Source organism: Streptomyces sp. NPDC004539, from assembly GCF_040610055.1.
GTDB lineage: Bacteria > Actinomycetota > Actinomycetes > Streptomycetales > Streptomycetaceae > Streptomyces.
Window position 1 is genome coordinate 528,651 of sequence record NZ_JBEXLS010000001.1, and the last position, 56,025, is coordinate 584,675.

The 56,025-nt window shown below is 71.9% G+C and carries 50 protein-coding genes and 1 pseudogene (1 of these 51 cut by a window edge); 24 read left to right on the forward strand and 27 right to left on the reverse strand.

Annotated features, from left to right (window positions below; genetic code table 11):
* Positions 1-268: 268 nt before the first annotated feature.
* The gene (locus ABZX85_RS02285) at positions 269-1,276 is read left to right on the forward strand and encodes a DUF5954 family protein (RefSeq protein ID WP_355861754.1); all 1,008 of its coding nucleotides are present in this window, start codon (positions 269-271) and stop codon (positions 1,274-1,276) included.
* A 178-nt stretch (positions 1,277-1,454) separates the two neighbouring features.
* On the opposite strand, the gene ABZX85_RS02290 is transcribed toward ABZX85_RS02285, so the two are convergent.
* Entirely contained in the window at positions 1,455-2,279 is an 825-nt protein-coding gene (locus ABZX85_RS02290; protein WP_355861756.1) for a rhomboid-like protein, read from the reverse strand.
* 178 nt (positions 2,280-2,457) lie between these two features.
* Here ABZX85_RS02290 and ABZX85_RS02295 point away from each other — a divergent pair, with 178 nt between their 5' ends.
* The 4 genes from ABZX85_RS02295 to ABZX85_RS02310 all read left to right on the forward strand — a co-directional run bounded on the left by ABZX85_RS02295 (position 2,458) and on the right by ABZX85_RS02310 (position 9,135).
* Positions 2,458-3,147, forward strand: coding sequence for a spermidine synthase (locus tag ABZX85_RS02295; RefSeq protein WP_355861758.1), 690 nt, complete (start codon positions 2,458-2,460; stop codon positions 3,145-3,147).
* A gap of 121 nt (positions 3,148-3,268) precedes the next feature.
* Complete coding sequence (locus ABZX85_RS02300; RefSeq protein ID WP_055721112.1) at positions 3,269-4,009, forward strand: response regulator transcription factor; 741 nt, start codon at positions 3,269-3,271, stop codon at positions 4,007-4,009.
* The gene (locus tag ABZX85_RS02305; RefSeq protein WP_355861760.1) at positions 4,006-5,109 is read left to right on the forward strand and encodes an ATP-binding protein; all 1,104 of its coding nucleotides are present in this window, start codon (positions 4,006-4,008) and stop codon (positions 5,107-5,109) included. The genes ABZX85_RS02300 and ABZX85_RS02305 overlap by 4 nt, the downstream gene beginning before the upstream one ends.
* A 237-nt stretch (positions 5,110-5,346) precedes the next feature.
* Positions 5,347-9,135: a multifunctional oxoglutarate decarboxylase/oxoglutarate dehydrogenase thiamine pyrophosphate-binding subunit/dihydrolipoyllysine-residue succinyltransferase subunit gene (locus tag ABZX85_RS02310; RefSeq protein ID WP_355861762.1), complete on the forward strand. Its 3,789-nt coding sequence runs from the start codon at positions 5,347-5,349 to the stop codon at positions 9,133-9,135.
* A 65-nt stretch (positions 9,136-9,200) separates the two neighbouring features.
* On the opposite strand, the gene fxsT is transcribed toward ABZX85_RS02310, so the two are convergent.
* The 8 genes and pseudogenes from fxsT to ABZX85_RS02350 all read right to left on the reverse strand — a co-directional run.
* Positions 9,201-12,209: an FxSxx-COOH system tetratricopeptide repeat protein gene (gene fxsT, locus ABZX85_RS02315; protein WP_355861764.1), complete on the reverse strand. Its 3,009-nt coding sequence runs from the start codon at positions 12,207-12,209 to the stop codon at positions 9,201-9,203.
* Between the two features lie 154 nt (positions 12,210-12,363).
* The gene (locus ABZX85_RS02320; protein WP_355861766.1) at positions 12,364-13,725 is read right to left on the reverse strand and encodes an HEXXH motif-containing putative peptide modification protein; all 1,362 of its coding nucleotides are present in this window, start codon (positions 13,723-13,725) and stop codon (positions 12,364-12,366) included.
* Positions 13,722-14,870: an FxsB family cyclophane-forming radical SAM/SPASM peptide maturase gene (locus tag ABZX85_RS02325; protein WP_355861768.1), complete on the reverse strand. Its 1,149-nt coding sequence runs from the start codon at positions 14,868-14,870 to the stop codon at positions 13,722-13,724. Before ABZX85_RS02325 ends, ABZX85_RS02320 begins: the two co-directional genes overlap by 4 nt.
* A gap of 121 nt (positions 14,871-14,991) precedes the next feature.
* Positions 14,992-15,144: an FxSxx-COOH cyclophane-containing RiPP peptide gene (fxsA, locus tag ABZX85_RS02330; RefSeq protein ID WP_355861770.1), complete on the reverse strand. Its 153-nt coding sequence runs from the start codon at positions 15,142-15,144 to the stop codon at positions 14,992-14,994.
* Positions 15,145-15,158: 14 nt separating this feature from the next.
* Entirely contained in the window at positions 15,159-18,500 is a 3,342-nt protein-coding gene (locus ABZX85_RS02335) for an SAV_2336 N-terminal domain-related protein (protein WP_355861772.1), read from the reverse strand.
* Between the two features lie 6 nt (positions 18,501-18,506).
* Entirely contained in the window at positions 18,507-19,523 is a 1,017-nt protein-coding gene (locus ABZX85_RS02340; RefSeq protein WP_355861774.1) for a MoxR family ATPase, read from the reverse strand.
* Positions 19,524-19,611: 88 nt separating this feature from the next.
* Positions 19,612-22,026: a trypsin-like peptidase domain-containing protein gene (locus ABZX85_RS02345; protein WP_355862306.1), complete on the reverse strand. Its 2,415-nt coding sequence runs from the start codon at positions 22,024-22,026 to the stop codon at positions 19,612-19,614.
* Positions 22,027-23,786: 1,760 nt separating this feature from the next.
* A pseudogene (locus ABZX85_RS02350) lies at positions 23,787-24,173 on the reverse strand (CU044_2847 family protein); the annotation flags it as partial.
* 171 nt (positions 24,174-24,344) lie between these two features.
* On the opposite strand from ABZX85_RS02350, the gene ABZX85_RS02355 reads away from it, so the two are divergent.
* Positions 24,345-24,524, forward strand: coding sequence for a DUF6104 family protein (locus tag ABZX85_RS02355; RefSeq protein WP_003992906.1), 180 nt, complete (start codon positions 24,345-24,347; stop codon positions 24,522-24,524).
* A 68-nt stretch (positions 24,525-24,592) separates the two neighbouring features.
* Here ABZX85_RS02355 and ABZX85_RS02360 read toward each other — a convergent pair whose 3' ends face one another.
* On the reverse strand, positions 24,593-25,411 hold the full coding sequence (locus tag ABZX85_RS02360) for a hypothetical protein (protein ID WP_355861776.1): 819 nt from the start codon (positions 25,409-25,411) through the stop codon (positions 24,593-24,595).
* A gap of 148 nt (positions 25,412-25,559) precedes the next feature.
* Here ABZX85_RS02360 and ABZX85_RS02365 point away from each other — a divergent pair, with 148 nt between their 5' ends.
* Together ABZX85_RS02365 and ABZX85_RS02370 are read left to right on the forward strand one after the other, a co-directional pair.
* Positions 25,560-26,705, forward strand: coding sequence for a DUF4097 family beta strand repeat-containing protein (locus ABZX85_RS02365; RefSeq protein WP_355861778.1), 1,146 nt, complete (start codon positions 25,560-25,562; stop codon positions 26,703-26,705).
* Position 26,706: 1 nt separating this feature from the next.
* On the forward strand, positions 26,707-27,747 hold the full coding sequence (locus ABZX85_RS02370; RefSeq protein ID WP_355861780.1) for a helix-turn-helix transcriptional regulator: 1,041 nt from the start codon (positions 26,707-26,709) through the stop codon (positions 27,745-27,747).
* 267 nt (positions 27,748-28,014) lie between these two features.
* Here the strand turns inward: ABZX85_RS02370 and ABZX85_RS02375 are convergent, their stop codons facing one another.
* From ABZX85_RS02375 to ABZX85_RS02390, 4 genes are all read right to left on the reverse strand, one after another.
* Positions 28,015-28,578 (reverse strand): Clp protease N-terminal domain-containing protein, encoded by a 564-nt coding sequence (locus ABZX85_RS02375; RefSeq protein ID WP_355861782.1) that lies wholly within the window; start codon positions 28,576-28,578, stop codon positions 28,015-28,017.
* Complete coding sequence (locus tag ABZX85_RS02380) at positions 28,578-28,787, reverse strand: HTH domain-containing protein (RefSeq protein ID WP_355861784.1); 210 nt, start codon at positions 28,785-28,787, stop codon at positions 28,578-28,580. The genes ABZX85_RS02375 and ABZX85_RS02380 overlap by 1 nt, the downstream gene beginning before the upstream one ends.
* 122 nt (positions 28,788-28,909) lie before the next feature.
* On the reverse strand, positions 28,910-29,875 hold the full coding sequence (locus ABZX85_RS02385; protein WP_355861786.1) for a zinc-binding dehydrogenase: 966 nt from the start codon (positions 29,873-29,875) through the stop codon (positions 28,910-28,912).
* A gap of 292 nt (positions 29,876-30,167) precedes the next feature.
* A complete protein-coding gene (locus tag ABZX85_RS02390; RefSeq protein WP_355861788.1) occupies positions 30,168-31,364 on the reverse strand; it encodes an NADP-dependent malic enzyme in 1,197 nt (398 codons plus the stop codon).
* Positions 31,365-32,094: 730 nt separating this feature from the next.
* Here ABZX85_RS02390 and ABZX85_RS02395 point away from each other — a divergent pair.
* From ABZX85_RS02395 to ABZX85_RS02405, 3 genes are read left to right on the forward strand one after another with little or no spacing between them, the layout of a single operon-like run.
* Positions 32,095-33,066: an ABC transporter substrate-binding protein gene (locus ABZX85_RS02395; protein WP_355861790.1), complete on the forward strand. Its 972-nt coding sequence runs from the start codon at positions 32,095-32,097 to the stop codon at positions 33,064-33,066.
* A gap of 32 nt (positions 33,067-33,098) precedes the next feature.
* Positions 33,099-34,040, forward strand: coding sequence for an amino acid ABC transporter permease (locus ABZX85_RS02400; RefSeq protein WP_355861791.1), 942 nt, complete (start codon positions 33,099-33,101; stop codon positions 34,038-34,040).
* Positions 34,037-34,798 (forward strand): amino acid ABC transporter ATP-binding protein, encoded by a 762-nt coding sequence (locus ABZX85_RS02405; protein WP_355861793.1) that lies wholly within the window; start codon positions 34,037-34,039, stop codon positions 34,796-34,798. Before ABZX85_RS02400 ends, ABZX85_RS02405 begins: the two co-directional genes overlap by 4 nt.
* A gap of 65 nt (positions 34,799-34,863) precedes the next feature.
* Here the strand turns inward: ABZX85_RS02405 and ABZX85_RS02410 are convergent, their stop codons facing one another.
* Positions 34,864-35,622: a class I SAM-dependent methyltransferase gene (locus ABZX85_RS02410; RefSeq protein ID WP_355861795.1), complete on the reverse strand. Its 759-nt coding sequence runs from the start codon at positions 35,620-35,622 to the stop codon at positions 34,864-34,866.
* A 101-nt stretch (positions 35,623-35,723) separates the two neighbouring features.
* Between ABZX85_RS02410 and ABZX85_RS02415 the strand changes: the two genes are divergently transcribed.
* Positions 35,724-36,353: a CGNR zinc finger domain-containing protein gene (locus tag ABZX85_RS02415; RefSeq protein ID WP_355861797.1), complete on the forward strand. Its 630-nt coding sequence runs from the start codon at positions 35,724-35,726 to the stop codon at positions 36,351-36,353.
* On the opposite strand, the gene sodX is transcribed toward ABZX85_RS02415, so the two are convergent.
* Complete coding sequence (gene sodX, locus ABZX85_RS02420; protein WP_355861799.1) at positions 36,257-36,697, reverse strand: nickel-type superoxide dismutase maturation protease; 441 nt, start codon at positions 36,695-36,697, stop codon at positions 36,257-36,259. The genes ABZX85_RS02415 and sodX overlap by 97 nt on opposite strands.
* A 145-nt stretch (positions 36,698-36,842) precedes the next feature.
* Here sodX and sodN point away from each other — a divergent pair, with 145 nt between their 5' ends.
* The gene (gene sodN, locus ABZX85_RS02425) at positions 36,843-37,238 is read left to right on the forward strand and encodes a superoxide dismutase, Ni (RefSeq protein ID WP_010353595.1); all 396 of its coding nucleotides are present in this window, start codon (positions 36,843-36,845) and stop codon (positions 37,236-37,238) included.
* A gap of 78 nt (positions 37,239-37,316) precedes the next feature.
* On the opposite strand, the gene ABZX85_RS02430 is transcribed toward sodN, so the two are convergent.
* The gene (locus ABZX85_RS02430) at positions 37,317-37,793 is read right to left on the reverse strand and encodes a GNAT family N-acetyltransferase (RefSeq protein WP_355861802.1); all 477 of its coding nucleotides are present in this window, start codon (positions 37,791-37,793) and stop codon (positions 37,317-37,319) included.
* A 64-nt stretch (positions 37,794-37,857) separates the two neighbouring features.
* On the opposite strand from ABZX85_RS02430, the gene ABZX85_RS02435 reads away from it, so the two are divergent.
* The gene (locus ABZX85_RS02435) at positions 37,858-38,481 is read left to right on the forward strand and encodes a LysE family translocator (RefSeq protein WP_355861804.1); all 624 of its coding nucleotides are present in this window, start codon (positions 37,858-37,860) and stop codon (positions 38,479-38,481) included.
* A gap of 117 nt (positions 38,482-38,598) precedes the next feature.
* Here the strand turns inward: ABZX85_RS02435 and ABZX85_RS02440 are convergent, their stop codons facing one another.
* From ABZX85_RS02440 to ABZX85_RS02450, 3 genes are all read right to left on the reverse strand, one after another.
* Positions 38,599-39,399, reverse strand: a complete 801-nt coding sequence (locus ABZX85_RS02440; protein ID WP_355861806.1) for a class I SAM-dependent methyltransferase — start codon at positions 39,397-39,399, stop codon at positions 38,599-38,601.
* Positions 39,400-39,481: 82 nt separating this feature from the next.
* Positions 39,482-39,721, reverse strand: a complete 240-nt coding sequence (locus tag ABZX85_RS02445; protein ID WP_355861808.1) for a hypothetical protein — start codon at positions 39,719-39,721, stop codon at positions 39,482-39,484.
* A 21-nt stretch (positions 39,722-39,742) separates the two neighbouring features.
* Positions 39,743-40,897, reverse strand: coding sequence for an inorganic phosphate transporter (locus ABZX85_RS02450; RefSeq protein ID WP_355861810.1), 1,155 nt, complete (start codon positions 40,895-40,897; stop codon positions 39,743-39,745).
* Positions 40,898-40,994: 97 nt separating this feature from the next.
* Between ABZX85_RS02450 and ABZX85_RS02455 the strand changes: the two genes are divergently transcribed.
* Genes ABZX85_RS02455 through ABZX85_RS02465 form a run of 3 tightly spaced genes read left to right on the forward strand, consistent with a single transcriptional unit; the run spans position 40,995 to position 42,554 of the window.
* Positions 40,995-41,396, forward strand: coding sequence for a helix-turn-helix transcriptional regulator (locus ABZX85_RS02455; protein ID WP_355862308.1), 402 nt, complete (start codon positions 40,995-40,997; stop codon positions 41,394-41,396).
* A gap of 10 nt (positions 41,397-41,406) precedes the next feature.
* Positions 41,407-41,820 (forward strand): VOC family protein, encoded by a 414-nt coding sequence (locus ABZX85_RS02460; protein WP_355861812.1) that lies wholly within the window; start codon positions 41,407-41,409, stop codon positions 41,818-41,820.
* Positions 41,817-42,554: a VOC family protein gene (locus ABZX85_RS02465; RefSeq protein WP_355861814.1), complete on the forward strand. Its 738-nt coding sequence runs from the start codon at positions 41,817-41,819 to the stop codon at positions 42,552-42,554. Before ABZX85_RS02460 ends, ABZX85_RS02465 begins: the two co-directional genes overlap by 4 nt.
* On the opposite strand, the gene ABZX85_RS02470 is transcribed toward ABZX85_RS02465, so the two are convergent.
* From ABZX85_RS02470 to ABZX85_RS02480, 3 genes are all read right to left on the reverse strand, one after another.
* The gene (locus ABZX85_RS02470; protein WP_355861816.1) at positions 42,551-42,886 is read right to left on the reverse strand and encodes a DUF952 domain-containing protein; all 336 of its coding nucleotides are present in this window, start codon (positions 42,884-42,886) and stop codon (positions 42,551-42,553) included. The two genes, ABZX85_RS02465 and ABZX85_RS02470, sit on opposite strands and share 4 nt — an antisense overlap.
* 65 nt (positions 42,887-42,951) lie before the next feature.
* Positions 42,952-44,007 carry a family 2 encapsulin nanocompartment cargo protein polyprenyl transferase gene (locus ABZX85_RS02475; protein WP_355861818.1) on the reverse strand — a complete coding sequence of 352 codons (1,056 nt, stop codon included), beginning with the start codon at positions 44,005-44,007 and terminating at the stop codon, positions 42,952-42,954.
* A gap of 46 nt (positions 44,008-44,053) precedes the next feature.
* Complete coding sequence (locus ABZX85_RS02480; protein WP_355861820.1) at positions 44,054-45,457, reverse strand: family 2B encapsulin nanocompartment shell protein; 1,404 nt, start codon at positions 45,455-45,457, stop codon at positions 44,054-44,056.
* Between the two features lie 162 nt (positions 45,458-45,619).
* On the opposite strand from ABZX85_RS02480, the gene ABZX85_RS02485 reads away from it, so the two are divergent.
* Complete coding sequence (locus tag ABZX85_RS02485) at positions 45,620-46,564, forward strand: pyridoxal-phosphate dependent enzyme (RefSeq protein ID WP_355861822.1); 945 nt, start codon at positions 45,620-45,622, stop codon at positions 46,562-46,564.
* Here ABZX85_RS02485 and ABZX85_RS02490 read toward each other — a convergent pair.
* Positions 46,515-48,113: a Na+/H+ antiporter gene (locus ABZX85_RS02490; protein ID WP_355861824.1), complete on the reverse strand. Its 1,599-nt coding sequence runs from the start codon at positions 48,111-48,113 to the stop codon at positions 46,515-46,517. The genes ABZX85_RS02485 and ABZX85_RS02490 overlap by 50 nt on opposite strands.
* 71 nt (positions 48,114-48,184) lie before the next feature.
* Here ABZX85_RS02490 and ABZX85_RS02495 point away from each other — a divergent pair, with 71 nt between their 5' ends.
* The 3 genes from ABZX85_RS02495 (at position 48,185) to ABZX85_RS02505 (ending at position 50,144) form a co-directional block, all read left to right on the forward strand.
* On the forward strand, positions 48,185-48,445 hold the full coding sequence (locus ABZX85_RS02495) for a UBP-type zinc finger domain-containing protein (RefSeq protein ID WP_355861826.1): 261 nt from the start codon (positions 48,185-48,187) through the stop codon (positions 48,443-48,445).
* Between the two features lie 251 nt (positions 48,446-48,696).
* Positions 48,697-49,110, forward strand: coding sequence for an anti-sigma regulatory factor (locus ABZX85_RS02500; RefSeq protein WP_010353612.1), 414 nt, complete (start codon positions 48,697-48,699; stop codon positions 49,108-49,110).
* On the forward strand, positions 49,107-50,144 hold the full coding sequence (locus ABZX85_RS02505; RefSeq protein WP_355861828.1) for an RNA polymerase sigma factor SigF: 1,038 nt from the start codon (positions 49,107-49,109) through the stop codon (positions 50,142-50,144). Before ABZX85_RS02500 ends, ABZX85_RS02505 begins: the two co-directional genes overlap by 4 nt.
* 42 nt (positions 50,145-50,186) lie before the next feature.
* Here the strand turns inward: ABZX85_RS02505 and ABZX85_RS02510 are convergent, their stop codons facing one another.
* Entirely contained in the window at positions 50,187-50,609 is a 423-nt protein-coding gene (locus ABZX85_RS02510) for a hypothetical protein (protein ID WP_355862310.1), read from the reverse strand.
* Between the two features lie 380 nt (positions 50,610-50,989).
* Between ABZX85_RS02510 and ABZX85_RS02515 the strand changes: the two genes are divergently transcribed.
* Positions 50,990-51,958, forward strand: coding sequence for a diacylglycerol kinase family protein (locus ABZX85_RS02515; RefSeq protein ID WP_355861830.1), 969 nt, complete (start codon positions 50,990-50,992; stop codon positions 51,956-51,958).
* 322 nt (positions 51,959-52,280) lie between these two features.
* Positions 52,281-52,538: a WhiB family transcriptional regulator gene (locus tag ABZX85_RS02520; protein WP_006142322.1), complete on the forward strand. Its 258-nt coding sequence runs from the start codon at positions 52,281-52,283 to the stop codon at positions 52,536-52,538.
* A 205-nt stretch (positions 52,539-52,743) separates the two neighbouring features.
* Here ABZX85_RS02520 and ABZX85_RS02525 read toward each other — a convergent pair whose 3' ends face one another.
* The gene (locus ABZX85_RS02525) at positions 52,744-54,210 is read right to left on the reverse strand and encodes a PAS domain-containing sensor histidine kinase (RefSeq protein ID WP_355862312.1); all 1,467 of its coding nucleotides are present in this window, start codon (positions 54,208-54,210) and stop codon (positions 52,744-52,746) included.
* Positions 54,211-54,688: 478 nt separating this feature from the next.
* Here ABZX85_RS02525 and nagB point away from each other — a divergent pair, with 478 nt between their 5' ends.
* Positions 54,689-55,474: a glucosamine-6-phosphate deaminase gene (gene nagB, locus ABZX85_RS02530; protein ID WP_355861832.1), complete on the forward strand. Its 786-nt coding sequence runs from the start codon at positions 54,689-54,691 to the stop codon at positions 55,472-55,474.
* A 10-nt stretch (positions 55,475-55,484) separates the two neighbouring features.
* Here the strand turns inward: nagB and ABZX85_RS02535 are convergent, their stop codons facing one another.
* A protein-coding gene (locus ABZX85_RS02535) for a glycoside hydrolase family 3 protein (RefSeq protein ID WP_355861834.1) crosses the window boundary here: on the reverse strand, positions 55,485-56,025 show its 3' portion. Its footprint extends 959 nt past the window's final position; only the last 541 of its 1,500 coding nucleotides appear in the window; its start codon lies beyond the right edge, outside the window — the gene reads right to left on this strand; it ends in the stop codon at positions 55,485-55,487.

Here is a 56,025-nt window from a genome sequence, read left to right on the forward strand (position 1 = left end):
GTGAGCGGGCCGGGGTGAGCGGGCCGGGGTGAGCGGGCCGGGGTGAGCGGGCCGGGGTGAGCGGGCCGGGGTGAGCGGGCCGGGGTGAGCGGGCCGGGGTGAGCGGGCCGCCTCGGCAGGGCGAACCCTGCGAGGCCGCCCGCTCAACGCCGTTCCGGCGGGGGGAGTTTCGGGTGGGGGCAAGTGGGAGATTCCACAGCGTTCGACAAGGGTCCCCACTTTCCCCGTTCGCCCCGATCAGACCCCCCGGCGCGACCACAATGCGCACATGAGTGATGACTGGAAGCGACACATCGACGCGCTGCACGCGGAGTTGATCCGGCGGGACGATCCGGTGGCGTGGGTACGGGAGGCGGATGCGGTGGAGGCGTCGCGGAGGTATCCGCGGATGGCGTTGAGGGGCCCGGTGTTCGGGGTGGCCGTCAAGGAACGGGAGGGGAGTTGGTCGGTGAAGATGGCACTGGTGGACGGCATGCCGCAGATGGCCAGGGACGAACTGCACTCGTACCTGTGGTTCGCCGCCCGCGACGAGACCGACGTCCCCGCGGAACGGCGGGAGCTGATCGCGGCCGTGGCGGTGCTGGAGAAGGAACCGGCGAACGAGGTCGAAGCGCTCGGCGTGCGCTACCGCATCGTCCGGGGCGACGAGTTCGCCTGGAGCGGCGAGTACGGACTCGAACCGCCCCGCCCCACCGACCCCGACCACACCGAGCTGGACTGGGACGCGATGGACGGCCCCTCCCCCGACCTCGGCTTCGTCCTGGACCCGCACCGCGACGACAGCCCGATGGCCGGCGCGCTACGCCTGGGCCTGCGGGAGTTCAGCTACGTAGGCACCCGCTTCGACGAGGACGCCCAGGACGACTCCCGGCGAGCCGTCATCACCCACCCCGACCTCGTCCGCCTCCCCATCGGCTTCGCCGTCGTCGAACGGGACGACAAGGGCTGGACGGCGTGCAGCTCCCCCCGCTCGACCCCGCACGAGGCGCGGCGCTGGCTCTACCAGGCGATGACCCTGCACTGGCCGCTCCTGTACCGGCAGGACGAGGCCCGCCGGGCGGAGTACGTGCAGGCGGCCGAGGAGTTCCGCGCGGCGGGCCGGGCCGACGAGGCGAACGTCGCCGACCGCCACTTCCGCGTCTGCCGCGTCGAGAGGGTCGTCCGCATGGGCCCGGACGGCCCCGAGACCCCCCGCCCCTCCGACGTCGACCAGTACGGCCCGTCGAAGATGCACCCCACGCTGCTGGAGGACGGCACGGTCATCCACGAGGACTGAGCGGGCCCGAGAACCGAGCAGACCCGAAGACCGAGAGCCCTCTCGTCACCCCCCCCGAATGACACCCCACGCCCCACGGCCACCCCTCGAACAACGGCACCCCACGCCCCCGCGGCCACGCCGCACAGCCGGCCCCCGAACCCCGAAGCCGCGCCCCACTACCGGCCCCGACGTCCCTTCACACAGCCCCAGCCACCCCCCGCGCAGCCACCCCCTCCGCGTCCCACCTCCGCACCCACCGCCACATCCCCACCCCCACGGACAGCGCGATCAGATGCCCCCAGTTGCTCACCGGGTCCGTCAGATTCGCCAGATCCTGGAGCAGCATCCCCCCGAACAGCACCAGCACGGGCCACCGCAGCCACGGCCGCAGCAGCCCCGCGAGGGCCCCCACGCTCGCGGCCACCCCGAAGCTGATGCCGTAGTCGTAGCGGTGGAGGGAGCTCTCGGGCAGATGGCCGACGAGGACGGCGAGCCCGACGGGCACCTCGGTGGAGAGGGTCGCGACGACGTGGCCGACGAGGAAGACGGCGGCGGTCCGCACCCCCCCGACCCGCCGTTCGAGGGCGGTCAGCACCAGCAGGAAGACGACGACGAAGGGCGAGCCGAGCCCGCCGGCCACCCACAGCGCGCTCGCGACCAGCACCAGCGCGGGCGACTGGACCAGATGGGTGACGTCCGTGCTGGACGCCTGGAGCACCGAGTCCACCCAGGAGGAGTCCGCGGTGTCGGCGACGTACGAGGTGACGGCGAGCAGGACCGCGTACCAGAAGGTGAACGGCGTACCCGTGGGCGTCGGCAGGAGCCGCCACAGTTTGGGGAACGGGGCCTTGAGAGCGGGCGCGTCCAGTACGGGAACGGGAGCCCCGCCGGCCGGCTCGACGGCGACGGCAGTAACAGCAGCGGCGGCAGCAACGTCAACGCCCCGCTGTCTCGGCACCCCGTCCAACAGCGCCCCGGGAACCGCGATACCCCGTGTCTCAGCCGTCTCGGTACGTTCCACCGTGAGGCGCTCCTTCCGTTTCAGCTACACCTTTCGCGCCTCACGGGCCCGCTGTCTGTGACTCAGACCACGTCCGAGCGGATTCTCAGCAACCTCTCAAAGTCGAGCACAGGCGGAACACAACCTCGGACGGCGAAATTCCGTCTGCCCGCGCCGCCCGGAGTGCCAGGATGGTCCGATGCCAGCGCCGACGCCACCGCAGCCTCCGGAGATCCTCGACCGCCGCGAAGGCCCCTACGGCGAGGTCGTGTTGCGCCGGCACGGCGCCCTCCTCCAGATCATCGCGAACGGCTGTTTCCTGATGGACACGTCGGACGGCCGCTCGGAACGCCTGCTCATCGACGCCGCGTGGCAAACACTCGACAAAAACCCGCCGCAGGCACCCGCCCTCCTGATCGGCGGGCTCGGCGTCGGATTCTCGCTCGCACACGCCGCCGCGAACCCCGGCTGGTCCCGGATCACCGTCGTGGAGCGCGAGCCGGCGGTCGTCGACTGGCACACGGACGGCCCGCTCGGCGAGCTGTCGAGGGCCGCGCTGGACGACCCGCGCACCGATGTCGTCGTCACCGATCTCCTCGATTTCCTGCGTGAGACATCGGACACGTTCGACGCGCTCTGTCTGGACATCGACAACGGTCCCGACTGGACCGTCACCGAGGGCAACGACGGGCTGTACGGCCCCGCCGGACTCGCAAGCTGCGCCCGGGTGTTGGCGCCGGGCGGGGTGCTCGCGGTGTGGTCCGCGAAACCGTCGCCCGACTTCGAGCGAACCCTCTGGAATGCCGGGTTCCAGGGGGTGCGTACCGAAGAGGTACCCGTTGCCCGAGGCGTTCCGGACGTCGTGCATCTCGCCGTCCGGCCTGGATAGCAAAGCCGTGGTGACTCCCCGTACTCTGCTCACCTGGCGCCGATCATTCATGCGCCGGTCGCAGTCATGCGCAGACATGGGATCACCCCACGGATTCCGTAAAGCACCCCAGGGGCGGGCGATGGAGCAGACACACACCTCGCAGAACGGCACGACGACGGCTACCCCGGGCGCGCAGCGCCGCGTCCTGGTCGTCGAGGACGACCAGACGATCGTCGACGCCATCGCGGCCCGACTGCGCGCCGAGGGATTCCTCGTGCAAACGGCCGGAGACGGTCCGGCCGCGGTCGACACGGCCGAGGCATGGCAGCCGGACCTGCTGATTCTCGACATCATGCTGCCGGGCTTCGACGGTCTGGAGGTCTGCCGCCGCGTGCAGGCCCAGCGACCCGTCCCGGTGCTGATGCTGACGGCCCGCGACGACGAGACCGACATGCTGGTCGGGCTCGGCGTCGGCGCGGACGACTACATGACCAAGCCGTTCTCGATGCGGGAGCTGGCCGCGCGCGTGCACGTCCTGCTGCGCCGGGTGGAGCGCGCGGCGATCGCCGCCGCGACCCCGCGCTCGGGCATCCTGCGCCTCGGCGAGCTGGAGATCGACCACGCGCAGCGGCGCGTGCGGGTCCGCTCCGAGGACGTGCACCTCACGCCCACCGAGTTCGACCTGCTGGTCTGCCTCGCGAACACGCCGCGCGCGGTGCTCTCCCGGGAGCAGCTCCTCGCCGAGGTCTGGGACTGGGCGGACGCCTCCGGCACCCGTACGGTCGACAGCCACATCAAGGCGCTGCGCCGGAAGATCGGCGCCGAACGCATCCGGACCGTCCACGGTGTCGGGTACGCGCTGGAGACCCCGACGCCATGAGCGGCGGGCCGGAGGGCGGGCCGAGAGGGGAGCCCTGGGCGGGTATGCGGCCGTTCTCGATCAAGACGAAGCTCGGGGCCCTCGTCGTCATCTCGGTGCTGATCACGACCGGGCTGTCGATGATCGCCGTGCACACGAAGACCGAGCTGCGGTTCATCATGGTCTTCTCGATGATCGCGACGCTGCTGATCACCCAGTTCGTGGCGCACTCGCTGACCGCGCCGCTGGACGAGATGAACCTGGTGGCCCGGTCCATCTCGCAGGGCGACTACACGCGCCGGGTGCGCGAGAACAGACGCGACGAACTGGGCGATCTGGCCGAGACGATCAACGTCATGGCGGACGAGCTGGAGGCGCAGTACCAGCAGCGCAAGGAACTCGTCGCGAACGTCTCGCACGAACTGCGCACCCCGATCGCGGGGCTGCGCGCCGTCCTGGAGAACGTGGTCGACGGCATCGCCGAGGCCGATCCGGAGACGATGCGGACGGCGCTGAAGCAGACCGAGCGGCTCGGGCGGCTGGTGGAGACCCTGCTCGACCTGTCCCGGCTGGACAACGGCGTCGTCCCGCTGCGCAAGCGGCGTTTCGAGGTGTGGCCGTATCTCTCCGGTGTGCTGAAGGAGGCCAACATGGTCGCCTCGGCGCGCGCGGGGATGGCCTCCGGCTCAGGGAACCACACCCGCTCGGACGTCCATCTCCATCTCGACGTCTCGCCGCCCGAACTGACCGCGCACGCCGACCCGGAGCGCATCCACCAGGTCGTCGCCAACCTCATCGACAACGCCGTCAAGCACAGCCCGCCGCACGGCCGGGTCACGCTGAAGGCGCGGCGCGGGGAGCGGCCCGACTCGCTGGAGCTGGAGGTCCTGGACGAGGGTCCGGGCATCCCGCGCTCTGAGTGGCACCGCGTCTTCGAGCGCTTCAACCGGGGTTCGGTGCGCCGGCCGCACGGCCCGGGCAGCGACGGGGGTACGGGGCTCGGGCTGGCGATCGCGCGCTGGGCCGTCGATCTGCACGGCGGCCGGATCGGGGTGGCCGAATCAGAGCGTGGATGCCGGATTCTCGTCACCCTTCCGGGGGAGTCCCAGGTCGGCGGTTGACGTACAGTTCGATCATCGTCGGGCAGTAAAGGTGCCGGACCAGCGTCGTTGTGGACGAAGTGAAGCCGTTTCGGGCGGAACCCCGCTTGTTTCCCGCCATTTCCGGCGATGAAACACGGCGTTCGATGTGACTTACACGACGATGCGGCGGCCCGGCCTCTCCTTCTCGGTCTTGGAGGCGTAGCCTTTATTCCCGCTGTCCATCACCTTGTGAAGCGGAAGAGGGCGGTTGCCGCCGTGTCGTCACAGTCCCCCAGTAACGGATCGAGCACCTCGGCCGAAGCGGACCGAGCGGGTCACAACCCCGCCGCCGCGTTCGGACCCAACGAGTGGCTTGTCGACGAGATCTATCAGCAGTACCTCCAGGACCCGAATTCAGTGGACCGGGCCTGGTGGGACTTCTTCGCCGACTACAAGCCGGGGGCTGCCGAGGCCGCCGCTCCGGCTGCGGCGGGCACTGCCGCCGCGGGGGCCGCAGTGACCAGCGCGCCCACGGCACCTGTCACCCCTGCTCCCGTTCCCGCGGCCCCCGTGGTCCCGGCGCCCGCTCCGAAGCCTGTCGAGCCCGTCGCCGCAGCACCCGCCCCCGCACCCGCACCGAAGCCGAAGGCCGCTCCCGTGACGACCCCCGCCGCGACCCCCGCGCAGGAAGCCCCCCAGGGACCCGAACTCGTGACGCTGCGCGGCCCGGCCGCCGCCGTCGCGAAGAACATGAACGCCTCCCTGGAAGTCCCCACGGCGACGTCCGTGCGCGCGGTCCCGGTGAAGCTGCTCTTCGACAACCGCATCGTCATCAACAACCACCTCAAGCGCGCCCGGGGCGGGAAGATCTCCTTCACGCACCTCATCGGGTACGCGATGGTGCAGGCGATCAAGGCGATGCCGGGCATGAACCACTCCTTCGCGGAGAAGGACGGCAAGCCCACCCTGGTCAAGCCGGAGCACATCAACTTCGGCCTCGCGATCGACCTGGTGAAGGCCAACGGCGACCGCCAGCTCGTCGTCGCCGGCATCAAGAAGGCCGAGACGCTCGGCTTCTTCGAGTTCTGGCAGGCGTACGAGGACATCGTCCGCCGCGCCCGCGACGGCAAGCTGACGATGGACGACTTCACCGGCGTCACCGTCTCCCTGACCAACCCCGGCGGCCTCGGCACCGTCCACTCCGTGCCGCGGCTGATGCCCGGTCAGTCCGTCATCATGGGCGTCGGCTCGATGGACTACCCGGCGGAGTTCCAGGGCACCTCCCAGGACACCCTGAACAAGCTCGGCATCTCCAAGGTCATGACGCTCACGTCGACCTACGACCACCGGGTCATCCAGGGCGCCGCCTCCGGCGAGTTCCTGCGCATCGTCGCGAACCTGCTGCTCGGCGAGAGCGGCTTCTACGACGACGTCTTCAAGTCCCTGCGCATCCCCTACGAGCCGATCCGCTGGCTCCGGGACATCGACGCCTCGCACGACGACGACGTCACGAAGCCCGCCCGCGTCTTCGAGCTGATCCACTCCTACCGGGTCCGCGGCCACGTCATGGCCGACACCGACCCGCTGGAGTACCAGCAGCGCAAGCACCCCGACCTGGACATCACCGAGCACGGCCTCACCCTGTGGGACCTGGAGCGGGAGTTCGCGGTCGGCGGCTTCGCCGGCAAGTCCCTGATGAAGCTGCGCGACATCCTCGGCGTGCTGCGCGACTCGTACTGCCGCACCACCGGCGTCGAGTTCATGCACATCCAGGACCCGAAGCAGCGCAAGTGGATTCAGGACCGCATCGAGCGCTCGCACTCCAAGCCGGAGCGCGAGGAGCAGCTGCGCATCCTGCGCCGCCTGAACGCGGCGGAAGCCTTCGAGACGTTCCTCCAGACCAAGTACGTCGGCCAGAAGCGGTTCTCCCTGGAGGGCGGCGAGTCCGTCATCCCGCTGCTCGACGCGGTCATCGACAGCGCGGCCGAGTCCCGCCTCGACGAGGTCGTCATCGGCATGGCCCACCGCGGCCGGCTCAACGTCCTGGCGAACATCGTCGGCAAGTCGTACGCGCAGATCTTCCGCGAGTTCGAGGGCAACCTCGACCCGAAGTCGATGCACGGCTCCGGCGACGTCAAGTACCACCTGGGCGCGCAGGGCACGTTCACCGGTCTGGACGGCGAGGAGATCACCGTCAGCCTGGTCGCGAACCCCTCGCACCTGGAGGCCGTCGACCCGATCGTCGAGGGTGTCTCGCGCGCCAAGCAGGACATCATCAACAAGGGCGGCACGGACTTCACGGTCCTGCCCGTCGCGATCCACGGCGACGCGGCCTTCGCGGGCCAGGGCGTGGTGGCCGAGACCCTGAACATGTCGCAGCTGCGCGGCTACCGCACCGGCGGCACGGTCCACATCGTCATCAACAACCAGGTCGGCTTCACGGCGGCGCCCGAGTCCTCGCGCTCCTCCATGTACGCCACCGACGTGGCCCGCATGATCGAGGCCCCGATCTTCCACGTGAACGGCGACGACCCCGAGGCCGTCGTCCGCGTCGCGCGGCTCGCCTTCGAGTTCCGTCAGGCGTTCAACAAGGACGTCGTGATCGACCTCCTGTGCTACCGCCGCCGCGGCCACAACGAGTCGGACAACCCGGCGTTCACGCAGCCGCTGATGTACGACCTGATCGACAAGAAGCGCTCGGTGCGCAAGCTGTACACCGAGTCCCTGATCGGGCGTGGCGACATCACCCTGGAAGAGGCCGAGCAGGCGCTCCAGGACTACCAGGGCCAGCTGGAGAAGGTCTTCACGGAGGTCCGCGAGGCCACCGCGCAGGGCCCCGCCGGCCCCTCCGCCGACCCGCAGGACGGGTTCCCGGTCGCCACGCCGACCGCGATCTCCACCGAGGCCGTCAAGCGGATCGCCGAGTCCCAGGTCAACATCCCGGACCACATCACGGCCCACCCCCGCCTGCTCCCGCAGCTCCAGCGCCGGGCGGCCATGGTCGAGGACGGGACGATCGACTGGGGCATGGGCGAGACCCTGGCGATCGGCTCGCTGCTCCTGGAGGGCGTCCCGGTCCGGCTCGCCGGCCAGGACTCGCAGCGCGGTACGTTCGGCCAGCGCCACGCGGTCATCATCGACCGCGAGACCGCCGAGGAGTTCACGCCGCTGAACTACCTCTCGGAGGACCAGGCCCGCCTGAACGTCTACAACTCGCTGCTCTCCGAGTACGCGGCCATGGGCTTCGAGTACGGCTACTCGCTGGCCCGCCCGGACGCGCTCGTCATGTGGGAGGCGCAGTTCGGTGACTTCGTCAACGGCGCGCAGACCGTCGTCGACGAGTTCATCTCCTCAGCCGAGCAGAAGTGGTCGCAGACCTCGGGTGTGACGCTGCTGCTGCCGCACGGCTACGAGGGCCAGGGCCCGGACCACTCGTCCGCCCGCCCGGAGCGGTTCCTCCAGATGTGCGCGCAGAACAACATGACGGTCGCCATGCCGACGCTGCCGTCGAACTACTTCCACCTGCTGCGCTGGCAGGTCCACAACCCGCACCACAAGCCGCTGATCGTCTTCACCCCGAAGTCGATGCTGCGTCTGAAGGCGGCGGCGTCGAAGGCGGAGGAGTTCACGAGCGGGCAGTTCCGCCCGGTCATCGGGGACGCCTCGGTCGACCCGAACGCGGTCCGCAAGGTCGTCTTCACCGCCGGCAAGGTCTACTACGACCTCGACGCCGAGCGGCAGAAGCGCGGGATCACGGACACGGCGATCATCCGCATCGAGCGGCTGTACCCGCTGGCGGGCGCGGAGCTCCAGGCGGAGATCGCCAAGTACCCCAACGCCGAGAAGTACCTGTGGGCGCAGGAGGAGCCGGCGAACCAGGGTGCGTGGCCGTTCATCGCGCTCAACCTGATCGACCACCTGGACCTGGCGGTCGGCGCGGAGGTCCCGCACGGCGAGCGCCTGCGCCGGATCTCGCGTCCGCACGGCTCGTCCCCGGCGGTCGGTTCCGCGAAGCGGCACCAGGCGGAGCAGGAGCAGCTGGTGCGTGAGGTGTTCGAGGCGTGAGCCCCGTGACGTAGCGGTATGAGGAAGCCCGGCCCCTCCAGGGCCGGGCTTCTTCGTGTCCCGGGTCAGTTGAGCAGCGGCTCGAAGTCCCAGTAGGGCCGAATCCGGGAGCGGGCCGAGATCGTGTGGGGGTGCTGGCGGCCGAGGGTGGACTCGAAGTCGGCGAGGGCCTCCTGCTCGACCTTCTCGGCCTGGCGGCGGTCGCGGAGGTTGCGCAGGTCGGCGGCGTGGGCGACGCGGGCGGAGAGCGTGAGGGGGTGGGTGCGTCCGAGGGACTCGGTCGCGTTCGTGATCGTGGCGCGGCTGAGGGTCTCCGCCGACTCGGTGTCGCCGACGAGGTTGCGCAGGGCGGCGGCGTTGAGGGCGGTGCCGACGGTCCAGGGGTGGGTGGCACCGAGGGTCGCGGTCATGTCGGTCAGCGCCTGTTCCAGGATCGCGTGGGCGTGGTCGCGTTCGCCGACGTTGCGCAGGACGAGCGCCTGGTTGGCGCGGGCGCCGACGAGGAAGGGGTGGGTGTCGGCGAGGGTCTCCTCGTAGCGGGCGACGATCGTCTCGCTGAGTTCACGGGCCTGGTCGATGTCGCCGTGTTCGCGGATGAAGCAGCTCTGGGCGATGGCGGAGATGAGGGTGGTCGGGGAGTTCTCGCCGAGGACGCGCTCACCGCGTTCGAGGACGCTCGCGAAGAGGACGCCCGCCGCGTCGCGGTTGCCGGTGCGGTAGAGGCACATGGCGAGGTTGTGCTCGGCGTACAGGGTCTGCGGATTGTCGTCGCCCATGACGATCCGGTGCTCGTCGACGTTGCGGCTCTGCACTGATTCGGCCTCGGCGTACCGGCCGAGCAGGCGCAGGTCGACCGCGTACGACAGCTCGGAGTGCAGGGTCCAGGGGTGGCGGGCGCGCAGCAGGTTGCGGCGGGCCTCCCAGGCCCTGCGGTCGGTGTCGAGGGCCTCCTCGTACCGGCCGAGCATCCGCAGCGACACGGCGAGGTTGTTGATCGCGTTGAGGGTGCGGGAGTCCTGGTCGCCGAGCAGGTCGCGGTAGGCGGCGAGGACCCATTGGGACTGCTCCAGGGCCTCCTCGTAGCGGGCGAGACCCCGCAGGTCCCCGCCGAGTCCGCTGGCGGCCCGCAGGTGTTCGAGGTCCTGCGGCCCGCGCTCCTGGCGCAGGTGCTCGGCGGCGGTCCGGTCGAGCGCCTCGCTGGCCGCGTAGTCGCCGCTCGACCTCAGCAGGTTGGAGTAGTGGTACGACAGGTCCCAGATCCGCGGGTGGGTCTCGCCGAGGAGTTCGCGCCACGCGTCCATGGCGCGCTGTCCGAGCTTCATGCCGGCCCGGTACTCGCCGGAGAAGTACATGTAGCGCAGGCAGTTGAAGACGAGCCGCTGCACGTCGGGGTCCTTGGTGCGCAGCACGTCCGCGTACTTGAGGTGCGGCACGATCTCCGCGTACGACGACCACATCCGGGTGTCGGTGGGCCGGCGCGGGTCGGCGAGGGCGAGGGCGCGCCGTACGACGTCGATGAACTCCCTGCGGTCCGCTTCGGGGAGGTCCTTGTGGACGATCTGGTGGACCATGCGGTGCAGGTAGAGGGAGTCGCCGGTGGTGACGGGTTCGTCGAGGGAGACCTCGTGGGACTCCAGGCGGACGACGGAGTACTGGCGGAGCTGGTTGATCGCCTTGTTCCACAGCAGCGGGTCGTTGACCAGCCCGGCGATCTGCTCGGGGAGTTCGTCCCCGGGGAGGTCGCGCAGGAGCCGGACGGGGATGAAGCCGGGTGCGAAGAACGTGCACAGCCGCAGCAGGTCGACGGACTCGGGGACGGTCTCGCGGAGTTTGTTCAGCAGTATCGACCACGCGGTCTGGAAGGCGACGGGGAAGTCCGCGGAGACCTTGACGACGTCGGAGTCGATGCCGCCCTCCAGGAGGGCGATGTAGTCGCGGACGGAGAGGTCGGAGTCGTTGAGCCAGCCGGCGGTCTGGTCGAGGAGGAGCGGGAGGTCCTCCAGCGCTTCGGCGAGCTGGTCGGCCTCGGGTTCGGTGAGGCGCGGCGCGCGGCGGCGGACGAAGGCGACGGACTCGTCCCGGGAGTAGACCGGGATCTCCACCAACTGGCTGTTGTGCTCGGACCATTCGGGGTTGCGGGAGGTGATCAGGACGTGTCCGGGCCCGGTCGGCAGGAGGTCCCAGAGCTGATCGGGTTCGTCGGCGCCGTCGAGGACGAGCAGCCAGCGGGAGTACGGCTCGCCCCGGCGCAGGGCGTCGCGGACCGCGCGCAGCCGCTCGCCGTACTCCTGGCCGGTCTGGAGGTCGAGCTTGGGGGCGAGTTCGGCGAGGAAGCGCCGGTAGGTGACGCGCTTGTCGGCGTTGACCCACCAGACGACGTCGTACTCGGAGCCGAAGCGGTAGACGTACTCGGTGGCGAGCTGGGTCTTGCCGACGCCGGACATGCCGTGCATGGTGACGACGCCCGCGCCGGATTCGGCGCTCTGGAGGGAGTGGTGGATGTCGTTGAGGAAGGGCTCGCGGCCGGTGAAGCGGGTGTTGCGGCGCGGCACTCCGCCCCACACCTCGGGCATGGCGGCGGGGAAGCGCGGTCCGCGGCGGCCGTCGACGCCGTTCGCGTGCGGGTCGTAGGGGAGGTCGAGGCGGTCGAAGAGGCGGCGTTCGGCCTCGTCGGCTCCGAGGTTGGTGAGGTTCTCCGCGGCGAGGACCGTCACGGCCTGCGGGAGGGAGGCGTTGGTGAGGGAGACGGCGGCGAAGCGGGACGGGTCGGGTGCGACGACCTCGCGCAGGGCGGTGTTCCACTCCTCGTGGCTGCGGGGGCCGAGCTGGAAGTACCACTCGCTGACGAGGACCAGGATGCGGCCCTCGGAGAGCATCAGGTCACGCAGGAGGTCCGGCAGCGGCACCTCGGGCGGGGCGTCCCAGCGGACCATGACGACCCGGACGCCGTTGCGTTCGAGGCGGTCGGTGATCCAGGCGGCCCAGGCCCGGTTGAAACCCGCGTAACTGATGGTGACGGTCGGCCGTGCGGTCCCCCTCTCGGTGGACCTGACCGGTGTGCGGGCTCCAGACAAGGCGGCCTCCAGCGCGTCGTTCCAAGAAAAATCGTAGGGCCTCGGCGCGCCGCCCGAAAGGTCTCGGGAGCCGGCGGGCGGGCGTCCAGGCAGGGAGATCTTCGCGCAGGAATCCGTACGCGCGCGGGTCTTTGACCACTCGTCCTCCGTCTCCTCACTCGTTCGGGCGCCCTCGGGCGGATGCGTGCCGTTGTGTCCACAGCGTGCGGGCGGCCCGCACGTACGCCTGGGCGCGCGCCCGCTGGCCCCGGGGTGCCGGATGGTCGCGCATGCGCTCGTGGGCGTCGGCCATCGCGTCGACGAACAGCCGTCCCCGGACGGTGAGATCGGGTGATCCGACGAGCACCGGGAGGGCCGCGCCGACCATGGCGTGGCAGCGGGCGTGCTCGGTCCAGGCCGGCTCGCGGTGCGCGGGGTCGGTGAGGGCGAGGCGCTGCTGGTAGTCGGCGATCGCGAGGTGGGAGTAGGCGCCCTGGAGGAGGCCCTCGAAGGGGCGGGGGTCCTGCCGCCAGGGTGCGAAGTACCTTTCCTCGTCGCTCGCCTGATGAAGTGTCACCATTTCGGAGAGCGCGGAGAGTTTGGCGTGGTGCAGTTCGTGGACGAGGGTCGAGGCGAACGACACCGGTCCGGGCGGGATGCTGCTGAGCAGCGCTCCGAACGCCTCCCGCCGGGTCGCGCTGCTCGTTCCGTGCACGGCGGAGATGTGGGGCGGCGCGGTGAGCGGCACCAGGCAGCGCAGCAGGGTCAGCGCCTCCCGCACCCGGTGCTCGCCGCCGGTCCGCAGCGCCTCTCCCGTACCGGACCACACCTGTGCCCAGCGCTTGCGTCCGGCGTCGTCCAGCACCACCGCCTCCCCCAACCCGGCCCGGCTGCGCGGCGATCGGGCGGTGCGGTACGGGTCGAGGTCCTCCAGCGGCACCAGCGGCGCGCCGGGCACCAGGCCGGAGAGCGCGTGTGCGGGCAGCCAGGCGCCCGAGGCGGACCAGGCGCCGACGTCGGGTTCCGGGTGCACGGTGACGTCGAGCTCACCGGACTGACGGATCGTCACTCTGCCGTCCCTGTAAGTGACTTCAGCGTCGCCTTCGGTGCGCAGCGCCCCGAGGGACGGCAGGACGAGCATTCCGTCGTACGCCGTGATCCGGAGCGTGAAGTCGAGTCCGGCCCGCACGGCGCAGGCGGCGGCGATCGCCGCCAGGTGGCCGAGGGCCTGCGGCCGTCCGGGGTCGCGGAGGGTGTGCCAGGCCCAGGAGCCGGTGAGGGGGTGCAGGAGGCGGGCACGAACAGGGGTGTCGGGGGTGACGGCGTGCTCCGGTCCGGACGCCGCCCGCGCGGAGGCCGCCCGGTCGGCCCGCGTCAACAGGTCCCAGGCGTCCAGCAGTCGGTCCCCGGTCGCGTCCAGCACGGCGCGTACGACGAGCAGTTGGCGGCGGTGCTGGTCGCGGACGAGGAGGCCGAGGGTCTCGGGGTCGGCGCCGGTGCGGCCGAGGGCGGCGACGGCGGCGTCGGAGAGGGTCACGGTGTCCCCCTTCCGGTGACGGCGGCGAGCCGGTGGGCCACGTGCCGGATGAAGTGCTGGAGGTCGGCGCAGTACACGGACGGGTTGCGGAAGCCGTGACCGGCACGGTAGCGGTGCGCGTAGTGGCCGCCGCCGCAGACCCGCAGCAGGGGGCAGCTCCGGCACTGTTCGGCCAGCGCCGCCGCGCCCGCCTGCCGGTCGGCGACCGCGGGGTGGCGCAGGGCGTCGTCGAAGGGGTGGCGGAAGACGTCGAGCCCGGTGCGGGCGGCACCGTCGTACGCGGACTTCAGCGAGTCGATCTGCTCGATCGTCCCGTCGGTCTCCACGACGACGGAGTCGAAGGGGGCGAGGCCGAGCGCCTCGATACCGGCGGCCCGGCCCAGCAGCAGGGTGAGGCACGCCTCGAAGAGCCGGACATGGGTCTCGCGCCGCCCGGCGGCCCACCAGCGGTCGAAGACGGCGGCGAGCCACTCGCCGTAGCGGCCCAGGTGCCCGGGCGGGGCCGACCAGTTGCCGTGCGGGAGCAGCAGGTCGAGGGCGGGGGGCCCGAGTTCGACGAGCGAGTCGTACGTCCGGACCGGGTCGAGCGTCGGGTCGACGACCGTCAGGATGCCGCCGTACGTCTCGGGGAACCGCTCGGAGAGGAGGCGGGTGCCGCGTACGGCGGCGGGCCAGGAGGGGCGGCCGGCGTGGTCGACGCGGCGGGTGTTGTGCGCGGCGGTGCCGCCGTCGAGGCTGACGCCGACCCGGATGCCGGCGGCGGCGAGGACGGCGAGCCGGGGCTCGGTGAGGAGGGTCGCGTTGGTCTGGACGACGGGCCGCACGGCGCACCCCTCGGGGACGCGCGCACGGACCCGGCCGGTGAAGCGGGCCAGCGTGCCCGCGCCCGCGAGGAGGGGTTCGCCGCCGTGCAGCACCAGGGACAGCTCGGCGAGTTCATGGGCGCGGGCGTGTTCGGCGATCCGGTCGGCCGTACGGTCGAGGACGTCCCCGGAGGCGCGCCGGGGGCGGGTGCGCCACGTGCTGTCGGGGCCCTCGTAGAGGTAGCAGTAGGTGCAGGCGAGGTTGCAGCGGCCGTGCATCTTGACGATGAACTGCCGGAACGGGACGGCGAGTTGCACAGGCGCGGCCCTGCGTCCAGTCACTCGGCACCCCCCATGCGTGCGCGGCTGTACACCACGCGTGTTCCCGCGATTCGGCCACGGACACACGCCGTCGTACGGAAGTTGACCGGTTCACGCGGGTAGATCGACCGAAAGGTTCAGGTCACAGCGCGCTGTTGAACCCCCACAGCATCTCGGTGGGCCGGGCGGCCCAGGCCGTGAAGTCGGCGAGAAGTTCACGCAGCACCGGGTGGTCGGTGTTCCTCAGCTCCTCCAGGTCCAGGGTGAGCAGATCCGGCAGGTCCTCGTGGTCCACGGCGTCCCCTTAGGTCACTCCAGCGCCGCCAGGCGCTCGGCCGTCTCCTGCGGTGTCGGCCTGTCCGGGACGACGCTGTCCTCGGGCAGCCGCGCCCACTCGGCCCGTGCCGCGCGGTACGCCTCGCGGGCCGCGCGGGGCCGGGTGGCCGCTTCATAGGACATACCCCGCCAGTGGTGCGCCTGCGCGCGGACGCGGACGCATTCCTGGCGGCGCCGCTCGGTGCCGCCCGCCGCCTCCGCCTCGCGGGCGCCCTGCGCGGCGTCGCGGAAGGCGTCGACGGCGAGGTCGAGGCGGGCCGGGCGCAGCAGGCTGCGGTACGCCTCGTACTGGACCTGTCCGAGGTCGAGGAGGCAGTGCGCGGCGAGCAGCGGGTCGTCGGACTCGTCGGCGGCGAGTCCTAGGAGGTGCTCGGCCTCGCGCAGGTCGACGCGGTCGCCCCGGGAGCGGTAGCGGACCATCAGCGCGCGGCCCAGCAGCAGGAGCCGGTGGGCGAGTTCACGGCTCCCGGCGGAGGTCTCCATCCGGCAGTCGCGCAGCACGCGGATGGCCCGGGAGAGGGCGTACCGGTCGCCCGTCGCGGCGAGCCGGAGCAGGGCCTCGCCCCATTCGGCGAGGACGTCGGCGTGCGCGGGCGAGTCGCGGGGCACCCGCTGCGCGGCCCGGTCGAAGTGCTCGGCGGCCCGCTCCAGGTCGGCGGCGAGCCCGCTCTCCCCGTACCGGGCGACCGCGACGCGTCCGGCGCGCACCGCCAGCTCCGCGCGCTGCGCCTGCTGGCGGACGACGGACAGCGCCTCGTCGACCCGGTCCTGCACCTCGTCCAGCGGGCCGCCCGCGCCGAGGAGCGCGTCGACGAGGTCGAGGAGGACGCGGACGCGGGCCCGGATCTCGTCCGGGGTGTCCGGTGCGGGGCTGGTCTCCAGGGCGGCGGCCAGCGAGCGGGCGGCCTGTTCGGCGTAGAGGCGGGCCTGGTCGGGGTCGGCGGTGGCGCCGGACAGCAGGAGCAGCACCCGGCCGTGCACGAGGGAGAGTTCGGGCGGGCGGGTGCGCCGGTCGGGCCAGACGTCGGCGAACGCCTCCAGCATCCCGACGGAGACCTGGAGGAGGGCGCTGTCGCCGCCGAGCCGCCACTGCTCCTCCAGGGCGCGTACGCGCTCCAGGGTGAGCTTGAGGGCCTCCTTCTCGCCGAGGCCGGGGGCGGCGCAGGCGACGGCGTACTCGCGGTCGGCGCGGGAGAGCAGGTCGAGGGCGCCGGGCAGGTCGCCGCGCCGTCTGCGGTCGGCCGCCGAGGCGTGCAACACCCGGGCGAGGACGGCGCGTTCGTGCAGGGCGCGGGGGTGGGCGACGGCGCGTTCGGCCGCCGTCTCGGCCTCGCGCAGCAGGTCGTCGCCGCCCTGCACCTCCCACAGGCGCAGCGTGCAGTGCGCGTACTCGGCCCACAACTCGGGGTCGGAGGCGGCCTGTTCGTCGCGTTCGGTGGCGCCGCGCAGCAACTGCACGGCGTCGATGGCGTCCTGGATCATGCCCTCGTGGTCGAAGCGGCCGATCAGCGTACGGGCCCGCACCACCACGGGGTGTGTGCGGCGCTCCGCGACGACGGCCCCGGCGCCCGGCTGTTCGTAGCGCGCCGGGAGCGGCATGAACCGCCTCAGGACCCGCGCGGCGACCTCGGCGAACGGCTGCGGGACGGACGGCACGGCCCGCTCGTCGTCCCCGGGCGCGTACGGCCGCCGTCCCGCGCCGCCGTCGCCGAGCTGGGCCAGCGCGAGGGCGGGGAAGTTGGGGCCGCCCTTGCCGAAGCGCTGCTCGATGTACTCCGAGGTGTGTTTGAGGACGAGCATCGCCTCGTCGCGCCCGAGCCGGGACAGCAGGGCGTCGCGGACGTCCGCCTCCATCTCGTACCACTGGGCGCCGTCGTCGCGCTCCTCCCCGGACCGGCTGACCAGGCCGCCGACCAGCACTTCGGCGAGTTCGGCGGGGCCGGAGCCGGGGAGCATCGTGCGCTGCACGAGCTGCATCACCGGCAGGCACAGGGGGGCCGCGGCGAGGTAGACGGCGAGCCGGCCGGCGGTCGGGGAGGCGCTCGCGCTGAACCGGCTGACCCGCTCCAGCGGGGTGCGCCGCCGGTCGGCGCGGGCGGGCGGCGCGGGCTGCTGGTCGGCGCGCACCCAGCCGACGGCGCCGGGTACGGGTCCGGAGCCGGCGCCGGACAGCAGGCGGGCCCAGGCGCCGAGCGCGACCGGTTCGGGCGGCAGCACCGGGACGGGCAGCGCGCCCGGTTTGCGGACCTCGCCGGACGTCCGGACGCGCAGCGCCCCGCCGAAGGTCTCGGCGCGGCTCAACTCGCCGAAGGTGACGGGGAGTCGGGTGCGGGCCCACATGCGCTGCGGGAGGGGTTGCAGGACGGCGACGGGGCCCTGTCTGGAGAGGTGGTGCAGCAGCCGGTGGGCCTGTCCGCTGTGCCAGAGCGGCCCGGCGCAGTCGCTGACCAGTACGACGATCCGGCGGCCCGTGGGGTCGCTGAGCCGCTCCGGGGAGTGCAGCGGGGCGGCCGGCGCCTCGGGGCTGCGGCTCACCGCCGGTTCGCCGTCGGGGCCCTGGTGCAGGTAGCTCACCTGGATGTCGGAGAACGCGCCCAACTGGCCGAAGACCTGCTCCAGTTCGTGGAACATGCGGTGCCACACCCGCATCGACGAGGAGGCGTCGAGGACCAGTTGCAGACGGGCGTCCCGGCGGACCACCGCCCGGTGCACGGGGATGATCAACCCGCCCGCCTGCGCGCTGAGTTCGGCGGTCGCCCCCTCGTCCAGCCGGGTCCGCAGCGGCGGCGCCGGGCTCCGGTAGGTCTGCAACCTCCGCAAAGCGCGCTGGAGTTCGAGGGGGGCCGGCAGTACGGGGGCGGCGGGCACGCCGATCGACAACGCCCCCGCCCGCGCGCGCCGCTCCCCCTGCGGCACGGGGTACAGGCTCACCTGCCCGTCCAGCACGGGCCGCTTGGGAGGTCGTGGCACCTCGACGGGTGACTCGGCCGGCGGGTGCGGCGCGGCCCCGGCCGACACGTTCGCGTTCCCGACCGGCCCCGTCGCCTCCGGCCCGGCCTCTTCAGGCCCCTCCGGCACCGGCCGCCGCGTGAACTGCGCGAGCCAGAGGGCGTCGCTCAACTGCCGGTGATCGGGGTCGAGTCCGGCGAGCCGGAGCCGGGAGACGAGTTCGGCGAGGGGGTCGAAGACGGGGGCGGGGGCGTCAGGGGCGGGGCGGGAACCGGGGGTGGAGCGTGGGCCGTGGTCGGCCGGCTGCGGGGTCGGGGTGGGGTCGGGGGTGTCGTCGGGGCCGTGGCGGGGGGTCGCGTCGGGCATCCGCGGTCACCTCGGGCGGTCGAGGCGCTGGACGAGGAGGTCGGCGAGGCGGTCCCGGCTGGGCGGGGCGGCGGCGTCGGTGAGGTAGATCGCGTTCAACAGCTGGTCGGCCGCGAGGAGTTCGCTGCGGGAGCGCTCCAGGAACCGGGTGATCAGGTCGTCGCCGGAGCGGGCCGCCTCGTCGCCGAGGTGGGCGCGGACGAAGGTGGCGAGCCGGTTGTGGTCGGGCCGGCCGAGCTCCAGGTGGATGCAGCGGCGCATCAGCGGGGCCGGGAAGTCCCGTTCACCGTTGCTGGTCAGGACGGTGAAGGGGAACGCCCGGCACCGTACCCGCCCGTCCTTGACGCGGACCTTCACGCCGTCCGCGGTGAGCACCTCCGCCTCCCCGTCCGGGAGCCGGTCGGCGATCCGCTCCAGCTCGGGGATCGCGAACTCCCCTTCCTCCAGGACGTTCAGGAGGTCGTTCGGCAGATCGATGTCGCTCTTGTCCAGCTCGTCGATGAGCAGCACGCGCGGCGTGTCCGACGGCAGCAGCGCCGTACCGAGCGGCCCGAGCCGGATGTAGCTCCCGATCCCCTCCACGGCCCCCGGCGCCCCCGGCGCCTTGCCGAAACCCCCCTGCGCGGCGATCTGGACGTCCTGGAGGCGGGCGATCGCGTCGTAGTGGTACAGCCCGTCCTGGAGGGCGGAGCGGCTGACGATGGACCAGCGCAGCACGTTCCCGAGGCCCAGTTCGTACGCCACCGAGTGCGCGAGCGTGCTCTTGCCCGCGCCGGGGCTCCCGGTGACCAGCAGCGGACGGCGCAGATACAGCGCCGCGTTGATCATCTCCAGCTCCTCCGCGCCGGGCCGGTGCAGCTCGGCGAGGTGCCGGTGCGCGCCGAGCCTGCGGTCCTCGGAGCCCTCGCCCGGGGTGTCCCGGCCCGCGAAGTCGCGCCAGGGCGGCGGCGCGGGCAACCTCTCGATGCCGTCGTGCGGTTCGCCGGCGCCTCGGTAGATGAGCCACTCGCTGGATTCGGTCATGATCCGGTCCTCGTCACTCGTCGACTCACCGGGCGCGTACGGCCGTGCTCACGGTATCGATGCCAGGGGGGCGCTGGTAAGGGGCGTGTCACGGCGCCTCCAGTAGGTCGCCCGTCCCCGGCAGGGGCTGGTGCGGATCGTCGTACAGCAACGCGACCCCCGCCGCCCAGAACGTCTCGTTACGGCCCTGGCTCAGCCGCACCCTGAGGTCGTGGACGGCCTCGGGGAGCCGTGCCGCGCTCGGCGGGCGGGCGATCTCGTCGACGCTGCCCCGGTGGAACTCCCCGCACACCGCGTCCGGCCGGCCCCGGCCGCGCCGCCACAGGGCGACGCCGTACCCGCCGTACACGATCCGCGCGAGCGCCGCCGCGTCGTTCGGGTAGCGGTGGTCGCCGAGGCGGCACAGCACGGGGACGGTGCCGTGCGCGAGGGAGCGGAGTTTCTCCACCGTCGGTACCGGTACCCGCAACCCGTCGTCGCAGTCCAGGAGTTCGGCCTGCGCGCGGTGCGAGTGCAGCCAGCGCCAGCGGGCCAGGCGCTCCTCCTGCGCGTCGAACCACTCGCCGCCGTCCGCGAGTTCGCCGTCCTCCATCTCGTCCTCGAACTGCTCCCGGTCCGCGACCCTGACGACCACCGGCCGTACCGTCCCGAGCGCCGCCTCTCCGGGCACCGGGCGCCAGTCGTCGACGTCCAGCCCCAACAGCCCGTGCGGGAGCGCCACTTGGAGTACGGCCGGCCGGCCGGGTTCGTCACACCTGCGGAACGCCTCCGCGAGCGGCCCGGCGAGCCGCTCCGGCAGCTCCCCGAGCCGCGTCCGCTCCTCCCCCGGCAACGGGTCCGCCCCGCCGTCGGCGTGCAGCACGGAGACCGTCCAGTCACAGCGGTCGGGCTCCCAGGGACGCGGAAGGATTTCGAGCAGAACGGCGGGCCCGGCCCCGGGCACCGGCCGGAGGCCCTGCGCCGGGACTCCGGGCAGAGGGACGTCCTGGTGCGGTGAGCTGCTGTTCTGATGCGGTGGGCCCCCGGAGACGGTGTCCGGGCTCGGCACGGGTACGACGACGGAGAGCGCGGCGCCGGGGGTGTGGCCGCTTCCCCGGGCCCGGCGTGGTGCGCGGCGGGTCCGTTCGTCGCGGTCGCGCAGCCGGTCGATGCGCTGTTCGGCGAGGCCCGCGCGGTAGCGGGCGCCCAGATGGCCGGCGGCCTGCCGAATCCAGGTCCACAGGGCCTCCTCGGCGTCCGCGGTGGTGGCGGACGTGAAGGGGCGGTCGGCCGCGAGGACCCGCATCGCGTAGTCCAGGACGAGTTCGAGGGCGCCGTCGTCGCGCGCGCTCTCGTACAGCGTGCCCAGGCCGTCGCGCCAGCCGCGCGGGGCCGGCGGGGGCGGGGGGCCCTGGAGGTCCGGGAGGGAGTCCAGGATGTCGAGCAGGGCGCGCGTGCTCGTGGGCGGCGGGAGGTCGGCGAGGCGGCCCAGGAGTTCGGCGCGTTCGTCGGGGTCGAGGGTGCGGCCGGGGCGCGCGCCGAGCCTGCCCTGGACGTCCGTCCAGGTCTGCACGCGAGCCGAGGGCCGGCGCTGGCGGTCGCGGTGGTAGCGGTCGTGCGCGTGGAACACCGCCTGGTACAGGTCGTCGTGCTCCGCGGTGATCTGCCCCGCCGGGACCCTCAGCGCGCGCAACTGCTCGATGCCGGTGGAGGTGCCGCCGGGGCGGTGGTCCGAGCGGGCCTTGAGGACGCCGATGACCTCCCCGCGCGCGAGGTCGATCACCGGGCCGCCCGAGACCCCGTACGGCAGGTCGTTGTCCCCGAGGCGCATCTGTACGTCCGAGGACCAGCCGCCGATCGTGCCCTGGACGGAGAGCGTGCCGTCGAGCACCGTCAGCCGGCCCTCGCTCACCGTCCATCCCGCGTACAGCACCCTCCCCTCCCCGAAGTAGGCGGCCGGCCGTTCGGAGACGTACACGCACTCGTGGTCGTCCACCGGTTCCGCGAGCTGCACGAGCGCGAGGTCCGGGGCGGGCCAGTTCCCCGACTCCGGCATCCGCTCGGGGCGGTCGGGGACGGTGGCGACGACCCGGCCACGGACGGCTCGGAGGCCGTCGCTGGGGTGGAGGTGGCTGGTGGGGGGCCTGTGGGCGGCGAAGTTGTGCCGGTCGCCGGGCGGGGGGTGGTCCCCGGGGAGGTACCGGCCGTCGGAGACGTACCGGTCGTCGGGCGGGAGCCTGTTCCCGGCGAAGTGCCGGTCGTTCGGGGAGAGTCGGTCGTCGAGGGAGCTCCGGTAGGCCACCACCACCTCGTCCCCCTCCCCGCCGCAGACGACATGTGCGCAGGTCAACACCCAGTTGGGGGCGACGAAGAACCCGCTCCCGAGGAAACTGTCGACCTCGTCCAGGGCATACCCCTCCCCACCGCGGTGAATGCGTACCGTCGCCGCCACGACCAGTCCACGCAGTGCACGCCGGGCCGCATCCCCCGCATTCGACGCGCCCCCGGCGCGCCCCCCGATCACCTCCACCCCCCACCACCCCGTCCCCCACCACCTCCGTGCTCCGAAGCGCCGGGGGGTGCATCGGGATTCGGAGGTGCGGGGGGTTGGGCGGGGGTGTCTCGGGGGGTGGGATTCGGGGGCGCCGGTTCGGGGGTGGGGTGGGGGTCGGTGGGGCTGGAGGGGGTGGTGAGCGCGGGTGGGGGTGGGCTGGGGTGGGTGGGGGTGACCGGGGAGGGGCTGGGAGGGGGTGAGGGTTCGGGGGCGGCGGAGGGGAGGTGGGGAGGGGGTGAGGCTTCGAGGGTGGGCGAGGGAGGGCCGGAAGGAGCCGAGGCTTCGGGGACGGCCGCAGGAAGACCGGGAAGAGCTGAAGCTTCAGGGATGGGCGAGGAGGGCGGGGGGAGTTGGGGCGTGGCTGACGGTGTGGGGGTGGTCGCGGGGTGCGCGGGGGTCGGCCGGGTGGGCGTGGGGGTGGTTGCGGAGGGCGCGGGTGCCGGCCAGGCGTGTGCGGAGGTGGTGGGGGACGGGGGCGCGCAGGGTGTGGGGGTGGTGTGGTGCGGCGCCGGAGGGTTGGGCGGTGGGGGTGGGAAGGCGGTGGCGCCGAACGCGGGCGTCGGGGGGACCTGGTGCACGGGGCCCGGTTTGGGGTGAGCGAGGGGCTCGGGGGTGGCCCGGAGCGCCGAGGGCGGAGCCGGGGCGGCGGGTGGGGTGAGTGGAGCGGGGGGTGCCTTGAGCCCGGCATCGGGGGCTGGTCCGGCAGGTGGGCCGTCCGGCTCGGGTGGGAGTTCCGGGGCGGTGGGCGTGGTCCCGTGCGGGGAGTCGTCGTCACGGCTCGGTGCCGGCGTGGCATCGCCCGTCCGGTCGGTCACCGCCCGTCTCTCCGGGCCCGGCCCGGTGGAACCGTCCACGGTGGACGCCCTCCAGGGGGCCGCTTCCCGCGCGCGGGGCGTCGGAGCGGTAGCGGTACCGTGCGCGTCGTCCTCCGGCACATCCCCCTGTTCCAGGGGCTCCCCGGACCCGGCCTCCCGCCCCGGGGACCGTCGCTCGCCAGGCACGGCCCCCCGCAGCGCCCCCTCCACGAACCGGCCCACCCGGGGCGCGACCCGCACGGAAGCGTCCTCCGCCGTGACCCCCACGGGCGCGGGCGGCACCAGCACGAGCCTCCGCCCGGAACGCCCACCGCGCCCACGCCCACGCCTGGCAGTGACGTTCCCCCGCGCGGGAGCACGATTCCCCCGAGCCGGGGTGCCACTGCGCGGGGGCGTCGCGGAAACGTCACCGCTGAGGGCGGATTCGGAGGACGGGGGGTCCCCGTCGCCGGAGCCGATCCTCCGCACGTACTCCCCGGCCGAACCGGAAGCCGAATCAGGAACCGGACCATGACCCGACCCGGAAACCGGACCGGAACCGGCGGCCCTCCCGGGATTCGCCTCCCGCCCAGGACTCACCCCCGCTCCGAGGTTCGCGGCCCGCCCAATACCTGCGGCCCGCCCAGAACCCGCGGCCCGCCCAGGACCTTCAGCACTCCTGAAGCCTGCGGCCCTCCGGAAACCCGCGTTCCTCCCCGAACCCGCAGCCCTCCCCGAAGCGGCACCACTCCCCGAACCCGCGGCCCTCCCACCAGACGCCCCCGCGGAAGGACCGCCCCCGCCAGAACCGCCCTCGGGAGAGCCACCTCGTGGGGAACCGTCTCCCGGGGAACCGCCCTGCGGGGAACCACCCCCCGGTGACCCCCCTTGCCCAGGCCGCCCCATCGGGTCGTCCGGCGTCGGAGCGGGGGCCGTCAAGTCCGGTGGGCCGCCGTGGGACCAGGTGAGGGTGACGGTGATCGCCGCCTTCGCCTCGCCGTCCGCGAGGAGGCCGACGACTTTGCCCGCCTTGGCGGTGAGTTCGATTCCGAATTCGACGCTCACCTCGTCCGGCCGAACCGCGCGCAACGGCTGCGCGAGAGAACGCGCGACCCCGGTGACGAGGGAGTGCAGACTCTCGACGCCCGCCTCGACCCGCTCGGTGAACCCCGTGTCGCTGTACGACAGCTGCCCCGGCGGCGCGGCCGGCGCCCGCAACTCCCCGGTCCCCGTGATCCGCGCCCACACGGGCGTCCCGTCCGGCATCGCGACGCGTGCGACGCGCGTCACGTCCCGCCCCGACTGCTCGCTCTCCTGACTCATGGCGCTCCCCCCGATACCGCGTTCCCCCTGGTTCCGCCCGTCCGACGCCAGGACCGGCGGCCTATCCTTGCCCTGTGCCCCCGAGGCCCCTCCCGGGCCCACTCGGGAACCAAGCTCATTCCCCCGGAGGCACATCCCAACCCCGACGAACCCACCCACGGAGCACGATCCATGTACTTCACCGACCGCGGCATCGAGGAACTGGAGAAGCGGCGCGGCGAGGAGGAAGTCACCTTCGAGTGGCTCGCCGAACAGCTCCGCACCTTCGTCGACCTCAACCCGGACTTCGAGGTACCGGTGGAGCGCCTCGCGACCTGGCTGGCCCGTCTGGACGACGAGGACGACGAATAGCCCGCCTCGCCCGGTTCCCCTCGTAACGACCGGAGTCCCCGGCGGGTTCCCGCCCGCCCGACGCCGTGTCAGGCGCGCGGTCTCCCCACGTCGTACGCCAGCCCGAACACCCCGTGCCCCAGCAGCAGCGCCCCCGCCGCGGCCCATCCGGTGCTGCGGTGCCGCAGCCCCCAGAGGGTGAGCGGCAGGCCGACGCCGACCTGCGCGAGGGCGAGGGCACGCGCGCGTGGACTGCCGGTCCAGGGCAGCCAGGGCCCGAGGGGGCTGCGCTCGACGGCGCCGATCTCCGCGCGGACGGTCTCCCGCCAGCCGGCCCACTCGACGCGCTGGACGTCGGCGCGGTCGAGGGCGGCGCGGCGGAGCCGGTCGGCGGGCTCGCCGGGGGTGAGCCCGACGGGCAGCGCGACGCCCGCGCGCGTGAGGACGGCGAGCAGCGCGCGCAGCCGCCCGCGCGCGTCGGCCGCGGGGTCGGCGCGGGTCAGCTCCTCCAGGGACTGCATGTCGAAGACGGGGTCGAGTCCGAGCCGCGAGGCGAGCGTGCGCATGGCCTCGTCCTCGCCGGCCGGGGTGCCGTCCGCGAGCCAGTCGTAGCCGACGGTCCGCCGGAACCCGGAGGCGAGCGCGCAGCCGGAGCGGTCGGCGTCCCACCACAGCGCGAGGACGGGCCAGGGCGCCCCGACGGCGAGGGCGGCGGCCCAGCCGGTGAGGACCCGGTCGACCGGTTCGCCCCCGTCCTGCCAGGGCTTCCCCTCGGGCACGAGCACGCTCCACTCGACCCCGGCCCGGGTCAGCAGCATGCTCTCGCGCAGCAGGTGGGCGGCGGGGGCGACGGCGTCGGGTTCGGCCCGGCACAGCAGCAGCGCGCCGGGCTGTTCGGTCGGCGACATGTTCACACCGTAGGACAATTCGTCACCTTTGGATGGCGGTGGCCACCAGAAAGAGTGTCTCGATATGTCTTGACTCCCCGCGAGCGCGATATATCGTGAAGAGAAGAAGACGCGATATGGCGTGTCGTCGAGGAGGAGGTTCAGTGTCATGCCCGAGTGGTCCGTGTCCGAACGTGAGAAGTTCTCCTTCGACGAACCGGTGCGCGAGCTGAACGTCCGCATCGTCTCCGGAGCGGTGAACGTCGTGGGCACCGACGACGGTTCCGCCCGTCTGGAGGTCTCCGCAGTCGAGGGCCCGCCCCTGATCGTGACCCACCGGGACGGCGCCCTGACCGTGACGTACGAGGACCTGCCCTGGAAGGGCTTCCTCAAGTGGCTGGACCGCAAGGGCTGGCGGCGGAACGCGGTGGTGACGCTCGCGGTCCCGGCGGACACCCGCATCGCGGTGGGAGTGGTGAGCGCCTCGGCGGTGATCTCCGGTGTCGACGGCCGGACGACCGTCCAGGGAGTCTCCGGGGACACCACGCTGGTGGGCCTCTCCGGCCCGGTCCGCGCGGAGACGGTCTCCGGGAGCGTGGAGGCCCAGGCGCTGACGGGCGATCTGCGCTTCAACTCCGTCTCCGGGGATCTGACGGTCGTCGAGGCCGGTTCCTCCGTCCGCGCGGAGTCGGTGAGCGGCTCGATGATCGTCGACCTCGACCCCACGGCCGGCCCCACCGCCATCGCCCTCGCGACCGTCTCGGGCGAGATCGCCATCCGTCTCCCCCACCCGGCGGACGCGGTGGTGGAGGCCAACACCACGAGCGGCACGGTCTCCAACGCCTTCGAGGACCTCCGCGTCAAGGGCCAGTGGGGCGCCAAGCGCATCACCGGCCGCCTGGGCCCCGGCAACGGCAGCCTCCGCGCGACGACCATCTCCGGCTCCATCGCCCTCCTGCGCAGGCCCCCGACGACGGAGGAGCCCTCCTGGGAGCCGGACACGACAGAATCGGACGCCCCGGACCACACCGGCACCCCCGCCGCCCTCGAAGCCCTGGACGCGCTGGACACCCCGACCCCGACCCCGACCAACACCGACGACGCCTCGGACACCCCGGACACCCAGGCCGCCCTGTCCGACCCCGACCCCCAGGACCCCCAGGACCCCCAGGACGCGCGAGACATCGCCGACCCCACAGACCCGTCGGACCCAGCAGACCCCGCAGACCCCGCCGACCCCACCCCCGACTCCCCCTCCCCCACCGCGAGTTCCGGCGACGCCCCCGACGGCCCCACCGACAAGAAGGTGCTCTGACATGCCCCCCGTCTTCGCCCACGGCCGCCTGCGTCTCTACCTGCTGAAGCTGCTGGACGAGGCCCCGCGCCACGGCTACGAGGTGATCCGCCTCCTGGAGGAACGCTTCCAGGGCCTGTACGCCCCCTCCGCGGGCACGGTCTACCCCCGGCTCGCCAAGCTGGAGGCCGAGGGCCTGGTCACGCACACCACCGAGGGCGGCCGGAAGGTCTACGCGATCACCGACTCCGGCCGGGCCGAACTCGCCGACCGCAGCGGGGAGCTGGCCGATCTGGAGCTGGAGATCCGCGAGTCGGTGGCCGAACTGGCGGCGGAGATCCAGGCGGACGTCCGGGGCGCGGCCGGCGATCTGCGCCGGGAGATGCGCGAGGCGGCGGACCAGGCCCGCGGGGGTGCCGACGGCGACGCCCACCGCGCCAAGGGCTCGGACGACGAGGCGTGGCAGGCGGCGAAGGAGGAGATGCGCCGGGTCAAGCAGGGCTGGAAGGACCAGGCCCGCCGCGCGAAGGACGAGAGCCGCCGGGCCCGCGAGGAGGCCCAGCGGGCCCGCCGGATGGCCAAGGACGCGCAGGACCACGCCCGCGCGCAGGCCCAGGAGGAGGTGCAGCGGATCGCCCGCCGCGTCCAGGAACAGGTCCAGGACCACTTCTCGCGGGGCGACTGGCCGACCGGTGTCCGCGAGGGGCTGACCGAACTGGCCAAGGAGTTCGGCGATTTCGGCAAGGACTTCGGGAAGGGGGTCGGCAAGGACTTCGGCTTCACGTTCGGCACGGGCACCCATCCCACGGACCACCCCGCCCACCCCGCCCACCCCGACGCCCCCGAGGAGGTCCCGGTCGCCTACGAGCCCTCCTGGTCTCACGAACCGCCGACGGACAACCCCGCCCGCGACCTCGACCGCCTCCTCGACCGCTTCCGCGACGACATCCGTGACGCAGCCCGCGACCACGGCGTCACGGCCGAGGAGCTCCGCGAGACCCGCCGCCACCTCTCCACGGCGGCGGCCCACATCGGCGCGATCCTGAAGCAGCCGAAGCCGTGAGAAAGGGGGCCCGCACTACACCCGGGCCCCTCCCGCACAGCACCCACCGCCCCCGGGCCCCAGCCGAGGGCGGACCCACCTCACGGCCCCGGCCGCAGACGGGCCCGCCCCAAGCCCGCACACGCACCCACGCCCCCCATCCACGCCACCGATCCCGGCGACCCCGCCGACCCTGCGCGCACAACCCCCGCCCGCACAGCCCCCGACCCTGCCGAACCCCGCCCCCGCAGGCCCCCAGCCCTCACGCCCCTCCGCCCGCGAACCCCCTCACCCCGCCCGCAACTCACCCCCGCCGTACAACACCCCCCGCACCGCCTCGTACGTCACCCCGTGATCGGCGAGCACCTCGCCCGGCACCCCCGGCAGGACCGTCACCGCCAGCAGGATGTGCTCGTCGCCGATATGCCGTTCCCGCAGCGCGACAGCGATCCGCAGGGACCGTTCCAGCGCGGTCTTGGCATCCCGGCCGAACGGCCGCCGCCCGCTCCACGACCCCCACCCCTTCCCGCCCCCGGACAGCGCCCCCACGCCGTGCGCCTCCTCGACCCGGGCGACCACCTCCGAGACGTCGATCCCGAGCCCGGCGAGCGCCTCGGCCTCGGCCCGGGAGAGCCCGGCCCGGCGCCGCGCGTCGGCCAGTTCACTCCGTACGGCGTCCCGCCAGCGCTCGCTGCCGAGCGAGGCCAGCGCGAAGGAACCCCGGCTCGCCTCCCGCTCCAGCAGGGCGAGCAGCAGATGGTCGACGCCGACGGCCGCCGCCCCGCTCTCCTCGCAGTGTCCGAGGGCCCCGCGCACCACGTCCCGGGCGTCCTTGGTGAAGCGTTCGAACATCACTGCCTCCCGTGTTTCTTGTGCACGGCCTGCCGGCTGACTCCGAGTTCCGTGGCGATCTCCTGCCAGGACCACCCCTGCACGCGCGCACTGCGCACCTGCACCGCCTCCAGCTGCTCCAGCAGCCTGCGCAGGGCAGCGACGGCGCGCAGTCCGACTCTGGGGTCACGATCCCCGGCCCGTGCCGCGAGATCCGTAGCTTCGGTCATGCACGTCAACTTACGTTGACACACTCCCGTCGTCAACCCAGATTGACAACATCGACAGCGAAAAGGGGCGGGCCCACCAGACCCACCCCTCGACGACAGAAGCCGACCGACGCCGGCCGCGCTCAGCCCGTCGTCAGCACGATCTTCCCGAACTGTTCGCCGGACTCCAGCCGCTCGAACCCCTCGCGCGCCCGGTCCAGCGGGAGTTCCTCGTCGATGACCGGCCGCACACCCGTGGCCGCGCAGAACGCGAGCAGGTCCTCCAGCTCGTCCTTGGTGCCCATCGTCGACCCCACGACCTTCAGCTCCAGGAAGAAGATCCGGGTCAGCTCGGCGTGCGGCGGCCGGTCCCCGCTGGTGGCTCCCGAGATGACCAGCGTCCCGCCGGGCTTCAGCGACTTCACGGAGTGCGACCACGTCGCCGCCCCCACCGTCTCGATCACGGCGTCCACCCGCTGCGGCAGCCGGGCCCCCGGCTCCACCGCCTCCACGGCCCCCAGCTCCACCGCCCGCTTCCGCTTCGCCTCGTCCCGGCTCGTGGCGAACACCCGCAGCCCGGCCGCCTTCCCGAGCACGATCGCCGCGGTCGCGACTCCACCCCCGGCCCCCTGCACGAGCACCGAGTCCCCGGGCCGCACCCCCGCATTGGTGAACAGCATCCGATACGCGGTCAGCCACGCGGTCGGCAGACACGCCGCCTCCGCGAACGACAGCTCCCTGGGCTTGGGCAACAAGTTCCAGGTGGGCACGGCGACTTGCTCGGCGAACGTCCCCTGATACCGCTCGGTGAGAATCGACCGAGGCTCCCGGGGCCCCACCCCGTGCCCGCTCTGCCCGATCACGGAATGCAGAACGACTTCATTCCCGTCCGCATCCACCCCCGCGGCATCGCACCCGAGAATCATCGGCAACTTGTCCTCACCGAGCCCCACCCCCCGCAGCGACCACAGGTCATGGTGATTGAGCGAGGCGGCCCGCACCTCGACAACACTCCACCCAGGCGGAACCACAGGGGCCGGCCGCTCCCCCAACTCCAGCCCGTTGAGCGGCTGATCACGATCGATGCGGGCGGCGTAGGCGGCGAACATGGGTTAGACGATAGGGAGAAAAGGCGGGGAGCGACACAAGGCGGGGATGTGACACACACCGATGGGGGAAGGTGACGCATTCAACTAGCCACAAGAACAACACCCCTGACGGGCGCGCCAGCGCCCTGCCAGGGGCGCGGGGAACTGCGCGACCAGCCACACACAACCCGCACCCGGCACCGAACAGAACCCCCCACAACGAACCCCGCTCAACGCCCACCCCTCAACAAACCCGCACGGGTGGGCGGGTGGGCAAGCGATGGCCCCGCCGGAGCGACGGGGCCATCACAACTCACCGGCGAGCAACCCCCTCCGCCCGCGCCGCAGCGGCGACAGCCGCCGTCACCGCAGGCGCGACCCGCTCGTCGAACGGCGACGGAATGACGTAGTCGGCGGCGAGATCGTCGCCCACCACCCCGGCCAACGCCTCAGCCGCAGCGATCTTCATCCCCTCGGTGATCCGAGAGGCCCGCACCTGGAGCGCCCCCGCGAAGATCCCCGGAAACGCCAGCACGTTGTTGATCTGGTTCGGGAAGTCGGACCGCCCCGTCGCGACGACGGCCGCGTACTTGTGGGCGACCTCGGGATGCACCTCGGGGTTCGGGTTGGCCATGGCGAACACGAACGCCCCGGGCGCCATGGAGGCGACGGCCTCCTCCGGCACGGTCCCCCCGGACACCCCGATGAACACGTCCGCACCGGCGAGCGCGTCCTCCAGGGACCCCTTCACGCCCGCCTTGTTCGTGAACCCGGCGAGCTCCCGCTTGACGTCGGTGAGGTCGTCCCGGTCGGCGGAGACGACCCCCTTGCGGTCGGCGACGGCGACGTCCCCGATCCCCGCCTCGACCAGCATCTTCGCGATGGCGACCCCGGCGGCCCCGGCGCCGGAGATGACCGCGCGCAGCTCACCGATGCCCCGCCCGCTGAGCCGGGCGGCGTTGCGGAGCGCGGCGAGGGTGACGATGGCGGTGCCGTGCTGGTCGTCGTGGAAGACGGGGATGTCCAGCGCGTCCTGGAGGCGCCGCTCGATCTCGAAGCAGCGCGGCGCCGAGATGTCTTCGAGGTTGACGCCCCCGAAGGACGGTGCGAGCCGCACGACGGTCTCGACGATCTCGTCGACCCCGGTGCAGGCCAGCGCGATCGGCACCGCGTCGACCCCGCCGAACTGCTTGAAGAGGATGGCCTTGCCCTCCATCACCGGGAGGGACGCCTCGGGACCGATGTCCCCGAGCCCGAGGACCGCGGTGCCGTCGGTGACGACGGCGACGACCGAGGACTTCCAGGTGTAGTCGTCGACCAGTTCCGGGTTCTCGGCGATGGCGGTGCACACGCGGGCGACGCCGGGCGTGTAGGCCAGGGACAGGTCGTCCTTGTCACGGATCGGAACGGTGGCCTGAACGGCCATTTTCCCGCCCCGGTGCAGCGCGAAAACCGGATCGAAGGCGTCGTCCGTGCTGTCGCTGCGAGGATTGACGATCTCCGCTGCCATGTGTCGTACCCCTTACTCGTTCATGTTTGAGGGTGGCCGCTCCTGATTGAGGAGCGGGCGGGACCGCGCGCCGTCCACGGCGGTGACGCCAGCCAGACGGACACGCGACGAGCACGCCGCACACGCACTCTTGAGCCCCGGATGAGGGGTGTTGAACACCCTTTTTACTCGACGGACCGCACCGCGCACGAGTCAGATCCGTGCAAGGTCACATCCCTCGATCTGTCGACGCCCTACATCCGCGCCACGCCCCGCTCCGGAGGTCATATCCCAGTGACATGACTCATGCACCGATATACGGACAAGCTCAAGAGCAACTCTTGACAACCTCGAACCCGCGCCCCGCGCGCCTCGAAAACCCCGTCGGTCCGGTACCACATCCTGAGATACACCGAAGATCTTCCGGGCGGATCGGACCATTCCCGCAGATGATCCGGCCACGACCGCTCCCGGCGGCCCGGACCGGCGCTTCTTCCCGCCCGCCCGTTATCCGATTTTGACATCGCTTCCCGCGTACACGGACTGGTCCGAATGGCAAGATGCCGTAATCACACAAGGTCGCGACACTCGAAGGTGTGTGTAGACGTGACCAGGGGCGACCGATGTTCTCGGAAGCACCACCAGGCAAGGCCGAACCCATCGGCAGCGCCCACCGTCCTGGAGTACGGCCGACGCCGTCGGCCGTGCCCGCACGATCGGCAACTCCATCCATCCGCCGGAGGAACCCACGATGACCGCAAGCACCACCCGCCGCACGACCGCCGCGCGCACCCGCCTTGCCGCGGTCGGCTCCCTCGCGGTCGCGGGCGCGCTGATCCTCACCGGCTGCGGTGACCAGACCAAGGACAAGGGCTCGGACGGCGGCTCGTCCTCGGCCGACTCGTCCAGCGCCTCCGCCCCGCTCGCCTCCAAGCTGCCCGCGGACATCCGCTCCAAGGGTGTCATCAAGGTCGGTTCGGACATCGCGTACGCACCGGTCGAGTTCAAGGACGCCTCCGGCAAGACGGTCGGCATCGACCCCGACCTCGCCGACGCGATGGGCAAGCAGCTCGGGGTGAAGTTCGAGTTCGAGAACGGCACCTTCGACACCCTGATCACGGGCCTGCGCTCGAAGCGCTACGACATCGCGATGTCCGCGATGACCGACACGAAGAACCGCCAGAACGGCATCGACGGCGACACCGGCAAGAAGGTCGGCGACGGTGTCGACTTCGTCGACTACTTCACCGCGGGTGTCTCGATCTACACCCCCAAGGGCAAGGACCAGGGCATCAAGACCTGGGCGGACCTCTGCGGCAAGAAGATCGTCGTCCAGCGCGGCACCGTCTCCGAGGACCTCGCGAAGTCCGAGGCGAAGAAGTGTCCCAAGGGCAAGACGATCTCCATGGAGCCCTTCGACAACGACCAGCAGGCCCAGACCCGCCTGCGCGCGGGCGGCGCGGACGCCGGCTCCTCGGACTTCCCGGTCGCCGCGTACGCCGTGAAGACCTCGGGCGGCGGCAACGACTTCCAGCTCGTCGGCGAGCAGGTCGAGGCGGCGCCGTACGGCATCGCGGTCGCCAAGGACAACACGCAGCTGCGGGACGCGCTCCAGGCCGCTCTCGACGCCATCATCAAGAACGGCGAGTACACCAAGGTCATCACGAAGTGGGGCGTGACGGCCGGCGCCGTCACCCAGGCCACCGTCAACGGCGGCAAGTGACCGGGGGATACGGGCACTGAGAGGCAACACCCGTGACTGTTGACATCGACAAGGCGGACGGCGGCCCGGCGGACACCCCGCCGGCCGGCCCCGAGGCCATCAAGGCCATCCCGGTCCGTCACTACGGCCGCTACGTGGCGGCCGTGGTCGCCCTGGGACTGCTGGGCAGCATCGTCTACGCCTTCTCCCAGGGCAAGATCAACTGGGGCGCGATCCCGGACTACTTCTTCGACGACCGGGTCATCGAGGGCGTCGGCAAGACGCTGCTCCTGACGGTCCTCTCGATGGCGATCGGCATCGTCGGCGGCATCCTGCTGGCCGTCATGCGGCTCTCCAAGAACCCGGTGACGTCGTCGATCGCCTGGTTCTACATCTGGTTCTTCCGGGGTACGCCGGTCCTGGTGCAGCTCGTCGTCTGGTTCAACCTGGGCCTGGTCTTCCAGTACATCAACCTGGGGCCGATCTACAAGGACTACTGGTCCAGCTTCATGACGCCGCTGCTGACGGCGCTCCTCGGGCTCGGCCTCAACGAGGCCGCGTACATGGCGGAGATCTGCCGCGCGGGTCTCCTCGCGGTCGACGAGGGTCAGACCGAGGCGTCCCACGCGCTCGGCATGAGCCAGTCGAAGACGCTCCGGCGGATCGTGATCCCGCAGGCGATGCGCGTGATCGTGCCGCCGACGGGCAACGAGGTCATCAACATGCTGAAGACGACCTCGCTGGTGTCGGTCGTCCAGTACAGCGAACTGTTCCGGGTCGCCCAGGACATCGGGCAGACCTCCGGCGCCCCCGCCGAGATGCTGTTCCTCGCGGCGGCCTGGTACCTGCTGCTGACCTCGGTGTTCAGCGTCGGCCAGTACTACATCGAGCGGTACTACGCGCGTGGCTCCTCGCGCCAGCTCCCGCCGACGCCGCTCCAGAAGATCAAGGTCAACGTACTGGGCCTCGGCCGCCCCAAGGGAGGTGCCGCATGACCTCCATGGTCAAGTCCGAGGGCGTGCACAAGTCGTACGGCCCGGTCGAGGTCCTCAAGGGCATCGACCTCGAAGTGAAGTCCGGCGAGGTGTTCTGCCTCATCGGCCCCTCCGGTTCCGGCAAGTCGACCTTCCTCCGCTGCATCAACCATCTGGAGAAGATCAACGCCGGTCGGCTGTACGTCGACGGCGAGCTGGTCGGCTACCGCCAGAAGGGCGACAAGCTGTACGAGCTGAAGGACAGCGAGGTCGCGCTGAAGCGGCGGGACATCGGCATGGTGTTCCAGCGGTTCAACCTGTTCCCGCACATGACGGCCGTCGAGAACATCATCGAGGCCCCGGTTCAGGTCAGGGGGACGTCGAAGTCCCAGGCCAAGGAGCGGGCGATGCAGCTCCTGGAGCGGGTCGGGCTCGCCGACAAGGCCGCCAACTACCCCTCCCAGCTCTCCGGCGGCCAGCAGCAGCGCGTCGCCATCGCCCGTGCCCTGGCGATGGAACCGAAGCTGATGCTGTTCGACGAGCCCACCTCGGCCCTCGACCCCGAGCTGGTCGGCGACGTCCTCGACGTCATGCGCGACCTCGCGGAGTCCGGCATGACGATGGTCGTCGTCACCCACGAGATGGGCTTCGCCCGCGAGGTCGGCGACAGCCTCGTCTTCATGGACGGCGGCGTGGTCGTCGAGTCGGGCGACCCCCGAGAGGTCCTGACCAACCCCCGGCACGAACGGACCCAGGCATTCCTGTCGAAGGTCCTGTAGGAGGGGCGGTACGACGCGGAAGGGCGGTACGACGATCCCGTACCGCCCTTCCGCGTACCACCCCCCTACCTGAGAGCCAGCAGCAGCGTGTCCGACGGCGAGGACCACACCGGGCGTACCTCCTCGAAGCCGCTCGCCCGGAGCGCGTCCGTGTGCCACCGGACCGACGGGGTGTCGCCCTCGGCGTGCTCGCCGTAGATCTCGAAGCGGCGGGCGGTGGGGCCGGCGAGGACCGGGTCGGCGGCGGCGAGCTGCCACCACTCGGCCCAGTCGACGGCTCCGGCGGCCTTGCCGGCCTCCTGGCGGGCGTGGCGCTGGGCGCGTTCGGCGGCGTTGACGCGGGGTGTCGACTCGTCGGTCATGTGGTCGGCGTTGAGGAAGACCCCGCCGGGCCGGACGAGCCCGGCGAGCTGCCCGTACAGGGCCTCCAGCGGCCCCCTGCGGAGCCAGTGCAGCGCGGTCGCGGTGAGGACGGCGTCGTACGTGTCGTGCGGCAGCAGCGTCGGCCAGGCGGGGTCCGTGAGGTCGGCCTCGACGAGGGTGACGCGGTCGTCGCCGTCGAAGGTGCCGTGCGCGATCGCGAGGAGCGCGGGGTCGAGGTCGACGCCGACGCTGACGGCGCCGGGGAAGCGGTCGAGGAGGCGGGCGGTGATGGTGCCGGTGCCGCAGGCGAGGTCGAGGACGCGGGGCGCCGTACCGGCGAACGCCTCGACCATGTCGAGCATGACGCGGAAGCGTTCCTCGCGGTCGGGGAGGTACCACTCCTGCTGGCGGTCCCAGCTCCGCTGCCAGCTCGCCCAGTCCGTGGTGTCGACCGTGGTCATGAACCTCTCCTCACCGCAGCTTACGTAATACCCTGTAGACGCGAACAGCCATTACCGACCGCGTCCACGACGACGATAGAACGCCTCCGTAAGGACTACAAGTGGAACTGGCCTATTACTCGGACTACGCCGTGCGGCTCGTCAACACCGAGGAGCCGGCACGCGGAACCGACGCGCTGACCTCGGTCGACGCGGTCCGCGACCTGTTCGGCCACAGCCAGGAGGCGGCCCGCCGGGTCACCGACGCGGACGTCACCCGCTTCCGCTCCGTCCGCGCCCGCCTGCGCGCGGTGTTCGACGCGGCGGACGGCGGCGACGAGACCCTCGCCGTGAACCTGCTGAACTCCCTGCTCCTGGAGTTCCCGGTGAGCCCGCAGATCTCCGGCCACGACTTCCGGGACGACGACGGCAAGCCGCTGTGGCACATGCACCTCGCGGACCACCCGTCCAACGCGACCGCGGGCTACGCGGCGATCGCGGCCATGGGCCTCGCCTTCCACCTCACCGAGCACGGCGTGGACCGCCTCGGCCTGTGCGAGGCCGCCCCCTGCCGCAACGCCTACCTGGACACCTCGACCAACCGCTCCCGGCGCTACTGCTCCGACCGCTGCGCCACCCGCGCCAACGTCGCCGCCTACCGCGCGCGCAAACGCCTGGAGGCCGACCGGTCGCAGAGCACGGGCCGCACCGCCGTCAGCGCCCAGCGGACGACCGTCAGCGGCGACCTCTGACCGGATTCGATCGCCCGGTAACGCAGGACGACCTTCCCGAGCACGAGTTCGTCCGGAACGGTCCCGTAGTCGGTGGAGTCGCCGCCCGCGTACGCGTTGTCCCCGAGCACCCACCACCCCCCGTCCCGGCGCTCCACGGCCCGTTTCACGACGAGCAGGTCCTGCTGGAAGGGGTGGCGCAGGACGACGACGTCCCCGGCCCGCACCTTCGCGCCGTACCGCACCACCAGCTGGTCCCCGTGGCGCAGCGTGGGCACCATGGACGGGCCCGTGACCTCGGCCAGCCCGAAGGGCGTCGCCGCCCTGCCCCGCTCGCGGCCCGTCTCCTGCGACAGCTCCGGCATCGCCGGCACCTCCCCTGGATATGTCCTCCGCGGGTCCAGTGTGACCCCGGACTTTGGTCCTAAGCCCCCGGGGGCGCTCGCGAAAACCCGTCCCTCAGGGAGTAATGTCCCACCTGAGAAGACGATCACGAGGAAGGAACGCTCCATGCTTTCCCGCCTGTTTGCCCCCAAGGTCAAGGTCAGCGCCCACTGCGACCTGCCCTGCGGTGTGTACGACCCGGCCCAGGCCCGCATCGAGGCGGAGTCGGTGAAGGCCGTACAGGAGAAGATGGCCGCCAACGACGACCCGCACTTCCAGGCTCGCGCCGTTGTCATCAAGGAGCAGCGCGCCGAACTGGCCAAGCACCACGTGTCGGTCCTCTGGAGCGACTACTTCAAGCCCCCGCACTTCGAGAAGTACCCCGAGCTGCACGTCCTGGTCAACGACACCCTGAAGGCCCTCTCGGCCGCCAAGGCGTCCACGGACCCCAAGACCGGCGAGAAGGCGCTCGAACTCATCGCCGAGATCGACCGCATCTTCTGGGAGACCAAGAAGGCTTGATCCCGGCCTTCTGCCTGTTTTTCCAAAGACCGCACCCGGCTTCCCGTACGGACGCCGGGTGCGGTCTTTCGCGTTCCCTCAGACGGCGCCCGCCAGCTCTTCGAGGGGTGCGCCGGTCAGGCGGCAGGTTCGCCACTCGTCGAGGAACTCGGCGCCCAGGGACTCGTAGACGCGGATCGCGGGCTCGTTCCAGTCGAGTACGGCCCACTCGAACCGGGCGTACCCCTCGCTGACGCAGATCGCGGCGAGGGCGGAGAGGAGCTTCTTGCCGTGGCCGGTGCCTCGGGCGGTCGGGCGGACGTAGAGGTCTTCCAGGTGGAGCGCCCGGGTGCCGGTCCAGGTGGAGAACTTGGGGAACCAGAGGGCGTATCCGACGGTCTCTCCCGCGTCGTCCTCGGCGATGAGCGCGTGCGCGGCGACGGAGGGGCCGAACAGGGCCTGGCGGAGTTGCTCCTCGGTGGCCTTCACCTGCTCAAGTGCCTTCTCGTACGTGGCGAGTTCACGGATCATCGCGAGGATCTCGGCGACGTCTCCCGGACGGGCGTTCCTGATCATCCTCCGATCATGTGACGCTCCCGGCCCCCTGTCCAACCCCGACCGGCTCTGGGACCCTGCCCCCGTGCCGACCACCTTCGCCGCGTTCGCCGGAGCGGCCTTCCTGCTGTCGATGGTTCCCGGGCCGAGCACGGTCGTCATCCTGCGCCGCTCGGTGGCGGACGGCCGCAGGTACGGCATGGCCTCGGTGCTGGGCAACGAGACCGGGGTCATGCTCTGGGGCCTGGCCGCCGCGTTCGGCCTGTCGGCGCTCCTGACGGCGTCCCGGTTCGCGTACGACGTGATCCGGATCACCGGCGCGGTCGTCCTGGTGTGGATGGGGGCCCGCGCGCTGTGGCGGGCGCGGCGAGCCGGACGGGCGCCCGAAGCCGCCGCGGACAGCGCCTCGCCCTCCCTGCGCCGGGCGTTCTGGCAGGGGCTCGTCACGAACGTCGCCAACCCCAAGGCCGGGGTGTTCGCGGTGGCGTTCCTCCCCCAGTTCGTGCCGCCGTCGGCCCCCGCCCTGCCGACGCTGATCGCCCTCGCCGTGCTCTGGGCCGTCGTCGACCTGGTCTGGTACACGCCCCTCGTCTGGCTGGCCGCCCGCGCGAGCGCCCTCCTGCGCCGCCCGTCGGCCCGCCGCCGGATGGAACAGCTCTGCGGGACGTTCCTGATCGCACTGGGGGTACGGCTGGCGGCGCAGCCGTGAGGGCACGGCGGACGGCTCGGCCCTGAGAGGCATGGGCGGCCCAACACCCCTGAGAGGCGGGGCCGTTCACTCCTGGACCGGCACCCGAAGCACACCCCGGCCCGCTCCCCGCTCACCTCACACCCGGCACACCACGACCCCCGCCTCCGTCCGCACCACGAACTCCCCCTCCCCCACCAGCAGTTCCCGCACCCGTGCCACCGTCTCCCCGAACGGCACCCCGAGTTCGTCCGCCCAGGCCCGGTACGACGCCAGATACGCGACCACCGGCTCCGGCTCCACCACCCTGATCACCCCCGGCAACCGCACCACCTCCACCTCCCCGAACCACTCCCCCAGCAGCCCCGGCGCGTCCTCCAGGGTGAACCGCGCCCCGAGCGACACGGGCGGCGGTGCCGTGCCGGTCACCTCCCCGGCGGCCCGCCGCCACAGCTCCCCCAACTCCGCCTTGTCCGCACGCCCGTTGGTGGAGACGATCACGACACCCCCCTCCTCCACCACCCGCGCCAGCTCCCCGACCGCCGCCCAGACGTCCGGCACGTGGTACAGCATGTGCATCGCGATGGCACCCCCCAAGCTCCGGTCCGCCAAGGGGAGTTGTACGGCGTCGGCGACCCCGACCGGTCCGGGCAGGCCGGTGAGGATGCCGGGCGAGAGGTCGAGGCCGAGGACACGGTGCTCGCGCCGCAACCGCTCCAGGAAGAGCCCGTTGCCGCAGCCGACGTCGGCCAACCAGCCCCGTACCCCGGCGAGTTGTCCGGCGACGAGGCCGGGGAGGTCGTGGCGGGGGGTCTGGTGGGCGTACAGGGCCTGGCGGGCGGCGAGATCGCGGGCGTCCCGGTAGGCGTGGCCGACGAGACGGGCGCGGTCGGTGACGGCGGAGGGATGCTCGGAAGAGGAGTGCTCGGCTGAGGTCACGCCGTCGATTCTGCCGCCGGAGACGGGAGTTCGCCTAGGACGGCGGCCGGTGTGGACCGACCGCCGCCCCCTCGACGCCGGTTCAGTGGAACTGCGGCACGATCAGATAGATCCCGTACGCCACGACCGCGGCGCAGGCGAGAAAGCACAGCCCGGCCTGGACCCGGCCGACGACACCGACCGCCGCCCCCTCCGACCCCGCCGCCCCCTCGTCCCCCCGCGCCAGCCCCAGCACACCGAGGCTGAACACGACCACCACCGCGACGGTCACGCCGAGGCTGACCGCGGCGACCTGCCCGAGGGCACTCCAGTTGAGATGCATCGCATGTCTCCTTGACGGAACTCAGGCGGCCGTACCGACACGCGCCGGCGGCTCGGAGCGGAGGGTGACCTCGTGCGCGTCGTTGACATTGCTCGCGTGAACGGGGTTGCGGCGGGAGGCCACGAAGATGCCCCCGGCGACGGCGACGCCGATCAGCGCGACGACGGTCGTCCCGAAGTCACCGCCGTGCTTGACGGCGTACGCCGCGACCGCCCCGACGAGCGCCGCCGCAGGCAGCGTGACCAGCCACGCGACGACCATCTTGCCCGCGACGCTCCACCGCACCTCCGCCAGCCGACGGCCGAGCCCGGCGCCGAGGATGGACCCGGAGGCGACCTGCGTGGTGGAGAGGGCGAAGCCGAGGTGCGCGGAGGTGAGGATGACGGTCGTGGACGCGGTCTCGGCCGCGAACCCCTGCGGCGACTGGATCTCCGTCAGCCCCTTGCCCATCGTCCGGATGATCCGCCAGCCGCCCAGGTACGTGCCGAGGCCGATCGCGAGGCCCGCGGAGGCGATGACCCAGACCGGCGGGCCGGCGTCGTGGCCGAGGGCGCCCGCGGAGATCAGGGTCAGGGTGATGACGCCCATCGTCTTCTGCGCGTCGTTCGTGCCGTGCGCGAGGGAGACGAGGGAGGCGGAGGCGATCTGCCCGTACCGGAACCCCTTCTCGACGGGCTTCTTCTTCGCCCGCTCGGTGATCTTGTAGGCGAGATAGGTGGCCGCGAGCGCCGCGACCCCGGCGACGACCGGGGAGGCGACCGCCGGGACGAGCACCTTCTCGACGACCTTGTCGAAGTGCACGCCGTGCTCGCCCGCGCCGACCCACACCGCGCCGATCAGCCCGCCGAACAACGCGTGCGAGGAGCTGGAGGGCAGGCCGACCAGCCAGGTCATGAGATTCCAGAGGATGGCCCCGACGAGCCCCGCGAAGATCATCCCCGGGGTGACGAGCGTGTCGTCGACGATCCCGCCGGAGATCGTCTTCGCGACCTCCGTCGACAGGAACGCGCCGACGACGTTGAGCGCGCCGCTGATGAGGACGGCCGTGCGCGGGCCGAGCGCGCCGGTCGCGATGGACGTCGCCATCGCGTTGGCCGTGTCGTGGAAACCGTTGGTGAAGTCGAAGGCCAACGCCGTGACGATGACCACCGCCACCAGGAACGTGATGTGATCCATTCCCCCATGCAAACAAGCGCAGGCCAATCCGGGGCGAACCCCAGGCAAAGGCTCGGCCAGGAGAGTGAACGGAACCCGTGTCATGCTGGCCGGCATGGTGAGCGTCGAGGATCTCGTGCGGTTGCGGCAGGCCAGGGACCGGATGGACCGGGAGTACGCCGAGCCGCTCGACATCACCGCCCTCGCGGGGACGGCCCTCATGTCGCCGGGGCACTTCCAGCGCAGTTTCCGCGAGGAGTACGGGGAGACGCCGTACGCCTATCTCATGACCCGGCGGGTCGAGCGGGCGAAGGCGCTGCTGCGGCGCGGGGACCTGTCGGTGACGGACGTGTGCATGGCCGTCGGCTGCACCTCCCTGGGCTCCTTCAGCTCCCGGTTCACGGAGCTGGTCGGCGAGACACCGAGCGCCTACCGGGCCCGGTCGCACGAGGAGAGCGCGGTGATCCCGCCGTGCGTGGCCCGGACGTACACCAGGCCGAAACGGCGTCGACGGACCTAGGCTGACCGGCATGGATCTGAAACTCCACCAGTGCTTCATCGCCGTGGACGACCACGACAAGGCCCTGCACTTCTACGTCGACGTCCTGGGTCTGGAGATCCGCAACGACGTGAGTTACGAGGACATGCGCTGGGTGACCGTGGGTTCGCCGCTCCAGCCGGACGTCTCCGTCGTCCTCGAACCGCCGGACGCGAACCCCGACGCCTCGCCGGCCGACCGTGAGGCGCTGAACCGGCTGCTCGCGAAGGGGCTGCTGCGCGGGGCGATCTTCGCGACCCCGGACTGCGACGCCCTCGCGTCCCGGGTCCGTGAGGCCGGGTACGACCTCCTCCAGGAGCCCATGGACCAGCCGTACGGCGTCCGCGACTGCGCGTTCCGCGACCCCGCCGGGAACCTCCTGCGCTTCATGGAGCGCCCGCTGTGACGGACGTCCGCTGGACCTACGCCTTCATCGACCGCCCCTCCCCCGTCTCGGCCGCGTTCTGGACGGCGGTGACGGGCACGGCCCTGTCCGAACCCCGGGGCGAGCGGGGCGAGTTCACGACGCTGCTGCCTCCCGAGGGGTACGACCCCTGCGTCAAGTTCCAGACGGTCGCCGAGGGTCCCGGCGGCGCGCATCCCGACTTCGCGGTCACAGACGTACGGGGTTTCGCGGCGCGGGCGCGGGAGCTGGGCGCCGAGACCGTCACCGACGACACCGATCTGGCCGTCCTGCGCTCCCCCGCCGGCCAGCTGTTCTGCGCGGTCCCCTGGCACGGCGAGTCGACCAGACCCCCGGTGTTCGGCGGCAGCCGCCTCGACCAGGTGAGCATCGACCTCCCCCCTTCCACCTATGAGCCCGAGATCGCCTTCTTCACCGCGCTTCTCCCCACATGGACCTCAACGCCCGGCTCCCTCCCGGAGTTCCACGTCCTCACCCCGCCCCCCGGCCTCCCCCTCCGCCTCCTCCTCCAGCGCACCGACCGCGAACAGCCCCTCTCCGCCCACCTCGACTTCGCCGCCGCCCCGGACATCCCCGAGGTCAGGACCCGTCACGAGCGGTCGGGCGCCCGCACGGTCGCCGAGTTCCCGTACTGGACGGTCCTGCGCGACCCGGACGACGGCCTGTACTGCCTGACGGCCCGCGACGCGGAGACGGGCGGCCTGCCGAGGGGCTAGGCCGGAAAGTCCTCGAACCCCACCGGAAAGTCCTCGACCTCCACCACCGCCCCTGCCGGAATCCCCCCGTACACGTGCGGGAACCCGCCCTCGTACTTCAGCGGCGCCCCCAGCCGCTCCGGGTCGATCACCAGCACGACGAGATCGCCCCCGCCGTCGCCGTACACGAGCTCAGCGGTCCCGGCGAGCTGCTCCCGGGTCGAGCAGTGCACGAACCCTTCGTCCGCGAGCGTCTTCCCCCGGGTCGACCACTCGTAGACCCCCCGCTCCCGCGCCTCCTCCCAGAGGACACGTTCGGTGAGGTGCAGGACACAGGGCCGGGTTCTGGACATGCCGACACGATAAATCAGGCCCCGCACACCGTGGGGATGTGCGGGACCTGGTCAGGTGGGACGCGTCAGCTGCTGCGCCGCGTGACGAACTCGGCCAGCGCCAGCAGCCCTTCCGCCCGCTCAGGTTCCCGTACGGCCCGGGCCAGCTCCCCCACGGCCGTCCCCATCCGGTCCGCGGCCTCGGCCTGGGCCCAGTCCCTCCCCCCGGCCCGCTCGACCAGGAGTGCCGTCCTCTCCAGCTCCCCCTCCACGTACGGCCCCACGTACAGCGCCGCCAGTTCCTCGGCCGCCACTCCGCCGGAGGCCAGCGCGGCGACGACCGGCAGCGACTTCTTGCGGGCGGTGAGGTCGGCCCCGGCGGGCTTCCCGGTGTGCAGGGGATCGCCCCATATCCCGATGATGTCGTCGATGAGCTGGAACGCGAGCCCGGCCTGTCGCCCGAACGCGTCGAGGGAGTCGACCTCCTCGGCGGACCCCCCGCCGTAGAGCCCCCCGATCGCGCAGGCGCACCCGAGCAGCGCCCCGGTCTTGGCCTCGGCCATCCGCAGCACCTCGGCGAGCCCCACCGCGCGGGGATCGCGCGACTCCAGCGCGGTGTCGACCTGCTGCCCCTCGCACAGTTCGATGACGCAGTCGGTGAGCCGCCCGACGGCGGGCACGGCCGCGGGGTGGGTATCACCCGCGAGGAGCCGCAGCGCGAGCGCCTGGAGCGCGTCGCCGGAGAGGATCGCGTCGGGGTCGCCGAACACGTGCCACGCGGTGGCGCGGTGCCGGCGGGTGGGGTCGCGGTCCATGACGTCGTCGTGCAACAGCGTGAAGTTGTGGACGAGTTCGACGGCGGCGGCGGCCCGCACCGCGGCCGTCCGGGCCCGCGCGCCCCCGACCGCCTCGGCGGCGGCCAGCACCAGCGCGGGCCGGATCGCCTTCCCGGCGTTCCCGGTGACCGCCCGCCCGGCCGCGTCCTGCCAGCCGAAGTGGTAGCGGGCGATCCGCCGCATCTCGGGCGGCAGCGAGTCGACGGCGGACCTGAGGACGGGGTCGACCTCGGCCCGCGCCCGGTCGAGGATCGCGAGCGCCTCCTGCCCGCCGTCCACGGACACCCCCGGTACCGAGACGGTCACGTGCGCACCCGCCCCGAAGGGCGGGCACGCACGTCGTGACGGGTGGTCACCAACGACCGACCTCGACGTTCTCCAGGACCCCGAGGGCGTCCGGGACTAGGACGGCGGCCGAGTAGTAGGCGGTGACCAGGTACTTGATGATGGCCTGTTCGTTGATGCCCATGAACCGCACGGACAGGCTGGGCTCGATCTCGTCGGGCAGCCCGGACTGGCGCAGCCCGATGACGCCCTGGTCCTTCTCGCCGAGACGCATCGCGATGATGGAGCTGGTGCGCGCCTCGGTGACGGGGATCTTGTTGCACGGGTAGATCGGGACGCCGCGCCAGGTCGGGATGCGGTTGCCGTCGATGTCGATCGTCTCGGGGACGAGCCCGCGCTTGTTCAGCTCGCGGCCGAACGCGGCGATCGCGCGCGGGTGGGCGAGGAACAGCTTCGTGCCGCGCCGGCGGCTGAGCAGTTCGTCCATGTCGTCGGGGCCCGGGACGCCGTCGTGCGGCTGGATGCGCTGGTCGTACTCGCAGTTGGTGAGGAGGCCGAACTCGCGGTTGTTGACCAGCTCGTGCTCCTGACGCTCCTTGAGCGCCTCGACCGTGAGCCGCAGCTGCTGCTCGGTCTGGTTCATGGGCTGGTTGTAGAGGTCGGCGACGCGCGAGTGGATGCGCAACACCGTCTGGGCGATGCTGAGTTCGTACTCGCGGGGCTTCGCGTCGTAGTCGACGAAGGTGTGCGGGATGTCCGGTTCGCCGGAGTGGCCCGCGGCCAGGTCGACGGCCTTCTCACCGTACTTGTTCGTGTTCTGCTCGGGGATCGCGCGCAGTTCCTGAAGGTGCCCGCTCAGCGAGTCCGCGCGTTCGGTGACCTGCTCGAAGTCCTGCCGGGAGAGGGTGAGGACGGTGCAGGGGGTGGCCGCGCGGGCGGTGTACTCCCAGATCGCGTCGGCGTCCAGGAGGGCCTGGTCGCCGAAGTAGGCGCCGTCGGCGAGGACGCCGAGGACCTGGTCGTCGCCGTAGGGGCCGGTGCCGACCTTCTCGACGCGGCCGTGCGCCAGCATGAACACTTCGTCGTTCTGGCTGCCGAAGGAGGCGATGACCTCGCCGGCGCCGATCTCGCGCTGCCGGGCCCGCGAGGCGAGTTCGGTGAGGACCTCCAGGTCCTCGTAGCCGCGCAGTGCGGGCAGTTCGCCCAGTTCGGCGGGGATGACCTCGACGCGGTCGCCGGTCTTGACGAACGTGATGCGGCCGTCGCCGACCGCGTAGGTGAGCCGCCGGTTCACCCGGTACGTACCGCCCTGGACGTCGACCCACGGCAGCGTGCGCAGCAGCCAGCGGGAGCTGATCTCCTGCATCTGCGGCACGGACTTGGTGGTGGTGGCCAGGTTCCGCGCGGCGGCCGTTCCGAGGCTCTGCTGGGGCCTGCCCTCTTCGGAGCGGACCTCTTCGCCTACCGACATGGTGTGTTGCCCTCCCGCTCATGCGCTGGCACGTGGTGCGCCAGGCACTCATCTCGCGGGCAAGCTTTCCGCAGTGGCGCGGCCAGTGGTATTACCCGAAAGAGCGGGAATGGATCATCACAAGAGTGGGAAGAGGCACGTTTCCCCGAACATTGTTCGACAATGGTCCCCGTGTCCCTCCCCTCCCCCCTCGAAGAGATCGAGGACGAACGTTTCACCAGGTACGGCGTCCGGCTCCTCCTGAAACGCGACGACCTGATCCACCCCACCCTGATCGGCAACAAGTACCGCAAACTGACCCCCAACCTGAAGGCGGCGGCCGGCCGCCCGGTCCTCACCTTCGGCGGCGCCTACTCCAACCACCTCCGCGCGACGGCCGCCGCCGGCCGCCTCCTCGGCCTCCCCACGATCGGCGTCGTCCGCGGCGACGAACTCGCCACCCGCCCCCTGAACCCCTCCCTGGCCCACTGCGCGGCCGACGGCATGCGCCTGCACTTCGTCGACCGCGCCACCTATCGCGACAAGTCGACACCGTCGACACTCACGGACATCCTCCGCGCCGCCCACGCCGAGGACGCGTACGTCGTCCCCGAGGGCGGCAGCAACGCGGCGGCCGTACGCGGCTGCCGGGCCCTGGGCGAGGAACTGGCCGAGGCCGGACTCGAAACCGGGGCTGGAATCGACGTCGCCGCGATCGCCTGCGGCACGGGCGGCACCCTGGCGGGCCTCTCGGCGGGCCTCGCCCCATCCCAACGGGCCCTGGGAATCCCGGTGTTGAAGGGCGACTTCCTCACGAAGGACATCCAGGCGCTCCAACGCGAGGCATTCGGCCGGGAGTTCCCCAACTGGCGCCTCGACCCCCGCTTCCACTTCGGCGGCTACGCCCGCACGCCCCCCGAACTGGAGGATTTCGCCCGGGACTTCGAGGACCGCCACGGCCTCCCGGTCGAGCGCCTGTATGTCGCCAAATCGCTGTACGCACTTGTCACCCTGACCCACGAAGGCGCCTTCCCGCGCGGGACGGCACTCGCGGCGGTGATCACCGGGACGCCGTTCGTCACTCCGCCTCCCGGTACGCCGCAGCCTCCTCCAGGTCCAGCCTCCTGAGCAGCGTCCGCAGCATCTCGTCGTCGATGTACCGGCCGTCCCGCAGCCGGACGAACATCTCCCGCTCGGCGCTGATCATCTCCCCCGACAGCCGCCGGTACGTGTCGTCGACGCTCTCCCCGGTCACCGGGTTGACCTGTCCGAGCCGTTCCCAGACGGCGTTGCGGCGGCGTTCGAGGACCGATCGGAGGCGGTCGGCGAGGGGCGGCGGGAGGGTGTTGCGCTCGTCCGCCAGCAGTTCGTCGAGGCGTTCCTCGGCGACCCGCGACGCCTGTGCCTGGGCGTTCGCCTCCGCGAGGGTCATCGCCTGCCGGTCGGCCTCGGGGAACTTGAGGAGCCGGATCAGCGGGGGCAGCGTCAGCCCCTGGAGGACGAGCGTGCCGATGACGGTCGTGAACGTCAGGAAGAGCACGAGATCCCGCTCGGGGAACGGCTCCTCGCTGTGGTGGAGGGTCAGCGGCACGGAGAACGCGATGGCCAGCGAGACGACGCCCCGCATGCCGGCCCACCCGACGACCACGGGCGCGCGCCAGGTCGGATCGTCCTCGCGCTCACGGATGCGTCTCGACAGCACGCGGGGCAGGAAGGTCGCCGGGAACACCCACAGGAAGCGGGCGGCGACGACCACGAGGAACACGGCGATCGCGTACCAGGCGGCGTCGACGGCGTCGTACTCGTCCAGGCCCTTGAGGACGACCGGGAGCTGGAGGCCGATCAGGGCGAAGACGGCGGACTCCAGGACGAAGGCGACCATCTTCCAGACGGCGGACTCCTGGAGGCGGGTGGCGAAGTCGACCTCCCACGCGCGGTGGCCCAGATACAGCGCGACCACGACGACGGCGATCACCCCGGAGGCGTGGAACTGCTCGGCGACCGAGTAGGCCACGAAGGGGATGAGCAGGGAGAGCGTGTTCTGGAGGAGGGGTTCCTTGAGGTGGGTGCGCAGCCAGTGCAGGGGGGCCATGAGGGCGAGCCCGACGGCCGTGCCGCCGACCGCCGCGAGCAGGAACTCCCCGATGCCGCCCGCCCAGGAGGCCCCCTCGCCGACGGCCGCCGCGACGGCGACCTTGTAGGCGGTGATCGCGGTCGCGTCGTTCAGCAGGGACTCGCCCTGGAGGATCGTCGTGATCCGGGACGGCAACCCCACACGGCGTGCGACCGCGGTGGCGGCGACGGCGTCCGGGGGCGCGACGACGGCCCCGAGGACGAGAGCCGCGGTCAGCGGCATCCCGGGGACCAGCGCGTAGACGGCCCACCCGACGGCGAGCGTCGCGAAGAGCACGTACCCGACCGACAGCAGCGCGACGGGCCGCATCTGGGCGCGCAGGTCCAGGTACGAGCTGTCGGCGGCGGAGGTGTACAGCAGGGGCGGCAGGAGCAGCGGGAGGACGATCTCCGGGTCCAGCGCGTAGTCGGGCACCCCGGGGACGTACGACACCGCGAGGCCCGCCGCGACGAGCAGCAGCGGCGCCGGCACCGGGGTGCGCCGGGCCGCCGCCGCGATCGCGGCACTGGCCGCCACCAGCAGAAGGAGCGGCATCACATCCATGTCGGGCCCACCTGTTTCGTTCCTCGGTTTTTCCGCGCGGTGATCCGTACGGCCGTCGTAACCTGGCCATCATGAAACAGTGCACGCACGCCGACGCGCTGCCGGACCCCGATCCCACGCCGCTGAGCGCGACGTGTCCGGAGTGTCTGCGGGCCGGTACCCACCCGGTGCAGTTGCGCCTGTGCCTGACGTGCGGGCACGTCGGCTGCTGCGACACCTCGCCCGGACGCCACGCGACCCTGCATCATGACGAGACGGGCCATCCGGTGATGCGGACGTTCGAGCCCGGCGAGGACTGGCGGTGGTGCTTTGTGGATCACGTCCTGGTGTGATCGGGAGCGGGTACGGTTCGGGAGTCTGATGCCGGGGTACGTCAACCCGGCGCGCGCTCTTCCGATTTGGGCCCGCAGACCCCCTAGACACGGAGCGTATTCAGAGTTTTACTGTGAGTGACGCCATGGGGTCGGGGTCCCGGGACAGGACGCAGGTGAGCGCGATAGCGTCACCGCTGCACCACACTTCGCGTTACCCCGGGGGGCGACGACCCTCGGCCCGAACAGCTTGTACCACCTTGGAGGTGAGGGTGTCCCAGATCGCAGGCGAGCCCGCGACCCAGGACTTCGTGGAAGTCCGGCTGCCGGCCGCGGGTGCCTACCTGTCGGTGCTGCGGACGGCCACGGCCGGCCTCGCGGCCCGTTTGGACTTCACCCTGGACGAGATCGAGGACCTGCGCATCGCGGTGGACGAGGCGTGCGCGATCCTGCTCCAGCAGGCCGTGCCCGGTTCGGTGCTCGGCTGCGTGTTCCGCCTCGTCGACGACTCGCTGGAGGTGACCGTCTCCGCGCCGACGACAGACGGGCACGCGCCCGCGCGGGACACGTTCGCGTGGACCGTGCTGTCCGCGCTCGCGGGCAAGGTGTCCTCCGCCGTCGACGACGACAAGACCGTCTCGATCAGCCTCTACAAACAGCGCGGCGCGGGCCCCGGGCCGGCGTGAGGGACGGGGACGGGCCGGTGCAAGGCGAAGAGCGCGGCGCGCGTCCGCCGGGCGGGGAGGGCCTCCTCCCGGACGGCGCCCGCCGCACGGCGGACGGCGTCGACGGCATTCCCGAGCAGGCCCGGCCGCATCCTCAGGAGGACGACGGGCGGGATCGGGACGGTGCGCAGGGCACCCCTGGCCGGGCCAGGACGGCTCGACAAAGGGCAACGGGCGGGACGATGAGCGAGCACGAGCGGGACGAGCGACAGGGCGGCGTGGCCGCCGCGCCACACGGTCACCAGGACCGCAGCGAGGCGCGGGCCCTCTTCGTCACGCTGCGGGGGCTGCCGGACGGCAGCCCCGAGTACGCGGAGCTGCGCAACCGGCTGGTCCGGATGCATCTCCCGCTGGTCGAGCATCTCGCGCGGCGCTTCCGCAACCGGGGCGAGCCGCTGGACGACCTGACGCAGGTCGCCACGATCGGGCTCATCAAGTCCGTGGACCGCTTCGACCCCGACCGCGGCGTGGAGTTCTCCACGTACGCGACTCCGACGGTCGTCGGTGAGATCAAGCGGCACTTCCGGGACAAGGGGTGGGCCGTCCGCGTCCCGCGCCGGCTCCAGGAGCTGCGGCTCGCGCTCACCACCGCCACCGCCGAGCTCTCCCAGCTGCACGGGCGGTCCCCCACCGTCCACGAACTCGCCGAGAAGCTGGCGATCTCCGAGGAGGAGGTCCTGGAGGGCCTGGAGTCCGCCAACGCGTACTCCACCCTCTCGCTGGACGTCCCGGACACGGACGACGAGTCCCCGGCCGTCGCGGACACGCTGGGCGCGGAGGACGAGGCCCTGGAGGGCGTCGAGTACCGCGAGTCCCTCAAGCCGCTCCTCGAAGACCTCCCGCCCCGCGAGAAGCGCATCCTCCTCCTGCGGTTCTTCGGGAACATGACCCAGTCCCAGATCGCCCAGGAGGTCGGCATCTCCCAGATGCACGTCTCCCGCCTGCTGGCCCGCACCCTCGCCCAGCTCCGGGAGAAGCTGCTCGTCGAGGAGTGAGGGCCCGCCACCGCGGGGGCACAGCGCTTGCGGGTGCGGGGGTCAGTCCTGGGCGTTGCCGGGACCGCGGATGCCGAGTGCGCGGGTCGTCTCGCCGTTGACGAGGAGGACGAGGGCGACGACGGCGACGACGCCCAGCGCGATCCCCGCCGGAATGGCGACGCTGTCCGCCCGGAGCAGGGTGAAGGCGACGGGGAGCGCCATCACCTGCGTGACGACGGCGGGACCCCGGCTCCAGCTGCGCCGCTTCAGCAGCCCCCGCGCGGCGAGCAGCGGCAGCAGCGCGAGCACGGCCAGCGTGATCCCGCCGGTCACCGCGCCCTGCCGGTCGTCGGCGTCCCCACCGAGCCCCACGACCAGCATCCACACACCCCCCGCCAGCAACGCGGCCCCCTCCAGCCCGGCCAGCACGGCGGCGTACGTCAGCTTGCGGGGCCGAGGCCCGTCGGGGGTCCCGCCATCCACCGCACCGGTGTCCTGAGAGGGCCCAGCGGCCTTGTCGCTACTCACCCCTGAAGCGTAGCGGCCCACCCCGAACCACCCCGGCCCACAGCCCCTTCACCGGCCGACGCACACACCCGGCCCGACGCCGTCCCCGGCCGACTACCGTGCGTAAACCCACCCCACTCCCCGCGCACACCCCCCGCGCCCGCCCGCACCCCGCACTCCCCCCGCCCCACCCTCCCCGAAGCACCCCCAACCCCTCGCGCCCCCACAACACCTCCACGCGCCCCCGGCCCCCGCCCCCCGGCGGAGCCGGGCGTGGTGAGTGTCACCGGGGGATCTCTTACCGCTTCCCTACCTCGGCCTGTGCCCGGTACCACCCAGTAGGTACGCTGCAATCCATGCGTGCACTTCTTGTGGTCAATCCGGCGGCGACGACGACGAGTGCGCGTACCCGTGACGTGCTGATCCACGCGCTGGCGAGCGAGATGAAGCTGGAAGCCGTGACGACGGAGTACCGGGGCCACGCCCGGGACCTCGGCCGGCAGGCGGCGCAGAGCTCGGACATCGACCTGGTGGTGGCCCTCGGCGGCGACGGCACGATCAACGAGGTCGTGAACGGCCTCCTGACCGACGGCCCGGACCCGGACCGCCTGCCGGGCCTCGCGGTCGTGCCCGGCGGCTCCACGAACGTGTTCGCGAGAGCCCTGGGCCTGCCCAACGACCCGGTGGAGTCGACGGGCGCCCTGCTGGACGCGCTGCGGCGGGGCAGTGAACGGACGGTCGGCCTGGGCCTCGCCTCCGGGACCCCCGGTACGGAGGACGAAGCCGTCCCCGCCCGCTGGTTCACCTTCAACGCCGGCCTCGGATTCGACGCGAAAGTCATCGGCCGGGTCGAGCAACAGCGGGAACGTGGAAGGAAATCCACACACGCTCTTTACCTTCAGCAGGCACTCCGTCAGTTTTTCGGAGAACCCCACCGCCGCCACGGAACGATCACCCTGGAACGGGCCGGAGAAGAACCCGTGACCGATTTGGTGATGTCCATAGTCTGCAACACGGCTCCGTGGACCTATCTGGGCAATCGCCCGGTGTACGCATCGCCTAAGGCTTCGTTCGATACCGGCCTCGATGTTCTCGGTCTGAGCCGCCTCTCGACCCCCGCACTCGCCCGGTATGCCACACAATTGCTGCTTTCGTCCCCCGAGAAGGGCCCCCAGGGCAAGCACGCGGTCTCCCTCCACGACGTGGACCGGTTCACCTTGCATTCGAAGGTGCCGCTCCCGCTCCAGATGGACGGAGACCACCTCGGACTGCGCACCAGCGTGACGTTCACAGGCGTACGCCGGGCACTGCGTGTGATTGTGTGAGCAGAAAGGGCGGAAGTCCTTTCACTCGAACGTTTAGGCCAGGGTCCACCCCTTGGAAGTACGGCTGTGACCCAGTCGACACCGAGGAATCAAAAAAAACTTTCCAGAAGGGGTTGTATCCGCCGCTGAGGTTTGCGAGTCTCTACGTGGCGATCGGGACAGCCCGCAACACCGGCATCCACTGATCACCGGAACCCCTCTTCACGCACCAGGACCTCGTCGGGCTCCGCTCGACCGGTGGCCCTTCCCTTGTTGAGGGATTCGTGAAAGCGTTCACATTCACAAGCAACCTGCACGTAACACCCAAGGAGAGGTAGCAGCCATGGACTGGCGTCACAACGCCGTTTGCCGCGAGGAAGACCCCGAGCTCTTCTTCCCCATCGGCAACACCGGTCCTGCGCTGCTGCAGATCGAGGAAGCCAAGGCCGTCTGCCGGCGCTGTCCCGTGATGGACCAGTGTTTGCAGTGGGCGCTCGAGTCCGGCCAGGACTCCGGCGTCTGGGGTGGTCTCAGCGAGGACGAGCGCCGTGCCATGAAGCGCCGCGCCGCCCGCAACCGGGCCCGTCAGGCTTCTGCCTGACCTGTCCGCCCCGCGAAAACAGCCTGAGGTTGGCGGCGCGTACAGCAGGTACGCATCTCCCGCCCCCGAACCGCAGCGCGCAGTACCCCCGAGCGCTCAGTACGACTTGCACAACTTGCACGAGTACCGCAGCAGGGAGCACTAGCCCCGGCCACTTGGTCCGGGGCTCTTTGCTGTCCGGCGGCCGTCCCCGTCCGGTGTCAGCTCACTTCTGCGCCCGCACCGGCACGTCCAGGATCACCCGCGTCCCGCCCTCCGGCCCCGCCACCATGTCGAAGCTGCCCCCCAACTCCCCTTCCACCAGCGTCCGGACGATCTGCAACCCGAGGTTGCCCGAGGTGTGCGGATCGAACCCGGCCGGCAGCCCGACCCCGTCGTCCTGGACGGTGACGAGCAGCCGCGCCTCCTTCGTCGACCCCCCGCGCACGGCGCTCACCTCGACGGTCCCGGTCTCGCCCTCGCGGAAGCCGTGCTCCAGCGCGTTCTGCAAGATCTCGGTGAGAACCATCGACAGCGGCGTCGCCACCTCCGCGTCGAGAATCCCGAACCGCCCGGTCCGCCGCCCGGTCACCTTGCCCGGCGAGATCTCGGCGACCATCGCGAGCACCCGGTCGGCGATCTCGTCGAACTCCACCCGCTCGTCCAGGTTCTGAGACAGCGTCTCGTGGACGATGGCGATCGACCCGACCCGCCGGACCGCCTCCTCCAGCGCCTCCCGCCCCCGCTCGGACTCGATCCGCCGGGCCTGGAGCCGCAGCAGCGCGGCCACCGTCTGGAGGTTGTTCTTCACCCGGTGGTGGATCTCCCGGATGGTCGCGTCCTTGGTGATCAACTCCCGCTCGCGGCGGCGCAGTTCGGTGACGTCCCGGAGCAGGACCAGGGAACCGATGCGGGTGCCCTTGGGTTTGAGGGGGATCGCCCGGAACTGGATCACCCCGTCGTTCGCCTCGATCTCGAACTCGCGGGGCGCCCAGCCGCTGGCGACCTTGGCGAGCGCCTCGTCCACCGGGCCCCGGGTGGGGGCGAGTTCGGCCGTCGTCTGCCCCAGGTTGTGGCCCACGAGGTCGGAGGCGAGGCCCATGCGGTGGTACGCGGAGAGCGCGTTCGGGGAGGCGTACTGGACGATGCCGTCCGCGTCGAGGCGGATCAGGCCGTCGCCGACGCGCGGGGCGGCGTCCATGTCCATCTGCTGGCCGGCGAACGGGAAGGCGCCCGCCGCGATCATCTGGGCGAGGTCGGAGGCGCTCTGGAGGTAGGTCAGCTCCAGGCGGCTCGGGGTGCGGACGGTCAGCAGGTTGGTGTTGCGGGCGATGACGCCGAGGACGCGGCCCTCACGCCGGACGGGGATGGACTCGACCCGGACGGGGACCTCCTCGCGCCACTCCGGGTCGCCCTCGCGGACGATGCGGCCCTCGTCGTGGGCGACGTCCAGGAGGGGGCGGCGGCCCCGGGGAACCAGGTGGCCGACCATGTCGTCCTGGTAGGAGGTGGGACCGGTGTTGGGGCGCATCTGCGCCACCGAGACGTAGCGTGTGCCGTCGCTCGTCGGGACCCACAGCACCAGGTCGGCGAAGGAGAGGTCGGAGAGCAGCTGCCACTCCGAGACCAGCAGGTGCAGCCACTCCAGGTCGGAGTCGTCGAGGGCGGTGTGCTGGCGTACGAGTTCGTTCATGGAGGGCACATGGGCGAGCGTACCCGCCGGTTTGTCGCTGGCCGAAACGTGACGTTCGTACGAGGTGCTGGTTCCCATCGTCTCGGCATACCCCGCGCGACCGGCGGTGTACGCCTCTGAAAACACCCGCGGGCCGCGGCGCCTGGAGGGACCCTCAACCCTCGCGGCACCGCAGCCCGGAGCAATCTCGGCCGCGGGGTGTGCGGTCCCGGCCGGCCGAAAGGTGAGGAGCCGGGGCAGTCAGGGCAGAGAGCTCCGGGTCCTCGGTCCGCCCTCCTGTGCGGGGAGAGCGGAAGTCACTTCGAAGCCTAGCCTGTGCGGGTTCCCGTGGGGGCCCGATGGCCGGGGCAATTTCCGTGACGTGATGTTCAACGGACGGACAGCGGGCCGAAACCCCGGAGGCCGGAAGGTGTCGGCTAGATTAGAGTGGTCTAAACCACATGTCCTTTTCGGATTCTCCTCAGAACGGTAGGCCGGCGTGGAAGTTGTGATCGTCCCGGATGCCGCCGCCGGCGGCGAGCTCGTCGCCGAGGCCGTCGTACGGCTGTTGCGCGGTAAGCCCGACGCCCTGCTGGGGGTGGCCACCGGCTCCACGCCGCTGCCGGTCTACCAGGCGCTCACGGCCCGCGTGCGCGCGGGTGAGGTGGATGTCTCGGCAGCGCGGATAGCCCAGCTCGACGAGTACGTCGGGCTGCCCGCCGACCACCCCGAGTCCTACCGCTCAGTGCTGCGGCGCGAGGTCCTCACGCCGCTCGGCATCCCGCTGACCTCGTTCCTCGGCCCCGACGGCACGGCGGACGACATCCCGGCGGCGTGTGCGACGTACGACCGTGCGCTCACCGAGGCCGGCGGCGTCGACCTCCAGCTCCTCGGGATCGGCACGGACGGCCACATCGGCTTCAACGAGCCCTGCTCGTCCCTGGTCTCCCGCACCCGCATCAAGACGCTGACCGAGCAGACCCGCGTCGACAACGCCCGCTTCTTCGACGGCGACATCGGCCAGGTCCCCCACCACGTCATCACCCAGGGCATCGGCACCATCCTGGAGGCCCGCCACCTGGTCCTGCTGGCCACCGGCGAGGGCAAGGCCGACGCCGTCGCCGCCACGGTCGAGGGCCCCGTCGCGGCCGTCTGCCCCGCCTCCGCCCTCCAGCTCCACCCGCACGCCACCGTCGTCGCCGACGAGGCCGCGGCCTCCAAGCTGAAGCTGGCCGACTACTTCCGCCACACCTTCGACAACAAGCCGGACTGGCAGGGCATCTAGCCGGGGCAGCTCAGCGGGACGCTCCCGCGAGCACCTCAGCCGCCGCGCTCGCGCACACCCGGGCCGCGCCGTGGGTGGCGATGTGGGCGGCGCCCCGGGGTGCCGCGTGGGGGACGCCCATCTCCACCACGACCGTGTCGGGGCGGGCGGCCAGGAGCCGGGTCACCGCGGCGGACATCCAGGGGTGCCGGTGCTCGTCGCGGACGACGGCGACGACGCGGTGGGCACCGGCGGCTTCCAGGGCGTCGCGGCCCGCGTCGGGGCCGGTGAAGGTGCCCGTGCGGGTGCCGGGGAGCAGGCCGGTGAGGGCGGGGCCGAGGCCCCAGGGGGTCTCGTCGCCGACGGCCACGTTCGCGACGGGGGTGAAGGCGGCGACGTACGGGGGCGCCGTCAGCGGAAGGTGCTCGGCGCCCCGCACTCTCAGGGCCCGGCGCGCCGCCTCCAGGCCGATCCCCGGGGACTCCCGGAGACGGCCGCGCGCGTCCTTCGTCGTCCAGCGGGCCAGCGTCCGCACCCGGTCCGCCGCCTCCGCGAGGCGTTCCTCGGGGAGC

What these genes read in the sequence shown, in the direction of transcription:
- ABZX85_RS02520 (WP_006142322.1), top strand. Translation starts at nt 52,281, where the DNA reads ATGGACTGGCGTCACAACGCCGTTTGCCGCGAGGAAGACCCCGAGCTC.
- ABZX85_RS02380 (WP_355861784.1), bottom strand. Translation starts at nt 28,787, where the DNA reads ATGACCGAAGCTACGGATCTCGCGGCACGGGCCGGGGATCGTGACCCC.
- ABZX85_RS02360 (WP_355861776.1), bottom strand. Translation starts at nt 25,411, where the DNA reads ATGTCGCCGACCGAACAGCCCGGCGCGCTGCTGCTGTGCCGGGCCGAA.
- ABZX85_RS02470 (WP_355861816.1), bottom strand. Translation starts at nt 42,886, where the DNA reads ATGTCCAGAACCCGGCCCTGTGTCCTGCACCTCACCGAACGTGTCCTC.
- ABZX85_RS02460 (WP_355861812.1), top strand. Translation starts at nt 41,407, where the DNA reads ATGGATCTGAAACTCCACCAGTGCTTCATCGCCGTGGACGACCACGAC.
- ABZX85_RS02370 (WP_355861780.1), top strand. Translation starts at nt 26,707, where the DNA reads ATGCCCCCCGTCTTCGCCCACGGCCGCCTGCGTCTCTACCTGCTGAAG.
- sodX (WP_355861799.1), bottom strand. Translation starts at nt 36,697, where the DNA reads ATGCCGGAGCTGTCGCAGGAGACGGGCCGCGAGCGGGGCAGGGCGGCG.
- ABZX85_RS02480 (WP_355861820.1), bottom strand. Translation starts at nt 45,457, where the DNA reads ATGTCGGTAGGCGAAGAGGTCCGCTCCGAAGAGGGCAGGCCCCAGCAG.
- ABZX85_RS02390 (WP_355861788.1), bottom strand. Translation starts at nt 31,364, where the DNA reads ATGGCAGCGGAGATCGTCAATCCTCGCAGCGACAGCACGGACGACGCC.
- ABZX85_RS02335 (WP_355861772.1), bottom strand. Translation starts at nt 18,500, where the DNA reads ATGCCCGACGCGACCCCCCGCCACGGCCCCGACGACACCCCCGACCCC.
- ABZX85_RS02490 (WP_355861824.1), bottom strand. Translation starts at nt 48,113, where the DNA reads ATGGATGTGATGCCGCTCCTTCTGCTGGTGGCGGCCAGTGCCGCGATC.
- ABZX85_RS02295 (WP_355861758.1), top strand. Translation starts at nt 2,458, where the DNA reads ATGCCAGCGCCGACGCCACCGCAGCCTCCGGAGATCCTCGACCGCCGC.
- ABZX85_RS02375 (WP_355861782.1), bottom strand. Translation starts at nt 28,578, where the DNA reads ATGTTCGAACGCTTCACCAAGGACGCCCGGGACGTGGTGCGCGGGGCC.
- ABZX85_RS02515 (WP_355861830.1), top strand. Translation starts at nt 50,990, where the DNA reads ATGCGTGCACTTCTTGTGGTCAATCCGGCGGCGACGACGACGAGTGCG.
- ABZX85_RS02285 (WP_355861754.1), top strand. Translation starts at nt 269, where the DNA reads ATGAGTGATGACTGGAAGCGACACATCGACGCGCTGCACGCGGAGTTG.
- ABZX85_RS02525 (WP_355862312.1), bottom strand. Translation starts at nt 54,210, where the DNA reads ATGAACGAACTCGTACGCCAGCACACCGCCCTCGACGACTCCGACCTG.
- ABZX85_RS02385 (WP_355861786.1), bottom strand. Translation starts at nt 29,875, where the DNA reads ATGTTCGCCGCCTACGCCGCCCGCATCGATCGTGATCAGCCGCTCAAC.
- ABZX85_RS02340 (WP_355861774.1), bottom strand. Translation starts at nt 19,523, where the DNA reads ATGACCGAATCCAGCGAGTGGCTCATCTACCGAGGCGCCGGCGAACCG.
- ABZX85_RS02300 (WP_055721112.1), top strand. Translation starts at nt 3,269, where the DNA reads ATGGAGCAGACACACACCTCGCAGAACGGCACGACGACGGCTACCCCG.
- ABZX85_RS02355 (WP_003992906.1), top strand. Translation starts at nt 24,345, where the DNA reads ATGTACTTCACCGACCGCGGCATCGAGGAACTGGAGAAGCGGCGCGGC.
- ABZX85_RS02305 (WP_355861760.1), top strand. Translation starts at nt 4,006, where the DNA reads ATGAGCGGCGGGCCGGAGGGCGGGCCGAGAGGGGAGCCCTGGGCGGGT.
- ABZX85_RS02395 (WP_355861790.1), top strand. Translation starts at nt 32,095, where the DNA reads ATGACCGCAAGCACCACCCGCCGCACGACCGCCGCGCGCACCCGCCTT.
- sodN (WP_010353595.1), top strand. Translation starts at nt 36,843, where the DNA reads ATGCTTTCCCGCCTGTTTGCCCCCAAGGTCAAGGTCAGCGCCCACTGC.
- ABZX85_RS02430 (WP_355861802.1), bottom strand. Translation starts at nt 37,793, where the DNA reads ATGATCAGGAACGCCCGTCCGGGAGACGTCGCCGAGATCCTCGCGATG.
- ABZX85_RS02445 (WP_355861808.1), bottom strand. Translation starts at nt 39,721, where the DNA reads ATGCATCTCAACTGGAGTGCCCTCGGGCAGGTCGCCGCGGTCAGCCTC.
- ABZX85_RS02495 (WP_355861826.1), top strand. Translation starts at nt 48,185, where the DNA reads ATGAAACAGTGCACGCACGCCGACGCGCTGCCGGACCCCGATCCCACG.
- ABZX85_RS02405 (WP_355861793.1), top strand. Translation starts at nt 34,037, where the DNA reads ATGACCTCCATGGTCAAGTCCGAGGGCGTGCACAAGTCGTACGGCCCG.
- ABZX85_RS02410 (WP_355861795.1), bottom strand. Translation starts at nt 35,622, where the DNA reads ATGACCACGGTCGACACCACGGACTGGGCGAGCTGGCAGCGGAGCTGG.
- ABZX85_RS02485 (WP_355861822.1), top strand. Translation starts at nt 45,620, where the DNA reads ATGGTCCCCGTGTCCCTCCCCTCCCCCCTCGAAGAGATCGAGGACGAA.
- ABZX85_RS02365 (WP_355861778.1), top strand. Translation starts at nt 25,560, where the DNA reads ATGCCCGAGTGGTCCGTGTCCGAACGTGAGAAGTTCTCCTTCGACGAA.
- ABZX85_RS02450 (WP_355861810.1), bottom strand. Translation starts at nt 40,897, where the DNA reads ATGGATCACATCACGTTCCTGGTGGCGGTGGTCATCGTCACGGCGTTG.